Below are 56,038 nucleotides of genomic sequence, written 5' to 3' on the forward strand. Positions count from 1 at the left end.
TGCAAAGATCATCCAGATCACCACCATCAACATCTTCGTGACCAAAAAAGGCATTCATGAAAATTTTCAAAGTATCTTTTTTAAAAAATAGGTAAAAATGATACTCGCTCTTTCCCTTATAGACTGGTATGCTAGCTCCGTAAAATCCTTTGCCTAGACTCTTGCCAAACTCTAAATCTAGCCCTAAAGTATCCTTGCAAAGATAGCTTGTAGCTTCATCTATAACTTTTCTCATATCTCTTCCTTAAGACTTGAAATGCATTTTCAATTATACTTTGGCTTTACTAAATTAGCTATAAATTTATTAAGCATTTTAAAAGAGTTTATCTATCTCTTTTACTAGCTTTTCACCGCTAAATTCGGCACAAAGCTTAACTATTTGCGTGCCTATTATCGCTCCGTCAGCATATTTTTTTACTTCATTAACGTCGTCTTTGTTTTTTATACCAAAGCCCACAGCTACTGGCAGATCGCTCTTTTTCTTAAGCTCTAGGACCAAATTTTTTATCCTATCTTCATCAGCCCTTTTTGAACCGCTAACGCCGATCGCACCAAGAGCGTAGATAAACCCTGAGCCAAATTTTAAAATTCCATCCGCCCTGCTCCCAGACGTGACACTTATAAGTGGCACAAGGCATAAATTTAGCTTTTTACATTTTAGAGCAAATTCCTCACACTCCTCACAAGGCAGATCTGGCACGATAAAGCCGCTAACTCCAGCTTCACGTGATCTTTTTAGAAATTTATCAACGCCATAAGCAAAGATGATGTTGTAATAAACCAAAAAAACAAGTGGCTTTGTCACTTTTGCCTTGCAGCCTTCAAGCATGTCAAAGACAACGTCGGTATTTACGCCACTTTGAGCTGTCTCAAAGCTAGCTTGCGCGATGAGCTTGCCATCAGCCAGCGGGTCAGAGTATGGGATGCCGATCTCAAGCAGATCAAGCGTGCTCTCATCTAAATTTTCTAAAAATTCCTTAGTTTTTTCTAAGCTTGGATAACCAGCCACGATGTAGCCTATGTTTGCCTTTTTGCCGTTAAATGCGCTTCTAACCTTATCCATAAATTTTTCCTTTTTCGTAGCCGATGACTGTGTTTATATCCTTATCGCCCCTGCCTGAGATATTTACGACGATGACGCTTTTTTTATCAAGTTTTGGGCAAAGTTTCTCCAGATACGCCACCGCATGCGCGCTCTCGATGGCTGGGATGATGCCCTCCATCTTACTTAGAAAATACAAGGCATTTATGCACTCATCGTCGGTCACAGCTTCGTATCTTACCCTTTTGATGTCGTTTAGGTGGGCGTGCTCTGGGCCGATACCTGGGTAGTCAAGACCCGCTGAGATGCTATGCACTGGCGAGATCATGCCGTACTCATCTTGCAAGACGGTTGTTTTCATGCCGTGGATGATGCCGGTTTTGCCTTTGCTAAGCGTAGCAGCGTGATAAGGGGTATCTATGCCAAGTCCGCCAGCTTCTATACCTACTAAATTTACACTCTTATCGTCCAAAAACGCACTAAAAATGCCAATAGCATTACTGCCGCCGCCAACGCAAGCGATGACATAGTCGGCCTTTTTGCCGTAGTCTGCAAGCTGAGCTTTGGCCTCTGTGCCGATCACGCTTTGAAAGTCACGCACGATCTTTGGATATGGGTGTGGGCCAACAGCTGAGCCAATGACGTAAAATGCGCTCTCTATCTCATTTACCCACGCTTGTATGGCCGCTGTGGTAGCCTCTTTTAGCGTTTTTAAGCCATCTTCTACGCTCACCACTTTTGCGCCAAGAAGCTGCATACGAAAGGCATTTAGCTGTTGTCTAGCCACGTCTGTAGCTCCCATATACACATCACACTCTAGGCCTAAAAGTGCCGCTGCAGTAGCTGTTGCCACGCCGTGCTGACCAGCTCCAGTCTCAGCTAAAATTTTCTTCTTACCCATTTTTTTAGCAAGCAGCGCTTGAGCTAGGGCATTATTTATCTTGTGCGCACCTGTGTGGTTTAGATCCTCTCTTTTTAGGTAAATTTCATGTCTGTAGTGCTCGCTCAGGCGCTTTGCAAAAAAGAGCGGACTAGGCCTGCCAACGTAGTTTTTCAAAAGATCATCAAGCTCGTCTTTAAACTCTTTTGTCTTTGCGATGCTCTCATAAGCATTTTCTAGCTCATCAAGGGCAAACATCACCGTCTCAGGCACGAACTGCCCGCCAAATTTTCCAAAATACGCCTTACTATTCATCTTCTACCTCACCTATGATCTTTAAAATTCTCTCTATCTTTTGCGCATCTTTTATGCCGTTTTCGTCCTCGACTTTTGAGTTGATATCAACTAGATATGGCTTAAATTTGAGCGCCTCTTTTATATTGTACTCGCCTATGCCCCCAGCCATGCCAAATTTAAACTTGACCTCTTTTAAAATTTCCCATTCAAAGCTAGTGCCGTTTCCGCCAGCATTTTCGCCCTTGCAGTCAAAAAGCGCCATGTCAAAATGCTTAAAATCAACCTCTGGCAAGCTATCTTTCACGCTAAAAACCTGCCAAATCTCAAGCCCCATATCTTTTAAATTTGCCTCTAAATTTTCACTCACCACTCCATGCACCTGAGCCACGTCAAGACCAGCAAACTGGCAAATTTCAATTATCTCACAATCACTTTGCTCCGCAAAAACGCCAACTACTTTTTTGCCCTTGCTGTGAGCAAATTTCGCTATCTGCCTAGCTAAATTTAGCTCAACCCTTCTTTTACTTTTAGCAAATATTAACCCGATAAAATCAACATCCAAAGCACAAACCGCACTCGCCTCATCTAGCGTTTTGATGCCACAAATTTTAACTAGCGCCATTAGCCTCAGCCTTTATAAACTCTTCATAAAATTTATACGCCTTGCCAGAATTTATCGCTTCAAGCACCATGTTTTTGGCCTCATCTAGGCTCTTAGCGCCGTCTGCTGCATAAAGCGCAAACATCGCATTAAAGACCACGATGTCAAATTTCACCCCCTGCTCCTCGCCCTTTAGCGTGCGGATCAATGTTTTGGCGTTTTCCTCTGACGTGCCGCCCTCGATGTCGCTGTGAAGCGCTCTTTTAAAGCCAAACTGCTCTGGCGTGATACTGTACTCAAAAATTTCACCATTTTTTAGCTCTACAACGCTCGTTTCACTACAAAGCGTGATCTCGTCTAGTCCGTCATCGCCGCGGACGACCAAAGCGTGCTTTCTGCCAAGGATCTTAAGCGTCTGGGCGTAGAGTTTTAGCACTGGTTTGTGATATACGCCAACTAGCTGGTTTGTAAGGTTTAAATTTGGATTTAAAAGCGGCCCAAGCACGTTAAATACGGTTCTTATGCCAAGTCTTTGGCGCACTTCTCTCACCTCGCCCACTAGTGGGTGGAAAAATGGTGCGTGGAAAAAGGCTAAATTTTTACTAGCTAAATTTTCACGCTGTTTTGCCAGTGATTTTTCACTTTTTACGCCCAAAATTTCAAGCACATCAGAGCTACCTGACTTACTTGAAACTGCCTTGTTACCGTGTTTTGCGACCTTTATGCCAAGGCTTGCAAGGATAAATGCAACTGTAGTTGAGATATTTATCGTCTTAAAGCCATCGCCTCCAGTGCCGCAAAGATCGATCATAGGCGTGTCATCGCGGTAAGTTTGCGAGTACTTTAGGATATTTTTTGCAAGCGCAGCAAGGCTTTTTGGATAGAGGCTCTTTTCGCTAATGAGTACCAAAAGGGCTGAAAGCTGCACGATCTCGTACTCTTTACTGGCTATTATCTCGCAAATTTGCTCAAAGTCGCTATCATCAAGCGGTATACTATCTTGAAGCTTGATAAGATATGGCTTAAGCGAGCGAATCTTTGGCTCTTTTACCTCATCTTTTGCTTTATAATTTACAAAATTTTCAACGATCTTTTTGCCGTATTGCGTAAAGTAGCTCTCAGGGTGAAACTGGATACCAAAGATCGGCTTATCTTTAACGCTAAGTGCCATAACTACGCCATCATCGCTCACCGCATCAGCTCTTAGTCCAGCTGGGAGCTCATCGACATAAAGCGAGTGGTAGCGCATAACCTCGAAGCGCTCAGGTAGCCCAGCAAAAAGTGGCTCTTTGTTTTTCACATCAATAAACGAGGTTTTACCGTGTAATGGGTTATCTAGTCTTTTTATCTTCGCACCAAAACTAAGCCCTATGGCTTGGTGTCCAAGGCAAATTCCAAGCACTGGCATGCCAAGGTCGGCTTTTAGAATTTCTAAACAAACTCCGCTATCTTTTGGGTGCTTCGGCCCTGGGCTTAAAATGATCTTGCTTGGGTTTAGTTTTTTGATCTCGTCAAGCGTGATCTTGTCATTTCTAACGCATCTAACCTCTTCATCTGTAAGCTCTTTTACATATTGCTCAACATTAAAAACAAAACTATCGTAATTATCTATGAGTAAAATCAACCTATATCCTTTAAATTTAGCGGCATTTGAGCCTTGGCTAAATTTCTATAAATTTAGACAAAATTATAACTAAAAGAAAGTTTAATTAGGCTTTTGTGCGGCTCTCGTAGGCTTTTAAAAGTGAAAGCATATCGACGTTTTCTAAATTTACACCAGTTGGCACGCCCTGGGCGATCTTGCTAAATGAAATTTCACTCATGCCAAGCTTATCCTCGACATAAAGCATGAGTGCGTCTGAATTTAGCCCTGGTGTAAAGGCAAAAACGACCTCTTTTGAACCATTTTGCGTGATCGCACTTCGCAGCCTCTCTATGGCATCCTCGTCGATCTCGTCAAGTACGAAGTAAAGGCCGTTGTAGATGCCATTTTGCTCAAAGACTAGGATGTCTTTTGGGCTCTCAACCAGCAAAATGACCTCACTGTCCCTGCTCTCGTCGCTACAAATATCACAAATTTCATTTTCGCTTAGCCCACCACAACGCTCACAGCGCTTGATAAATCTCACCGCATCTTCGATATTTTGAGCGAGCCTTAGCCCTGCAAAGCTATCTTGCATGCAGACAAAATAGGCAAACCTTGCGGCTGATTTTTTACCGACACCTGGCAGCTTAGCAAAAGACTCGGTTAGCTCGTTAAATTTTTCTAAGCCTCTTTTCATGCTCGCTTCGCCTTTGATCTAAGTAAAATTTTAAATACATGATAGCCATCCTCGTAGTCGTAGGCAAGCTCAAATTTTTGCATCTGACAAATTTGCTCGATGATATAAAGTCCAAGCCCCATACCGCTTCCTGCACTTACCTTGTCGCCACGCACAAAGGCTTGTTTGTAGTAATCAATCGGATGATTTAGCTTTTTGCCTAAATTTTTAACCGCAATAAATTCACTATCGCAGATCAAAATAGCCTTTTTATCCTCTGCGTATTTTAGGGCGTTATCTATCAAATTTTTAATCGCCAAACTAAAAAGCTGAAAATCCACTCTCAATATCACGTCGTCTCTGATATCGCAGCTCACTCGCTCTTCAAATTTATCAAGCATTAGCATATCTTGCACTTGCTCCAATATAAGTGAAAAATGGCACTCTTGGTAGTTTAGTGCGTAGCTTTTTGAAAGGAGCTGTTCAACTTTGCTAAATTCATTTATCAGCATCTCAAGGCGCTCGAAAACGTTTATGAGCCTCATCTTTTGGGTCTCATTTGCGACCATTTCAGAGACGATCCTACCCTTTCCAATCGGAGTCTTTAACTCATGCATGATCGCACGCAAAAATAGCTGCCTTGAGCGGATGAGCTCTCTGATCTTGCAAACGGCATTATCAAACTCAACCGCAACTTGCCCGATCTCGTCTTGCTCGTTTTCATTTGGCCTAGCTGTCATCGCCATTTCCATATTTCCGCTGGCAAATTTTCTGATGTCTTTACTAAGCCTTCTAAGTGGCGAAAGACTTCTAAGAACAGAAACATAAAGTGAGATGAGAAGGGCTGAAACTATCAAAAATGCGACCCAAAGCGGATCATTTACGTGTCTTGCATCATTACTTTCAAGAAGCAGCTGAAAAGACGGATTTTTAATAAGCAAATACAAATCACCTTTATAATTAACCGATTGTACCACTCCAAGAGGCGTATGCTGTGTAAAAACAACAGTCCCGTTTGTAGCTATCGAAGTGGCTAAATTTTTATTTCCAACATACTCTAAGTAAAAATTTTTAAAATAATGTTCTAAATCTCTTGGGGGATTTCCACGTTCATAGAGTGCGACAAGATAGTTCATCGCACTTATTTGTCTATCCTTTAGTTTTTCTAAAGCGCTCTCTTGCTGAATGTTTGCAAAGGTTACAAAGAGCAAGCACATCAGCGAGAAAGCTATGGCAAAGATAATAGTTATCTTCGTAGTTATGGAATATTTCATCCGATAAGCTTATATCCTATGCCTCTTACTGAAAATATATGTTTTGGGGCTTTTGAGCTATCACCGATTTTTGATCTAAGGCGTCCGATAATAACATCTAAGCTCTTTGAATCTTTATCTTTTAGGCTTTTGCAGTTATAAACTAGCTGTTCGCGTGATACTGAAAAGCTGTGTTGCTTAATGAGATAAGTTAAAATTTCATACTCAGCTGGAGTAAGAGCTAACGGCTCATTATTAAAGTAAATCTCGTGACGTTTATCATCGATCCTAAATGCGCTATCAACGACCTCTTCTTGTACTTCATTTGTCTTTTTGTATCTTCTTATAAGACTTGTGATACGAGCATACATCTCTTTTGGATCGTATGGTTTTGGCAAATAATCATCAGCACCAAGCTGAAGTCCAACAACCTTGTCACTAATATCGCTTCTAGCTGAACTTATAATAATAGGAATGTCGTATTTTTGGCGAATTTCTTTACAAACCTCAAGCCCATCAATACCCGGTAAAGTAAGATCAAGTATTAGCAAATCATAGTTTTTTATCCCAGCACTAAGCCCTAAATAAGGGTCTTCAAAATTCGTAACTTTTATATTAAAACTATCAAGATATTCAGATAAAATTTGTGCAAATTCTGGATCGTCTTCTATCATTAAAACATTAACCATGAATTATCCTTTTTATTAAAAATAGTAGAGATTATACGGCAAAAATGTAAATTCTTTTTTAAATTTAAACTTTTTTGGGTAAAATCCCATATTTAAAATAAGCTTAATTAACAAGGAAAAATGTGGAATTTGACTATTACGAAATCCTTGAAATTTCAAGAAATGCAAGCGGAGATGAGATCAAAAAAGCCTTTAGAAGGCTTGCTTTAAAATATCACCCAGATAGAAATTCTGGCGACAAAGAGGCTGAACTAAAATTTAAACAAATAAATGAAGCTTATCAAGTTTTAAGTGACGAGCAAAAACGCTCTATCTACGACAGATACGGCAAAGAAGGCCTTGAGGGTCGATTTGGTAGCGGTGGCGGATTTAGTACCGATTTTGATCTTTCGGATATTTTTGACTCATTTTTTGGTGGCGGTTTTGCAAGTAGTTCTAGGCAGAGAAAAAGATACTCTGAAAAATACTCAGCCGATCTTGAAATTCCTATAAATTTGGAGTTTAACGAAGCTATTTTTGGTTGCGAAAAAGAGATAAAATTTGATCAAAAAGTACCTTGCCCAACATGCAATGCAACTGGCAGTAAAGATGGCAAGAGCAAGACTTGCCAGCACTGTGGCGGAAGTGGCAGGATAACACGTGGAAATGGCTTTATGAATATCGTCCAAGAGTGTCCATATTGCCACGGAAGCGGTGAAGTAATAAGCGAACCATGCCCCGATTGTAACGCAAAAGCTTATAAAATCCAGCAACAAACTGCAAAGATTACCATCCCTGAAGGTGTTGATAGCGGCATGAGAATGAGAGTAGCTGGCAAAGGCAATATCGGTACAAACGGCGTTCAAGGCGATCTTTATGTAAGCATAAACGTAAAAGAAGACAAGCATTTTATTCGCCACAACGACGATGTTTATTTAGAAATTCCTGTCTTTTTCACGCAAGCTATACTTGGCGAAAGTATAAAAATTCCAACGCTTCGAGGAGAAACTGAGCTAAAACTACCTGTTGGAGCAAAGGATAAGCAGCAATTTATCTTTGAAAATGAAGGTATCAAAAGCGTAAATTCGCGCAAAAAAGGTAGGCTCGTAGCGCAAATTTCTATTCAAACGCCTGAAAAACTAAGCGATGAGCAAAAAGAGCTTTTAAATAAGCTTCAAGCTAGCTTTGGCATAGAATCAGGCAAATCAAATACCGATGAAAGCGTCTTTGATAAGATAAAAAGCTGGTTTAAAGGCGATGAGCCAAAGAAGAAAAAGAAAAAATAAAATTGATTTGTGACGTTAAATTTTACGTCACAAATTCTTTCAAAATAAATTTTATATATCCTAATTTTTACAAGTAAATTTCACACAAATTTTAAAATTTTATGAACGGAGAATTTTGGCTCCAAATTTAGTAGTCTGCTAAGGCGAGTGAGATAAGATTTTAAAATTTACAAAAATAAAACAACATATATTTTTTGTTCTTTTATTAAGAGAGAAGGGAGCTTAAATTACGGTCTGCTTGCAGTTGCGAGCCAGCAAAGAAAAAGAATTCCATTCTCCCTTAATAATCCCTCTACTCTGACACGTTCAAGGTGCATGCGTTTTGCTATCGAGCAAGTGTCAGGCAAATCTTAGCAGTCAATTCTTACGAGCAAGCAAAATTTTAAAATTTGCAAGAGAGTATAAATTTACTCAGTTGCAAGCTCCAAATAATAATCAAGCTGATCGCGTCTGATGATACGTATAAGGTTTGTGCTACCCTCAACGCCCGTAGGGTGACCGGCAGTGACAAGATAGGTCTTGTCGTGTTCAACATATCCCTCTTCATACGCCTTTTTCATGACATTTGCCAAAAGTGAGCTAAGCTTTGTTTTTTCTAGTACAAGCGCTGGCGTAACACCCCAAGCAAGAGTAAGCATGTGCGCTGTTTGCTCATCGTGAGCGACTGCTATGATGTCGATATTTGTGCGGTTTCTAGCTAATTTTATAGCCGATTTTCCTGAGCCAGTGATTGAGATTAATGCATCTGCTTTTATTCGAACAGCAAGAGATGCGGCACTACTTGCTACCATATCAGTCTCGTCAAAAAAGTCAAACTCATCAAATTTATTATATGGATAGATGCTTTGAGTTTGGATGATCGTTTTACTCATAGCCTCTACGACCGCGACTGGGTTTTTACCGATCGCACTTTCCTCGCTTAGCATAACAGCATCAGTACCGTCTAACACGGCATTTGCCACGTCACTGATCTCAGCCCTTGTGGCAGTCTCATGCTCTGCCATACTTAGCATCATCTGAGTTGCTGTGATGACTGGCTTACTAGCTGCATTTGCTTTTTTAATGATGAGCTTTTGGATAGTTGGGACCTTATAAAATGGCACCTCGATACCAAGATCGCCACGAGCTACCATGATACCATCACTCTTTGCAATGATGTCGTCTATATTTTCAACCGCATCAAATTTCTCGATCTTAGATAAAACAGCAGCTCTTGAGCCAAATTCTTTTAAGATATTTTTTGCCTTTATTACGTCATTTGCATCTTGCACGAAGCTAATGGCGACAAAATTTACGCCATGCTTTGCGCCAAATTTCATATCTTCTTTATCTTTTGGCGTGATGATCTCGATGCCAAGAGCTGTATTTGGGAAATTTACGCCTTTGTTTGAGTTTAAAATTCCATCATTCTCAATGATAGTTTTTACTATTTCTTTACCTTCGCTGACAACCTTTGCTCTTATAGAGCCATCATAGAGATAGACATACTCGCCAACCTTTAGCATAGGCAAAATTTGAGGCTGGTTTAGGCTTACTTTATAAATTCCTTTTCCCACTTTTTCACCGATGATCTCATCAGCATGGATACTAAGTTCATCGCCGGCCTTTAGATAAAATGGCTCACTAAGCTTGCCAACTCTGATCTTTGGGCCGCAGATATCTTGTAAAATTCCTATTCTTTTATTTAGCCTTTTTTCGATATTTCTTATCTTGTCAATGTTTGATTTATGGTATTCGTGTGTCCCATGGCTAAAATTTAAACGAAAGACATTAACACCTGCTTTTACCATCGCTTCCATTGTCTCTTCATTATCACTTGCTGGCCCCAAAGTAGCTACGATTTTTGTCTTTTTTATCATTTTATGCCCCATAAATTTGATTTTTGCGATTATAACACATTTTAATAATGTAATTTTTTGTATAATAGGCAAAATTTCAAAGGAGAAGATATGAATAAATTTTTATTAGCGTCTCTTGGTTTAGCAGCTGTTGCTTGCGTTGCTATGGGAGATGATAAAGTTTATAAGCTAAAGCTTGCTAGCTCATGGGAGAGCACTATGCCAGTGCTTGGTGATGTGCCAAAAGAGCTAAAGGATAAAGTTGAAAAGATGAGTAATGGCAGACTTGAGCTAAGGATTGATTATCCATCAAAGCATAAATCACCTTTTGCAATGCTTGATTTTGCTAAAAGCGGTCAATACGACATTACCTACACAAGTAGCTATTATTATAAAGGCAAAGATGCTAAAACTATATTTTTTACAGCAACTCCATTTATGATGAATACTGACGAGCAAACAGCTTGGTATGAATTTGGCGGTGGTAAGGAGCTTGAGGCAAAAGTTTACGATCCATACAATATCAAAATTTTTAGAGCTGGAAATACCGGTATGCAAATGGGTGGCTGGTTTAAAAAAGAGATAAAATCACTAGATGATATCAAAGGTTTAAAGATAAGAATTCCGGGCTTTGGTGGTGAAATTTACGCTAAACTTGGCGCTAACATCAATACTATCCCAACTGGTGAGCTTTATATGGCTCTTGAGATGGGAACGATCGACTCAGTCGAATGGGTTAGCCCAGCTTATGATATGGCACTTGGCTTTCACAAAGTGGCAAAATACTACTACACAGGCTGGCAAGAGCCAAACGGTGAGACTCAGTTTTTCTTTAATAAAAAATCATACGAAAAACTTCCAGATGACCTAAAAGCGATCTTTGAAGCAGCTGCAGCAGAAGTAGCAAGAGATGCAAATACAAAAGTATTTTATTCAAATGTCGAGTACTGGGATAAAATGAAGAGCGAGTATCCAGACATCCAAGTAAAATCTTTCCCACCAGAAGTAATTGCAGCTCTTAAAAAAGCCACAAATGAGCTTCTTGATGAAGAGAGTGCTAAAGATCCATTATTTAAAGAGATCGTTGAGTCTCAAAGAGCTTTCCTTAAAAAAGCAAGAGAATGGACTAAAATTTCAGACTACGCTTATATCAAAACAAATGAATAGTAAAATTTAGCAGGGATCTTCCCTGCTTTTTATATTTACTCCAGTTACTTTCAATAAAAATTTTAATCAAAACGTTTTTATACAAGCTATAAATTTTTACAAAAATAAATATTGGTGGCTATTATAGATAGAAAATTTCTCTCATTGAGCGCTCTATCTTTGACTCATCGAGTGTATTGTTAAAAAATAAATTTAGTGCTAAGACCGCTTGATATAAAAGCATATCGGTGCCATCTTTTACGCTAAGATTATCTTGCTTGGCCATTTCTAAAAATGGTGTTTGCTTGCCATAAATCACATCAAATGCGAATTTAGCATCTTTAAAAATGCTTTTTAAAATTTCTTTAGGTGCCGGTAAAAAATCATCCTTTAAACCAGCAGAGGTCGAGTTAACAACTAAATCAAATTTTTGCTCTTCGTAGTTATCCCAGCTAAAACATTTGTACTCATCTTTAAATTTCTTAAGCCTATCTTTGCTTCTATTTAGTATGCAAACATCAACGCCTTGTTCTTTTAATGCATAAGTTATGGCATTTGCAGTCCCACCTGCTCCAAGAACAATTGCGTTTTTTACATCTTTAAAATTTTTTATTGCCTTTAAAAACCCGGGCGCATCTGTGTTGTATGCATAAATTTTGTCATTTTTAAGCACAAGCGTATTCGCAGAGCCTATTTTACGAGCTATATCTGAAGCTTCATCGGCTAAATTTAAAGCCCACTCTTTATGTGGAAGAGTTACGTTTGCACCGTTTAATTTTAAGGATTTAAATTTATTGATTAATTCGCTGCCATCTTTTAGCAAAACTCTTGTGTAAAGTGCTTTTAAGCCCAGGTCTACAATGGCTTTATTGTGCAGCCTCGGAGATACCGAGTGAGCTATTGGATCTCCAAAGACTGCGAATGTTTTCATTTTGCTCTAAAGATAAAAGCGTCTTTATTGATATCTTTTCTAATATCGCCTACTACTTTTTGAAGCGTTTTTTCATCAAATGGACCAACTAAAATTTTAGTCAACTCGCCAGCTTTTATAGTCTTGTAGCTATATCCCTTAGCAGCGATCTTTTTCATATATTCAGCATTTGGATTAAATTTACTAGTCACAAATACTTGAACATAAGAGCCTTTTGTAGCAGGTTCAGTTTTAGCTACCTCAGCTTTTTTATCCGTTTTTTCTACTTTGGTTTCAACCTTTTTTTCAATCTTTTTATCTATTTTATTTTCAGTTTTGGCTGGTTTTGCCTCACTCTTTTTATCAGTAGCTGCTACTTTTTCGACTTTTTTAACTGGAGCATCTACCTTTGCCTCAGCTTTTTTAGCTGGTATTTCAGCAGGCTTTTCAATAGGCTTAACTATCTCTTTTGGCTCTTCAGTTTTAGAAACAGGCTTATTGTTTTCTTTATCTTTTAGCTTTTTGATCATATCTTCAAATTCATCTTGTTGCTTATTTTCAGGCACGATCGGTACTTGCTCAAAAAGCTGTGTATCGCCTTTTTTATTGTCTGAATTTGTATCAGCTATCGGAGCTTGTCTATCTACTGGCTGCTCAGCTGGTACTGGAGGAAGCACTAGTCTTGAATCAGCTTCATTTTGCGCTTGTGAAGGATCGCTTGAATTTACTAGCTTCATAGCCACTACAATGATCAAAAAAAGTATAATAAGAGCTGCAATAAATATCAGAAGCTTTTTTAGCTTCAATCCTCTTGCGTCATCGTCTCTTTCTAAAAGAATATCTTTTAACTCATCATTTTCCACTTTTTATCCTTAATTACATATATTTTGACCAACTTGCCCCGCGCTCTTTTTGATAGAGTTTATAAGGTAAAGTTAGTATGTTAAATTCTTTTGGCATATCGATATTTGGAAACATCCTCCACTCTTTAGGTAGCTTCTGTGAAAGCTTTGCGTTGAGCACGTTTGCCAGCTGACAAGCCTCATTTAGCGTAGTGTGACCTTTATGCACATAAAGATGCAGATGTCCTGGCGTCTTACTCTCGTAGGCTGTAAAATTTATAAATCCTTCTTCTCTTAAAAGAAGCTGTGCTTTATGCCAAAATCTATCTGGGGTTCTGCCGTTATAGTCAAAGACTATATTTTCAACTTTATCATTCGCATTTATTAAAGAGTGTGCAATAACAGCCTTGCCCTCTTCATGCTCTTTCATGACACTATAAGTTAGTGGCTCGTTGATTTTTTCAAATTTATCAAAGAAAATTTTACCTCTGTATTCTATTTTATTAACGATCGTATCACGCTTGATATAGTAGTGAGTTGTAATAATCTTTATAAGTGCCGTATCAATACTTTGCATCAAAATGTCGCTTTATCATAGATTATAAATTTATGAGCAAGTTCAACTAGCTCAGCTTTTGTCTTCTCTTGCAAAGATGTGTTGCTTATGTCGCTTAGCACGTCAGCTATTTTGTTTGCTATTAGCTCAAACTCAGCCTCTTTCATGCCACGAGCCGTAAGCGCAGGACTACCAACACGTATACCACTTGTGATAAATGGGCTTCTTGTCTCACCTGGAACCGTATTTTTATTTACCGTTATTCCAGCATTTCCAAGAGCGATATCAGCGTCTTTACCGCTAAATTCGCGGTTTAAAAAGCTCATTAAAATTAGGTGGTTATCGGTACCACCACTCACTAGGTCAAAACCTCTTTTTATTAGTACTTCGCCTAATTTTTTAGCATTTGCTTTTACTTGTTTAGCATAAATTTTCCACTCAGGGCTAAGGTTGTGCTTAAAACCAACTGCCTTTGCTGCGATAACATGAACTAGTGGTCCGCCCTGAATGCCTGGAAAAATAGAGGCATTTATCTTCTTAGCATACTCTTCGTTGTTTGTCATAATGATACCGCCTCTTGGGCCTCTTAGGGTTTTATGCGTAGTTGAGCTTACGACATCGCAGTATGGGAAAGGACTTTGATGCTCACCAGCAACAACAAGACCAGCAATGTGAGCAACATCTGCAAAGAGTATCGCCCCAACAGCATCAGCTATCTCACGAAATTTTTTAAACTCGATCTCTCTTGTGTATGCGCTTGCGCCGCAAACGATCATTTTTGGTTTTACTATCTTTGCGATATCCATGACTCTATCGTAGTTTATGCGGCCATCAAGCTCAACGCCATAGAAAAAGCTCTCATACATCTTGCCAGAGCTACTGACCTTTGCGCCGTGCGTTAAGTGTCCACCATGGCTTAGATCCATGCCTAAAATTTTATCGCCTGGATTAAGTAAAGCGCCATAAACACCTTGATTTGCCTGAGAGCCTGAGTTTGGTTGAACGTTTGCAAATTCACATCTAAAAAGCTCTTTACATCTATCGATCGCTATTTGCTCGATCTCATCGACAAATTCGCAGCCACCATAATATCTCTTGCCAGGATAGCCTTCAGCGTATTTGTTTGTTAGGATTGAGCCCATTACTTCCATAACTTCTGGATATGTAAAATTTTCACTAGCGATCATCTCAAGGTGATCACATTGGCGTTTTAACTCTAAATTTACTAGATCGTAAATGTCCTTATCATAGCTTTGCAAACTCATTTTTCATTCTCCTTTATCTCATTTTTAAGTGGCCTCATCGCTGGGAAGAGCACAACATCGCGAATTGATTTTTTATCTGTTAAAAGCATAACAAGCCTATCTATGCCTATACCCTCACCTGCAACTGGTGGCATGCCGTATCCTAGGGCTTTTACATAGTCCTCATCCATCTCGTGAGCTTCGTCATCACCTGCATTTTTAGCATCGATTTGAGCTTTAAAGCGGTTGTATTGATCGATTGGGTCATTTAGCTCATTAAAGCCATTTGCTAGCTCGCGACCAGCGATAAATAACTCAAATCTCTCAGCCACATCAGGGTTTGCGTCACTTCTTCTTGAAAGTGGACTGATCGAAATCGGATAATCAATAACAAATGTTGGGTGTATAAGCTTGCTCTCTACATAGTTATCAAATAGCTCAGCCTGCAAGTGGCCAAGATCAAGCTTCTCATTTGCTTCAAGGCCATCAGCTCTTAGTTTTGCTAAAATTTTATCTTTGTCATTTATGACATTCTCATCTAGTCCACCGATCTCAACGAGAGCTTTTTTGTAGCTTATTCGCTTAAATGGCTTACTAAAATCAATTTCCATGCCATCAAAATTTACAACTTTTTCCATATCTAGCTTGTCTAAAATGACATTAAAAAGTTCCTCTGTAATGCCCATTAAATCGTGATAGTTATGGTATGCCCAGTAAAACTCTATACTTGTAAACTCAGGATTATGAGTAAGGTCCATTCCTTCGTTTCTAAAATTTCTATTCATCTCATAAACGGCTTCAAAGCCACCTACTATAAGGCGTTTGAGGTATAATTCCGGCGCGATCCTTAGGTATCTCTCGACTCCAAGGGCATTGTGAAAAGTGATAAATGGCTTGGCGTTTGCGCCACCTGCTATTGGGTGCAGCATCGGTGTTTCAACTTCTAAAAAGCCCTTTTCTTCAAAAAATCTTCTAATCGTACTTATAATCACTGAGCGTCTTTTAAAATCAGCTCTAACTTCAGGGTTCATTATCATATCAAGGTATCTTTGGCGATATCTTGTCTCAACATCAACTAGACCATGATACTTCTCAGGAAGTGGGCTTATCGACTTTGAAGCAAGGCTAAGCTCGCTTACATGCATAGAAAATTCACCAGTTCTTGTTATAAAAGCATAACCTCTAACATAGACGATATCGCCTATCTCTACGTATTTTTTAACGATTTTAAACCACTCTGGATCAAGCGTTTTATTACTAAAGTAAATTTGTAAATTTCCATCTTCATCTTCAATATTTGCAAAAACCGCTTTTCCAGCATCACGAATGAGTTTTATTCTACCCGCAAGACCTACTAGCTGACCTTCGGCCTTTTTCTCTTCTGTATCATTAATGTAGTTAAATTTTAGTCTAAATTTAGAGATATTCATATCTCTTCTAAGAAAATGCGGATATGGATTAATACCTAAATTTCTTAGTTCGTCTATGCTTTGTAGTCGTTGAATCTCATGTTGATTGTCAAATATCACCTTACTTTCCCTTTATATTATTTTTTGAGCATTTTTCACAAATTCCATAAAGCTGCATCATATGACCAGTTAGTTTAAAACCATGATCTTTTGCGATACTGATTTGTCTTTTTTCTATCATTGGATCTTCAAATTCTATGATAAGACCGCACTTTCTGCATATCATATGGTCATGATGTGGCTTTGTGGCAAGCTCAAATTTTTTACCTTGTGAACCAAAGCTGATTGATGTCACCATCTCTGATTCTTCAAGTAGATTTAGTGTTCTATAAACAGTTGCGATACCAATATTTAGCTCAGGGTGCGTTTCTTTTATAAAAAGATAAAGTCTTTCTGGAGTAAAGTGCTCGCCATTGTTGTATAGCGTTTTTAGTAAAATTTCACGCTGTTTCGTATATTTCAAACCATTGTCGCGAAGCACTCTTTTGAATTTCTCAAGCAACGCATCATATTCTAAATTTTCTATCATTTTATTCCCCTTTTGTGATATTAGAGTCGGTATTTACACTAGCATTTGTATCCATTGAGATAAATGCATCAGTTTTATTTGTATCCATTGGTCTTGCCACTATCTCATCTAACTCACTTTTGATATTTTTTACATCAAGATTTGTTATCCATTTGCCAGTTTCTATCAAAACCGGATAAACTTTACTGTTCGCAAAATAAGGAGCAATTATATTATTTAGCGAAGTGCCAGATATTACAGCAACTACTGCCGAAAATGTTAAGAAAATTTTTCCACTTCCCATAACAAATCCACCAAGTCTATCCAAAAAACCAAGTCCGCTTACTGAAACTATTTTTGATAAAAATTTACCAACTAGCAAGCAAACTATCCAAAAAACTAGCCAAAGAGAGATAAATGCGACAAACTGTAAAAATGAAGGATTTTCAAATTTATATATATTTTTAGTTATAAACTCACCAGATAGATCCGAAAACCTGCTGGCTATAATTAAGCCTCCGATAAGTCCGATAAGTCCGAAAGCTTCTTTGATAAGTCCATTTAATATGCCTTTTATGCCAAGCATCAAGACAAGAGCAATAATAATAATATCAAACCATGTTACTAAATCCATTATATAGTTCCTATTAAATTTTGAAGTTCTTGCTGACTAGTTGAATAAGCTAGCGCATTTTCTTTTGTAATCTTACCCTCTTTTAGTACTTTCATCAAAGCCTGAGTTTGCGTACTCATGCCAGTTTGTTGTTGATTTAGCTGCATCTGAGAGTAAATTTGATGTATTTTATTTTCACGTATCAAGTTTGAGATAGCCATATTGTTTATTAAAATTTCATGCACCGCGCACCTTCCACCGCCTATCTTTGGGATCAGGCTTTGTGAAACGACAGCAGTCAGCGAAACGCTAAGCATATTTCTTACTTGTAATTGCTCACTTCCATCGAAACTATCAACTATCCTATTTATAGTTTGAATGGCTGAATTTGTGTGAAGCGTACCAAAGACTAAGTGTCCAGTCTCAGCCGCCGTAATAGCCGTTGAAATCGTTTCTCTATCTCTCATCTCACCCACAAGTATGATATCTGGATCTTCACGAACCGCAGATTTTAGAGCCCTTGAGTAAGAAGTTGCGTCGGTGCCGATATTTCTATGAGAAAATAGAGCTTTTTTATTGTTATGCACAAACTCGACTGGATCCTCAATTGTAATAATATGCTTTCTATAATTTAAATTTATCTCATTAAGCATGGCTGCAAGAGTTGTTGATTTACCACTTCCTGTCGGTCCAGTAACCAAAATAAGACCTTTTTCACGCTTAATAATATGCTTAAAAATTTGTGGAGTATTTAGCTCATCAAGAGATGGGATATTGATTGGGATTATACGAAAAGCAGCAGCTAAATCGCCATTCATGGTATAGTAATAGTTGCCACGAAAGCGGCCAATATCTGGAAGCTCGATCGCAAAGTCAAGCTCTTTATTATTCTCAAGTTCACTTTTTTGTTCATCAGTAATCAAAGAAAAACATAAATTCTCTATATCCTTGCCACTTAATACGCCAAAATCAATAGGTTTTAAAGCACCATCTACTCTTATTTGCGGCTCGGATCTTGAAACAAGGTGAAGATCGCTTGCCTTATCACTCACAACAGTTTTTAAAAGTGTTTTTATATCGCCAGCAAGATTATTAAGGCTATTATCTTCTGGTATTTTTACACTTAAATTCTTTGCCTGAAGCTGTTCGATTAGATCCATATTTTTACCATTATTCTATTATTTTTGGTACAGCAAAAAAATGCCCTTCACGTGAAGGAGCGTATTTCAAGATCGTATCAATCACATCACTTGGCCTTGGCTCATCTTCTCTTAAAGGTGTGCCACCTTTTATAGAGCTAACTACAGCTTCATCGCTGCTTAGATCAAGTTCGTTTAAAATATCAACAAAAGATACAATCTCGCTTAGTTGTTTTTTTACTTCTTCTCTTTTTTCATCACTGATTTGTAAGGCAGAAAGTTTTTCTAATTTATTTAAAAGAGTATCATCTATTTGCATTATATAAGTAACCTTATTAATTAATTTTGAGCCATTATATCACATTCAAGCTTTAATTTTGGGATAGTTTTAATTTAATTATGTTAAAATCTGCGAATTAAAATTTTTTAAAAATAAAGGAAAAGCGTTGGCTATAAAAGAAGATCTAACACAGATAAAACAAGAGATTGGTGCTCAAGAACAGTTTTTAGAAAGCATGATCAAAGGTGAGCGTTTCTTTAGAAAGTATAAAAAATTTATGATAATTGCCATTATCGTTGCCGTCATTGCAATTATTGGATTTTATTCGAACAAAATAATAAATGATAATAGAATTGAAGATGCCAATTTGGCTTACTCAAAGCTCATTTTAAATCCAAACGATGCAAATGCCTTAAGCATTTTAAAAGAAAAAGAACCAAATTTATATGCACTTTTTTCACTTCAGCAAAAGCTTGATAAAAATGAGACAAATGGCATTAGTGAACTTGCAAATTTAAAAGTAAATCCTATAGTAAAAGATATCATTCTTTCACAAAATGGTAATGCAAACACTCAAATTTTAAGCGAATATAGCACACTTTTAAAAGGTTTTGAGCTTTTAAAACAAAACAAAATCAAAGAAGCAAATGATGAGTTTAATAAAATTTCACTCGACTCTCAACTTCAAACTTTAGTTAAAAATTTAAAACACTATCAGGGAATAAAATAATGAAAAAAATTACTCTTTTCTTGGCTTTTGCCTTGGCTTTAGTTTTAAGCGGATGTGGCACAAAAAGACAATATTTCGAGCCAGCTCAAACCTCTGGCAAAATTTCTTTGTCAAAAGATATGCCATCTTATATCAAATCAGCAAATGCAAATGGTGCCACTCTTGATAACGGCAATATTATCACCAAAAATGGCCTAAATACAAACATTAAGTTGCCTGAAAATTTTAATTTCTTAAATGAAAACAACGGCTTTATCATCTCAGCTAGTATAAATGGCGATCTAAATGTGACAGATCCTAGCGGACACAGCGTTTATAGCAATAAATTTCCAACAGCAATCGTTGCTGCTTCTCTTGACCAAAACCTATTAGCAGCTATCAGCGCGGCAAACCACATCTATCTAATAGACATAAATACCGCAACAACAATAATGGAATATAGCTCGTCTAATATAGCAGCAGTTGATTCAAGGGTCGTAGCACCATTTTTTATGAGCTCACTGATTGTATATCCGGCGTTAGATGGCAAAATTTATATAGTACAAAAAGAGACTGGTAGAATTTTACGTGACGTGGTCGTAAGCTCTGAAAATTTCTTTAATAACATCATATTCTTAGGCGTTGAGGGTAATAATCTAATTGCAGCAACAGCGAAAAAACTTATCGTCATCAACCCAAACCAAACAGTTTATTATGACGGAGAGATCAAAGATGTACTGGTTGATAACGATGAAATTTATATCTTTAAAAAAGATGGTACGATCGTAAGAACAAATCTTATGCTAAAAGAGCAAAATAAAGTAAATTTCAAATTTGCCATCTTCTCAGCAGCTACTATTATCAATAATAAGCTTTACATAATCGAAAAAACAGGCTACGTTATAAAGACAAATTTAGACCTCAGTGGAGCTGAAATTTATGAGTTTAGTGATGAGATAAAAGATAAAAGTTTTATGGGCAATGGTGCCTTTTATTATGATAATGAGCTTGTTAATTTAGGGCAATGAACCAAAAAATTTGGGAGCTTTTTGAAGCCAAAAAAATCCTTTTAAAAGATATCAAAGAACTTAACACAAGTGAATTTAGCACAAAAAAGACGCTTGATATCTTTTGGGGAGTGGACAATAAGAGCTTTTACAATCTTGTCTTTTTAAGAACAGCAAAAAGTAGATTGCTACGCAAAGAGGCTTTGGAGCTTGAAGAAATTTCTAAAAAAATAGAGATGAAATTCCAAACAAATCTAAGAAAAAAAACTATATTTTACAGCTCTGGCATTTGTTCTAAAGCCTTAAAAGAACTACAAAACAATAATTGGCGATGTTATGATTTTGTGTAATATAGGCAATACTAACGCTACATTTTTAGAAGATGGCAAAATCTCACGTATGAAAATTTCTGAGTTTAAAAGCTATAAACCAGAGAAAAAAGTATATTTTATATCCGTAAATGATGAAATTTTAAATATTTTAAAAGACAATAAGATGTTTGTGGATCTAGAACCATTTTTTACTATTGATACGATATATCAAGGTCTAGGCGTAGATAGAATCGCTGCATGCTACTCTATAAATAATGGCGTAATTGTCGATGCTGGAAGTGCCATAACAGTTGACATTATGGCAAATTCTATTCACCTTGGAGGATATATCTTGCCAGGCATTTCAAGTATGCTAAATGCCTACAAAAGCATCTCGCCGCGACTTGATATAACTATAAATTCACAAATTGACATAGATGCCCTACCACAAAAAACAGCCGATGCTGTGAGTTATGGCATTATTAAACCGATAATAACTCTACTAGATAAACTAGCCGGTGACAAAAAAGTATATTTTACTGGTGGAGATGGCGACTTTTTGTCAAAATTTTTTAAAAATGCTATTTGCGACAAGATGCTAGTTTTTCGTGCCATGCAAAAGCTAATAACTGAAAAGAAAGATATGATAATATGATAACAGTAGCGCTACCAAAGGGAAGAATAGCCGAAGCAACGCTGGAAATTTTTAGAAAAATTTTTGGTTCAAGTTTTTTATTTGAAGATAGAAAATTAATCCTTGAAGAAGGAAATTTTAGATTTTTAATGGTTCGCAACCAAGATATCCCAACTTACGTCACTGAAGGTGCGGCTGATATTGGTGTAGTGGGGCTCGACGTACTTGAAGAGCACAAGCCAAATGTTGTAAGGTTGCTAGATTTGAAAATCGGACAGTGCAAAGTTTGCATCGGTATAAAAAATGACTCTGAATTAGATCTAAACCAGCCTGAGCTAAAAATAGCTACAAAAATGCCAAATATAACAAGGAATTATTTTACAAATCAAGCCGTAGCTGTAAAGATTATCAAGCTTTATGGCTCAATAGAACTTGCACCATTAGTTGGGCTAAGCGATGCAATAGTTGATGTAGTCGAGACTGGCTCAACTATGAAACAAAATGGACTAAAGATCGCTGGTGATATCATGCAAAGCTCAGCTTATCTAATAGCAAATAAAAATAGTTTTATCATTAAAAAAGATGAGATTTTAGAGCTTTATAAAAAAATAAAAGAAGAAATTTAAAGTCCTTCTTTCTTATCATAAAGTACAAAATTTCTCTAATTATAAAGTCCGACTATTCGCTTATAAATTCTTTTGGAATAACGTAGTAGTAGCTATTGGCGCATCTTAGTACTTAGCAACACAAATTTAATCACGAGAGATTATTATTTAATCGAATTTTAGTCTATTGTTAATTTATCTTAATAGAATTAGTACTGACATACCAAAGAGCGATCTAAATATTACAAAGATAGTAGTTTCTGACGAGCTAAGAGCTAAGCATAAGCTAAAGCCTCATTACGAATATCTAAGCTTTGATTGCATTGATTGCCATCAAAATCAAGGCGATAATCCTAGCAAATTGACGATGGCTGCACTAGCTGCCATACAAATATGATAGGTAGCAATAAAATATCAGCACAAGCTCAAAAGATGCACGCCCACTATAAAAACTTCTTGGCAGTGGTAAAGAGCTAAAATGTGTAAGCTACCACTATGATGCAGGATATAGCGCTGGCTTTAGAATTTACCTTGAATATTGGAAGCCAACATATAAAAATTATGAGAAGAAGATGCTAGAGTAAAAAATCAATGTTAAGAAAAAATTCTTCAAAGATGAATATAAACCTACAAAAGAGGAAGAGGAATTTTTAAAACAAAAAATCGATAAAGACGCTCAAAAACCAGCTGGCGGTATGGCTGGATAAGTATAAACTTTCTATTATTAGGCAAGCAATTTAAGCTTGCCTGATTCTGCTTCTTGTGTAAAGCTTTTTAATATAAATTTATATTAAAAAAATATAGACAAATCTAACTGACTAAATTTATAAACATGCTAAAAGATAAAATAGTAAATTTTGATCTTTAAAATTTAAAAAATCTGTATAAGTTCTTTGTTTTCAAGCTTGTATGAGTTGTCGCATTTAGCTGCTAGATCGTTGTCATGAGTAACTAGCACAAGGGCAGCGTTATTTTCATTTATATAGTCAAATAAAACCTGCATAACTTCATTTGCTGTTTGCTTGTCAAGGTTACCCGTTGGCTCATCTGCAAAGATGATCTTTGGCTTCTTGGTAAGTACTCTAGCAATGCTCACACGCTGCTGCTGACCGCCACTTAGCTCGCCAACTTTTTGATTTATCACATTTGAAATTTTAAGCGCTTCAAGCTCATTTTTTTCTATCTTTTCACCAGATAAAATACTAGCAAGCTCGATATTTTCATAAGCACTAAATCCTTTAAAAAGATAATGCGACTGAAAAATGATGCCAAAATGAAGCCTTCTAATGGCCAAAAGCTCGTTTTGAGAAAGCTCATAGATCGATCTATCTTGATAGATGGCCTCGCCAAAATTTGGTTTCAAAAGCGTTGAAAGTATATGTAAAAGCGTTGATTTTCCACAACCGCTAACGCCGGTTATCGCGATGCTTTGTTTTTGATTGAGAGTTAAATTTATATTATTAAAGAGCGTATAATCATACGCAAAGCCTAGATTAGACGCTCTTAAAATTTCCATTAGCCTATTTGAGCAGCAACTTCTGCAGCAAAGTCATCTACTTTCTTTTCTAAGCCTTCGCCAAGCTCGAAACGAACGTATTTTACGATCTCGATCTTGCCACCAAGCTCTTTACTCTTCTCTTCGATAACTTGTTCGATAGTCTTTTTATCGTCCATTACATAAAACTGACCTAAAAGTGTAAGGCGTTGGTCAAGCACTGTGTTGTCAGCGTAAAATCTCTCGATCTTACCAGGGATGATCTTGTCCCAAATTTTCTCAGGTTTGCCCTCAGCTTTTAGCTCTTCCTCGATCGCTTTTGTAGCTTTTGCAAGCTCTGCCTCGCCTATTTGGCAGCGACTAGCATACTCAGGAATGTGATGAAGTGGCTTGCCTAGGCGTTTTAGCTCTTCATTGTCTTTTTCAAGTTCAGCGCGAAGTGCTATAAATTCTTTCTCAACAAACTCTTTATCAAGGTCTTTGTAGCTTATAACGCTTGGCTTCATAGCGGCTGCATGCATACATAAATTTCTTATAAAATCAGCTGCTTTGTTTGCAACTTCAGCGCTTTCGCAAGCTGCACCGATAAGTACACCAACACGACCATTTGAGTGAACATAGCCATTTACCACGCCCTTATCATCAGCGCTAATAGTCTCAAAGCGGCGCACTACAAGATTTTCTCCGATGGTTGCAATCTGAGTTTTGAAGTAATCTTCAAATTTAACACCATTTAAAGTGCTCGCATTTAGCTCTTCAACTGTTTTTATGCCGCTTGATTGGATGTGAGCTGTTGCATCTTTTGCAAGCGCTTGAAACTGTGGGTTTCTAGCAACGAAGTCAGTCTCAGAGTTGATCTCACTGATAGTTGCTTTTTTGCATTTTGAGCAAACTTCAACGCTTACTAAGCCCTCGCTTGCAAGGCGATCAGCCTTTTTAGCAGCTTGGCCTAGGCCCTTTTCACGAAGGATATCAACGGCTTTTTCCATGTCGCCATTTGCTTCGCTAAGTGCCTTTTTGCAGTCCATCATACCAGCTCCGGTTGATTCGCGGAGCTCTTTTACCATTTGTGCAGTTATTTCCATTATTCTTCGTCCTCGCCAAAGTCTTCTTCGCTCATAGCCTCAGCTACAACCGCGTCTTTCTCGTCTTGGCTTACTTCTTCACCAGCAGCTTGCTCGCCACCATCTTGTTCAAGAAGTGATTTACCTTCATTGATCGCTTCAGCCATCTCTTGGCAGAAAAGCTGAACAGAGCGGATCGCGTCGTCGTTTCCTGGAATTGGATAATCAACAACGTCAGGATCGCAGTTTGTATCAATCGGTGCTACAACTGGAATTTTTAAACGATTTGCTTCTTGAACAGCGATCTTTTCTTTAACTGTATCAACGACAAATATCATATCAGGTAGGCTTTTCATATTGCGGATACCGCCAAGAGTTGCGATAAGTTTCTCTTTTTTGCGGCGAAGCATCAAAGCCTCTTTTTTAGTTAGTAAATTTATCGAACCATCTTCTTCCATAGTCTCGATAACTTCTAGTTTGCGGATAGACTGGCGGATAGTACCGAAGTTTGTCATCATACCACCTAACCAGCGGTGATTTACATAAGGCATTCCACATTTTTCAGCGTACTCTTTGATAGCATCGATAGCTTGTTTTTTAGTGCCTACAAATAGCACTGACTTACCTTCAGCAGCTGCATCACGAACGATGTTGTAAGTGTAGCGGAAGTAGCGGATAGTCTTTTGAAGATCTATGATATAGATACCTTTTCTCTCGCCAAAGATAAATTTTTTCATCTTTGGGTTCCAGCGGCGTGTTTGGTGACCAAAATGTACGCCACACTCTAATAAATCTCTCATAGTTACCATGAGTTTCTCCTTGTTTTAGGCATTTTGCCTTGAATTTAGTTTTATCCTCCACGACCATTAATGCTTTCGCACAACCAAATTTAGGATTGTCGTGTGTGAAATAAAGGGGGATTATACTTAAAATAACATGAATTTAAACTAAAGTTTATTTACTTAATTGTGAGTCTTCTTCGATTTTTATTAATTTAGCAAAAATTTCTGCCATTGCTTTCCTTTGTTCGGATGAAATTTCAAGCTTCTTAACATTTAAAAGAATGCTTATAAACTCCTCGTTTTGTAGCGTTTCTACGCCAAATTTTCTTGCGTTTGTAGTGATTTTTAGCACAAGAGGATTTTTTGATTTAAAGTTTTCGTAAGGCATTCTTTCTCTACTTTCAAAATTACAAAGCGATTATAAAAAATTTATAATAAATTCGGACTCAAATTTATATCAAACTTTTATTCTTTTATCTCAAAACTAAGTGTCGTTTTTAACGTCTCTTTATCACACTTCGCAGCATCTGGATAAGGTCTTTCATAAATCACCTCAAATACCCAAAATCCTGGTCTTAGAGCTAACACTTCAGTGATGCCTTGCTCATCAGTCATACCGTAAAATGCGCGCTTATGGTCTAAAAATCCAGCAAAAGTACCAGTTAGTTTGGCTCGCTCTAGCGGCTTTCCATCAGCAAAAACCTGCAATTTAAAAGGCTTATCTACTCTAAATTCCGCAGGATTTTGTAGTGGCACGATCTCGATTTTAACTCCAACAGGTTTAGTTACGAAGCCATCTATTTCACCTAAATTTAAGACTCTTTTAGATGTTATCGTCATCAGCCGGCAAATCTGTATATCACTTAGATCCTTTAGATCAAGCTTTGTTTTGTCTATTAGCCACTTGCCATCACTACGTTTTTTGAGCGAATACATAGGATTTTGCTGTGCTAGTAAGATATATGTGCCTTTGTCTAATCTTTCGCCCTCGTAGCGGTAGTTCTCACCACTTTGTATAAGCTTCTTTTTGCTACCATCTTTACTTATTACAGTAATTGGCGCAAAAAGATGGATGCGTTCGGCCATAATAGGCTCTAGCTTTGGAAAATCATCGCTATAACCCATATTTGCGATAAATTTTCCTAGCTTTTCATCATTAGCTCCATCTACCCAAAACATGTGTGCTTGCACCATATAAAAGGCTCCTGTTAACATAATGGCAGTCAAAATTTTACCTATTTTCATGATTTTCCTTGTTGTTATTTTTGAGATTTGATGTCAAATTGTAGCTAAAAATTATTATATTTAGCCATTTTTTAGATCAAATTAAATATCAAAACGTTCAATACAATTTAGCTGGCAAATTTTAACAGGCAAGCAATGAAGCTAAAGATTTACTTTTATCTTTTACTATTTACCGATGTGGCTCTATTCATCACAAATCCGCAAAAACGCCCGGTCCTACTCTGTTTGCGGTATGAGAATAATTCATCCATCTCAAAAGTGCAACGAGGATCTAGCGATATTTGCTCTACCCCGAGCTTAGCAAATTCGTCTAATAAAGCTGCGTTTATATCAAATTTTCCATCATTTTTATATCGGTTAAATTCACCAAGATCTAGCTTGCCTACTTCGTAGTTTTGCACTTTGATATTTGCGCCTATAAATACGCGTAAATTACTAGCGCGACAACCAAACTCACTCGTCATTAGCCCTACTGCATTTGTGCAAATTTTACTAGTAACACCTGCGCGTCCCGCATGCACAGCTGCAACTACGCCAAGATGTTCATCTATTATCAAAACAGGTGCACAGTCTGCGACTAAGACGCAAAGTGCTACGCCTTTTAATGATGTTATCACACCATCGCATGGAGGTAGATCATCGTTAAAATCTTGCAAAATTTCCACTCTATTTGAGTGGATTTGGCTCATAAATTTTAAATTAATAGGCATAATGCCAAGCGCTGTTGCTAAAATTTTACGATTTTGTGCGATCTTTAGTGGATCATCGCCAACATGATCTGCTAAATTTAAGCTCTCAAAAGTGCCCTCACTCACACCGCCAAATCTATTTGTAAAGCCAGCTAATACGCCATTTTTATCAAAAACGATCTCTAAATTTTCACGCATTTTATCCACCTAGTAAAGGCTAGAAATTCGCTCAACATCATCCCAGCTAAGGCCACTATCCTGCTTACAAAAAAGCTGCCTAGCTACGTAGCGAGCCAAAAGATCGCTTTCGATATTTACGCGCCTACCGACCTTGAAAGTGCTAAAAAGACTATCTCTAAAAGTGATTGGTATGATTGTGAGTCTTATACCCTTTGGCAAAATTTCATTTATGGTTAGGCTCACGCCCTCAACGCCCACTGAGCCCTTGTTTGCCATAAGAGCCATCGCCTCTTGCGGCAGGTCGATATAAAAATCAACCCCATTCTCATTCTTTTTGATATTTGAAATTTTAGCGATAAAATCGATATGTCCTTGCATCAAATGTCCATCTACTCGGTCTCCTAGCTTCATCGCTGGCTCGATATGCACTCTTTCTTTTAAATTTTCAACCGCGATATTTGCCCTACTCTCTGCGCTTAGCTCCACACTAAAGCCATCTTCATGTAGTTTTATTACGCTCAGGCAAGCGCCATTTACTGCGATGCTATCGCCTAAATTTGGACGAAAATTTGCCTTTAGCCTTAAAATATTTTGTGAATAACTAACAACCTGTGCTATCTCACGGATCAAGCCATTAAACATATTTTGCCTTTAAATTTTTTAAGGATTTTACTAAATTTTGCCTAAATTTGGGCATTTATGAACTTAATTATTTTAAAAAAGAAAAGATAAATTTAAAGCTCTGATGGATAAAAGTGCTAGCAAAATTTAGCCTCAAGCCACTCATTTAACGTGGCTCGTTTTATAAATTTAAATCAAATTTGCAATCTCAATGAGCCAATTTGCTAGCTCTTTTGGCTTTGCAATCATCGAAAGATGTCCGCTATCAAGCTCTTTTATCTTTGCATTTATCTGCTTTGCAAAACGCTGCTGCACCTCATACGCCAAGGCGTGGTCGTTTTTAGTTAAAAGATAAAAAGATGGCTTTTCATGCCAAGCAGCCGTGCCTATCTTATCGCTAAATGCAGCTGCATTCATAGGCGTTTGAAGCGCTGCTAAAACGCGGCTTTGCTTTGCCGGCAGGTCATTTGCCATCACATCCGCAAGCGCCTCAGCTGGCAAAAATATCTGGCCATTTACATCTGGACTAAGACCTTTCATCGGCGCATTTTGCCGCTCAAGCGCCTCAGCAGCGCACTCGATATTATCGGGCAGGGTGGCTAAGAGATAGACAAGTGTAGCGACCTTCTCGTGAGTGCCCAACTAGCAGACTCTTACCCTGAGCCCTCTAAAGTATGCGCTTAAGCCTCTAAGCGTCTGCTACAAGTGAAGTTGGCGGGTTTTGCACGACAACGGCGTTAATACCAGCTTTTTGCAAGTGGCTGATCACCTCAGCGTAGCAAGAACCATCGGCAAATGCGCCATGAACTAAAATGATATTTTTAATCATCTTTTTTTAAATTTTTGATTTTGACTTTTTGAGACAATGTGTGAGCAAAAGTAGGCAAAATGGCACTTGCTGCAAGCAAAGCAGTCGTAGCAAGAAAGTGCCTGCGCGATGAAATTTTAGGCATAAATCCCTTTAAAGTGATTGCCAATGATACAAAAAATACAAGCGATCTTAATAAATTTTTGTAATTAACTTGTTTGCAAAACTAGCCACGTCTTGCTAAAATCGCGTGCCAAAAGATCATCCCTTTTTATCCACAGATAAATTCTGCCCTCTCCGTCCCAGTCCATGTCGCCCTCATCATCACTATCTATCTGTAAAAGCAGTTGCCACTGGGCAACATTTTTCTCAAATTCCGCTATTCTTGGGTGGTGATAAGCGCTACCATCACCACAGCTAAGCCCATTTGTAACTAGCTCACACTCTAGCTCCATACCATCTTGGACATTATCAGAGTGTCCAAGAAGCTTATTTGCTTTAGCCTGCCAGCTTGGCTCAATAACCTCATGATAAGCCTCCCACTCAGCTTCACTAATTTTACTAAATGGCACAATTGAGCTTTGTAAATTTGGCAAATTTATCTCATTTTCAAAGCTAAGCAAGCGCACGTTAAATGTAGAATTTTCTCCCTCTAAACTCTCCACTCTCCTGCGAGAAAGTGACCCATGACTTACATCAGAAAAGATCACTGCAAAGCCGTTTTTATCGGCAGGATCATAGCCCCAAACACGCAAATTTCTATCATAAAAGAGATAGAGCATTCCGCTTTTTGGCAGTAGTGAGTCAATGTCAAATTTGCTAGCTTCAGCAAAATTTATCTGTGCCACAAAACTCAAAGCGCCGTTTTCATTTGACGGCCATGCTAAACTATCTGGCAGATCTGGCGAGCCACCAAATTTAGACGCTCCAACGGCGATATCATCGTCATTTTTAGCTTGCGTATCTATCCTTATGGCATTTCTTGCTAGTGGCGATAAAAGCTTAAAAAGTTCATCCAACCTACGTTCTTTACAACCTTTAGAAATTTTTGCAATATCCATATTTTCCTCTTTAACAAGCATCAACGTATATATGATACTTCTTACAATGCAAACAACGAAACAAATATCCGGCAATATCGCCAGCTTTAACAAGATGTTCGCGTAGCATTTTATCGTCATATTCAGCTCTTTTTGCATAGTTCTCAAAGACCTCGTCTACTATGCCCATTTCTTCGAGCTCTTTTGTTCCAACATCACCTAAAAATTCGCAATAATCATCACAACAAGCTATCCAATGCTCACCCTGCCAGCTCTCGTAGCCCGGGGTTCTTCTAAAGAGTTCGTCATCCTTTTTAGCATCACTTGTATTTAGTTTGTCAGCATCTTGCACAAATGTAGCGTCAAATTTCTTAGCAGCCTTACCACTAGAAATACAAGTAGGACAAAGATGTAAAATATCTTGCTCGCAATAAATGCTACCGCTATAATAAACTTCAGTATCTTTGCCACAACACTCACACAAGATACTAATATCATCTTTAAATGCGCCAGTTTTTAAAGGGTTAGGATGGTAGATAAATTTTGGTAGTGTGGAGGCTTTATCTTCTTGAGCCAAAATTTGACCTCTACTTTTTGGGCGAGGCAGCGCCCATTTATCATTTTCGTCAATGAATTGCACTAGATAGCCAAGTGCCTTTAGCTGCCTTTTATCACTTTTGTCATGTATTTTTAAAAGTAAGTCGTAAGCACTCTTTCTCATAGATAAAAGCTGATAAACATCGACTAAAACATACTTTGCGCAAATGTCATTACAATTTTTCAACTCTTCTTTAAACTGATAGAGTGCCTCAATACTAGAAGCATTGCCATTATTTTTATAATATTCTTTTGAAAGAGTGATATATTTTTCTTGAAATTTATTCATTAATACTCTTTATGTAGATTTGACATTAACAATTTTAGTGTTTAAATCTTAAAGATATAAAAGCTAGTGTAAAAATTATGGCTGTTAAAGCGATTAAATTTATATTGATTTTTAAATTGTTTTAGTATTTTGGTAGATGATGCCACAAACAAATTTGATAAGTATTCTTATAAAATTGTTGTGACTATAAATTTATTCTTCAAATGCTCCGATAGAGAGGATTTTTTCTATTCTTTTTGCTACAAGGTCGTTTATATCAAGCTTTTCAAGCTTAGCTAGCTCTGAGACAAAATAATTTGCAAGTGCTTTTGCAGCACCATCTTTATCTCTATGAGCTCCATTTATCGGCTCGTCTATAACAGCATCAATCAATGATAGGCTTTTTAAATCATCAGCTGTTATTTTCATAGATTTTGTAGCTTGTTCTTGTTTAGCTGGATCATTCCAAAGTATTGCTGCACAGCCTTCTGGTGATATAACTGAAAATACAGAATTTTTCATCATAGCAAGTCTATCAGCCACACCAATAGCTAAAGCGCCACCACTTCCACCTTCGCCGATAACAACAGCAATTATTGGAGTTTTTAAATTTGCAAACTCAAATAAATTTCTAGCTATAGCTTCGCTTTGTCCTCGCTCTTCAGCTCCAACGCCTGGATATGCGCCTGGAGTGTCTATGAGAAATAAAATAGGTAGATTAAATTTCTCAGCCATTTTTGCAACTCTAAGAGCCTTGCGATAACCCTCAGGATGAGGCATACCAAAATTTCTTCTTAACTTATTTTTAGTGCCACGGCCCTTTTGCTCACCTATAACAATAGTCTTTTTGCCTCCGATATAGCCGATGTAGCAAACTATTGCTGGATCATCTCTAAATGCCCTATCTCCATGAATCTCATATCCATCAATCAAAAATGCATTGATATAATCAATAGAATATGGTCTATCTGGATGACGAGCAAGTTGCAAACGTTGATATTCGTTTAAATTTTTATATACTTTTGATATCTCTTTGGATAAATTCTTGTTTAAAATTTCAACAGCATGTTCATCGCCTCTGATCTTAGCATTTGCTATATCTTCATCAATTTGCTTTATGCTTTTTTCAAAATCTAAATAATTTGACATCTTAATCCAACTTTTTAAATATTACGACGCCGTTTGTTCCACCAAAGCCAAATGAGTTGCTCATAACAGCTTTTATATCAGCTTTTCTAGCTTTATTTGGAACGTAGTCTAGATCGCACTCTGGATCAGGAGTTTCGTAGTTTATTGTTGGAGGGATAATACCGTCTCTCATTGCCATTATAGATATAACAGCCTCAATTGCACCAGCACCACCTAGACAGTGTCCAGTTTGACCTTTTGTTGAGCTAACTGGTGGACATTTATCACCAAAAACTGCTTTTAGTGCCGCAGTCTCATTCTTATCATTTACAGGCGTTGAAGTACCATGTGCATTGACATAATCTATCTTTACACCTTTTGCCATATCAAGCGCTTGTTTCATCGCACTTAATGGGCCTTCAAGTGTTGGTGATGTAATATGGTGTGCATCTCCGCTCTCACCAAATCCAACCACTTCAGCATAAATTTTGGCACCTCTTGCAATAGCTGACTCATACTCTTCGAGTACAAGTGCACCAGCTCCTTCACCCATTACAAAACCATCACGATTTGCGTCAAATGGCCTTGAAGCTTTGCTTGGCTCATCATTTCTTGTTGATAGCGCTTTCATCGCTGCAAAACCACCTATGCCAACGCCACAGATAGTCGACTCAGCACCGATAACTAGCATATTTGTAGCTTGACCAATCATAATGCATTTTGCAGCTTGCGATATCGCATGAGTGCTTGCTGCACATGCTGTTACACTAGACAAATTTGGACCCTTAAGTCCGTGATTTATAGAAACTATGCCACCCAGCATATTTACAAGTGCCGATGGAATAAAAAATGGCGAAATTCTCTTTACACCTTTTTCAAAGTATGTAATTGAGTTTTTCTCAATATTTGGCAAGCCGCCTATACCAGCTGCTGAACTAACGCCGAATTTATGAGCATCAAACTCTTTAAAATTTGCATCAGCCATAGCTTCATTAGATGCTTTTATGCCAAGCTGTATGAAACGATCTACTTTTTTCACCTCTTTGCCGTCTAAAATGCTATTTGGATCAAAATCAGTTATCTCGGCAGCAATTTTAACAGGAAAGTCACTTACATCAAAGCTCGTGATCTCTTTCACACCTGTTTTACCCTCGCAAATAGCCTTAAAAGAACTCTCTTTGTCAAGGCCAAGTGCGTTTATCATGCCTATACCAGTTACAACGACTCGTTTCAATACATCTCCTTAAATCAAACTGTGTAAATTTTAATTATTTACCTAGTTTTTCTATATAATTAACAACGTCTTGAATGCTTATTAATTTCTCTGCTTCGCTATCAGGAATTTCTACTTCAAATTTCTCTTCTAAAGCCATAACTAGCTCTACAACGTCAAGTGAATCAGCGCCTAAATCCTCAATGATTTTAGACTCTAATTTTACTGCTTGTGGATCTACACTTAGTTGCTCTACAACTACGTCTCTTACGTCTTCAAATACTGCCATTTTAAGGTCTCCTTATAAAAAATGTCTGTTATCTTATAATATTTACGCTTTTATTTATTTTAAATTTCAAAACTTGTTGAAATTTCATTACATATAAAGTCCGCCATTTATTTTTAGCGTCTCGCCAGTTACGTAGCTTGCGTGATCACTTAGTAAAAACGCTACTGCCTCAGCCACCTCGCTAGCACTGCCAAAGCGTTTTAACGGGATATTATCGCTATAAGTTTTTTTCACCTCATCGCTTAGTCCATGCGTCATATCAGTTTCGATAAAGCCTGGGGTTACGCTATTAAAGCGAATATTTCTACTTGCGCCCTCTTTTGCAAAGCTTTTGCTCATGGCGATTAGTCCGCCCTTGCTGGCTGAATAGTTTACCTGTCCTGCATTTCCCATCTCACCAACGATAGATGCGACATTTACGACCGCTCCAAAGCGCTTTTTACTCATCGTTTTTAAAGCCTCTCTGCATCCTATGAAAGCTGAAGTTAAATTTGCATTTATTATATCTGTAAATTCGCTAGTTTTCATGCGAAGTGCTAGCTTGTCGTTTGTGATGCCAGCATTATTTACAAGGTAGCTTAGCTCGCCGTCGCTATCAACTATCAAATTTATACCTTTTATAAACTCATCTTCGTCTGTTGCGTCAAATTTTATCACTGCAGCCTTGCCGCCATTTTGCTCTATCTCAGCCTGCAAAGCGTCTGCTATCTCAGGCTTTGAGCGGTAATTTATCCACACTTTTAAGCCCATATTTGCAAGCGTTTTTGCGATCTGTGCACCGATGCCTCTACTTGCACCTGTTATTAGCACGTTTTTCCCGCTAAATTTCATACTTTCTCCTTATTTTTTCTAATTTTTCAATGATTGTATCTTATATAAGCTTAACGTCTAAATTTTATCGTTTCTTTCCCACCTTATCTTTTTGCCAAAACCAAGAACATTACTTGTAAATTTTAGTTTTTCAAGATTTATGCACCAAATTTTTGGATCCATTGCTTTTGCATAAAAAAATCTTTTGAAATAAATTTCTTTTTCATTTTCTTTAGCTTCTTTCATCTGCCCCTGAAACTGCACGCCCTCTATCTTGCCAACGATCTTTGTATCAAGAGCGACCGTACCAGCAACAAGCTTTGAGTTTTTTAAAAATTTGATATGCGAGCTCTCGTGCGAGCTAGCCAGCAAAAGGCTAAAATTTAGCTCATCAAATGCGTAAAATGCGCTAAAAGCATAAGGCTGCCCCTCATCATCAATGACGCAAACGCTAGCAAGGTGCATCTTTTTTAAAAATTTAACTATTCTCTCATCCATCTAAATTCCTCTAAAAATATCAAGAATAGCTTGAAATTTAAAGACAACAAGTAGCAATATAACAATCCAGACCAAAAAGATGATGAGCTCAACTAAGTTAAACTTATCCTTTGTCACTTTTTTAAAAACAAGCATCGTTAAAAATGCTCCTAAAAAGCCACCAATGAGCGAGAAATAGTGGATCGCATTTACTTTTACAAAGCCTGGCAAAAGCCCTTTAAAAAATAGTGAAAACATCAAAACAGCAAGCAAATTTGCGAGTACAAAGTAGTAGCAAACGACTGGCAAAATAGGCCAAAGCCTAGCAAAAACGAAGCTTAAAACAGTGATAAGCATAAGCAAAAAGATCCTAGTCCCAAAACAACACATCGCCCGTCCTTTTTTGACGCATTTTACAAAATTTTGCTTTATGAAATTAAAAATTTGCCGATGTAGCCTCAAAAGGATTTAAAAATGCAAACAAATTTTTACTCTCAAGGAAGCTACAACAACATGAGCTTTTCGATGAAAACTAGCTCAGGCGATGAGATAAGCTTTTCGATGTATGACAACAAAAGTTTGGAGTTTTCAAGCCAGAAAAATGGCACTTCAAGCCAAAGAAGTCTTACTCTCACTCACGAATACGGCTATGAGTTTTTATATAAAGGCAACGGCATAGACGAGCAAGATATGAAAGAGATCGAAGAGGCGATGAAGCAAATTCGCCCACAAGTTGATGAGTTTATGAAAAATGTCAAAGAGGGCGACAAGATCGCTGGTAGTAGCCAAAGCATAAGTGATCTTTCAAACAAGATCAAGCAGATGTTGCCTGACGCAAAAGATCTAAATCACAAAAATTTCATAAATGACAATATGCTAAAGATGTTTGACGAGCTTCTAGCTAAAAATGATGCAAATAAAAATCTACTAAGTGCCACAAAAAGGCTATTTGACACATTGCTTGATGAGAGCAACAAAGTATCTTACTATGCGTAAATTTAGGGCCTTTTGGCTCTAAATTTTTATAAGTGCTTCTTTCTCGAAAAAGAGGTGTGACAAGACTATCACGAAATAAAGCTGAAAAAATAGTCCCACAAGCGGCACAAGCGAGATGAGATAAAATAAAAGTGTAAAAACTATAAATTTAACCCCGCCACCTTCAAGCAGTGCTAGCTCAAATTTATCGCTATCAAGAGTGTTTGAGCCAACGTCTATCAGTAAAAGTTTGTAATAGATATAAAAAAACGGCACATTTATGATGAAAAAATTTAATACTGGTACAAATAAAAGTGGCAGGCAAACGAGCAAGATCCCAAGAAATTTTATGATCTCAACCATCATCACCTTTAGCACTCTAGCCGTGCTAACCTCACTTTTGATCACGTAGTTGTAGTGTCTTTTGTTTATCTCTTTAGTAACAACTGGAGTTAAAAAGCTAGCTACAATTAGGGCAATCACGATGCTAACAATGATCGTTAAAAAGGTGCTCAAAATATAAAAAAGTATGCTAACTATCCATTTTGTGGCGCTAAAGCTTAAAATTTTAATAGCGATACAAGAGAGCGCCGAGTTTGGCTCTAAAAAGGTAAAATTTTCGTTTTTAGCACTATCACTTAAAAGGTCAAATATCTCACCGCCGCTCCAGATCATAAGCCACGTGAGACTAAAAATGCTAAGGCAAAGTGGCAATATGGATAGCGCTATAAATTTGGCTGTAAAAAAATCTTTAAAGCCAAGGCGAAGAAGGTTTATCATTTCACCTTTTTATATTCATGCTCAAGTGCTGCGTAAATTTCATCGATCTTGCTAACGCCATTTGACAAAATTTCACTCATCACTTCATTATCTTCGCGTCCGTTCCAATTTTTCTTATAGCTACCTTCTTTGTAGCCATTATTTTGACGGAAGCGATTTAGCACGTTTTTAGCGATATAGCACTCATAAAGTGAGTATAAATTTACGCCGCATTTTAAAGACATAGAGAAGTAAATTTTTAAAATATCAAATATATCGTAGTCAAACCCGCTGCACTCATGTATGAGCATTTCAACGTCATTCATTATCTCATAAATGCTCTCGTCTTCGATCTTTAGTGGCTCTTTGCAAAACTCACTAAAACCGCTTGATTGGCAAATATCATCGGCCAAAGTTTCTATATCTCCAAGCTGTTTTGATTTATAAATTTGTAAAGCTAGGCTCATAATAAAGTGCCAAATATCAACAACTTCTATGCGCAAATTTTGCTCATCAGTCTTAGCATCAATGCTCTTCCAGTGCTTCCATGCAAAGCTATCGATTAGCTCAGCGCACTCCATATATATGCAGCGCCTCCAGCTGATTAATTTATTTTTATTAGTATAACCATTTTCCCAGCCAAGCCCATTTGTCTCATCATTTAGGCTTTGCTGCATCTTTAACATCTCTAAAATAATCGTTCTTTCATTCATTTTAGGCCTTTAAAAATTTTAAAGGATTATAACAAAAAATTATTAAATGCCACGAGACAAGCTTGACTTAAATCATTTTATGTATAAAATTTAGGAGCTAAAATAGGCAAAAATTTCAAAGGAGAAAAAATGAGAGAAAAAGATCTAGTGGTTTGCAATGTTTGCGGACTAAAAAGCAGTGATGATACAAATGCAGTTTTTATCCACGCTCATAAAAATGGTGAAGAAGTTGATATCTGCACCAGTTGTGTTCCAAGCGTAATCCATGGCTCAGGCATGGTCGTAAAATCAAACGAAGAGATAAAGGCTGAAATTTAAACTTTAGCTATCATTTGAGGATCTTGTCTTACAAGGTCTTCAAATTCTTCTGCACTCATAGGACGAGATAAGAAAAGTCCTTGCACTTCATTACAATTAAGCTCTTTTAAGAAATGAATATCTTCTTCTTTTTCTATGCCTTTTGCGCCAACTTTTATCTTCATTGCCTTTGCTAAATCAATAATTGCAGATACGATTTGTGCATCTATTTTGCTATTTGATGCTTGAGCAACAAATTCACTTGCTATTTTTATACGCTTAACACCGTATTTTCTAATATAAATAAATGAAGTATATCCAGAGCCAAAATTATCTATACAAACATCTATATTATTTTCTTTAAGAATAGAAAAAATTTTATCAAGCGTTTTAGAATTATTTGTCCATATTTCTTCGCCAAATTCTATTTCAAAAAGCTCTGGATTTATATGGTGAGAGCGTAAGCTAGAAACAAAATCTAAAACAAATTTTTCTGATTTACTTTGAATCTGCGCAACATTTATGCTTATTTTTGGTATCAAGAGTTTTTCTTTTTGCCATATATCTATATACTCTATAGTCTTTGAAACTAAAAGCGAGCAAATATCGTTTAAGATATCACTATTTACATTGACCTCTTTCATAAATTTACTTGCTTCCATTAAGCCAAATTTTTCTGATTTCCAATATAAAAAAACCTCTGCGTAGATCATTTTTTCGATTTTTAGATCAAATATTGGTTGAAAATATACATGAAGGTCTTCTTGTAAATTAGCTTTTTTAAGTGCGATCTCGATGCTTGAGCTTAGGTGCATTTCATTGCTAATTTTATCGCTATAAACCATAGGATTTAAAGCTGGATTTTTTTTGGCATAATACATTGCCATATCTGCGTTTTTTATAATATTTCTTGGATTTGTCGTGCTATTTTTTGTTGCTACATCTATGCCTATTATGCACTTAAGCCCAAAGTGATATCTATCTATTTGAATTGGCTTTTCAATAGCATCTTTTAAGGCAATACCAAGATTTAAGCGTTTTGTATGACTATTTATCTCCATTTTTGCTAATACAATAAATTCGTCCGCACTAATCCTTGCTATGGCTTCTTGCCTATTGCAAACTTCAAGTATCCTCTTTGCAACTAGTTTTAAAATTCTATCGCCTATTTCATGCCCATAAGATGTATTTATGCTTTTAAAACAGCTTAAATTTATATAATAAACTGCGATTTCCTCATCTTCAGAGATGCTTTTGCACATTCTTTCAAGCTCATTTACTATAAAATTTCTATTGCCAAGGTCTGTTAGATAGTCTTTCTCGGACATATCTTGAAGTCTTAAATTTGCGAGCATAAGTTCATTGGTTCGCTCATGCATCGACTTTTCCATCTCTCTATGAAGATTTCTCTCATAATCTAATATTTTTCTACTTGCGATAGAGCTTTTAACGTAGTAATTAACAATAGCATTTACAACTAAAACAAAAAGTGAGATGAGTGCACTAAAAGATGTTAGATCTTCTTGTAACAGCAAAGGTAAAACTATTATTATTGGTAGCCATTTTGATCCTATTGAGATATCTTTATCGGTATTTGTAACATATTCGTTTTGGGCTTTTAAATGAAAAGCTCCTATCATCAAGAAGAAGAAAGGAACGATATATAAAAAATCTATTTTATGGCCAAAATTTACATTTGAAATCTGGCTATAAAAAATAAATAAATTTAGCATCGTAAATAAAATACTAGCTGATATAAGGTAAAAGCCGCTAATTTTTATATGAAGCAAACTGCTTGTAAAAATCTCACTTAAAGTAATAAAAAGTATAAGAAAATTTATGGCTACAATAGAGAGAAAAACGATATTTGATCTATTATTTATCATCGATAAGATATCTACTTCATCAAAAATACCATATATTAAAATTACTATTAAAAAAAAGACACTTATGCTATCCATAATGATGGCTAGCTTTTCTTGGCTGGCTGAAAATTTTGAATACAAAAATATACTAACGCCAGCTAAAATAGATATCATCGGCAACATAAAAAACACATCAAGATATACATAAGAACTATGAGCCCGCAATAGTATATCTTGATTTAGCACCATTAATGCATCGCAAATAGACCATAAAAAAACACCAAAACATATTGCAAGCCAATGCGTTATTTTGGTTTTTACTTTATCCATTGAAGTATAAATGCCAAAAGTTATCATAAAGAAGCTAAGCAAAATAGATATTTTTCCAATTAGATTATAGTCTAGTAAAGATGCTAATAGTGCAAATACGAATAGCACTACAACTGCAATTAAAATCCATTTTCGCATACCAGTTATAGATGATTTTGATATTAAAAAAATAGTGTCCCTCTCCTAAGAAATAGTCCAAATTATACAAAAATTGACTTTGCTTTTGGTTATAATTTCCCAAAAATTTTAAAATTCACAAAGGTATCTTATGAAGTGCAATATCGTCATAAATGGACAAAATTTAATAGATTATAAATCTTTTATCTTATTTTTCTCAAAGGCGGCAAGAAAGCAGTATTTTATAAACACTTTTATGATATTTACTGAAGCCATCATAGCTGGTTTTGTTGCTGATATGCTATTAAAAAGTAAAATTTTTACTATTATTGGGGCTGTTTTTGCTATATTTTGGATCATTTTTTATCCTATTTTTTTAAAAAGAAGTCGTATAGCTGCATTAAAGAGAATTGAAATTTCAGATGTTCAAAAGCAAATGAATTTTGAAGTAAATGAGGAATTTCTGGCTTACTATGAAGGCGAACCCAAAGAAAATGAAAAATTTGACCTAAATGAAGTTAGTGAAATTTATGAGCTAAAAAATATCTTTATCGTTTTTTTAGAAGAAAAAATTCATCTAATAATCCCAAAAGATGAAGCTAGCTCAAAAATTATAAATGAGCTGGCTAGACTTTGCGATAAAGATATTTTAAAATTTGAAAATTTTAGCGCAAAGAGTGTGCTTAAATAGTGCTTATTATAAGCTTTTCAAAATCCTCTGCACTCATTGGCTTGCCCCAAAGATACCCTTGTACCTCATCACATCCAAGCTCTCTTAAAATTTCAAGCTGGGTTTCATCTTCGACGCCTTCAGCAATAGTCTTTAGCTCCACATTTTTAGCCAAAGCTATAACGCTTTTTACTACGTCTTTATCTATATCATTTATAGCAATATTATCTATCAGCTCTTTAGCGATCTTTAGGCGACTCATAGGATATTTTTTGATGTAATTCATTGATGAAAAACCGGTACCAAAATCATCTATGGAGATGCAAATTCCTCTATTTGAAAGCTCAGATAACGCGCTTTGCATCATCTCTTCGGCATTAACGAGGCTAGCCTCAGTGATCTCAACATCTACACAAGATGGATCGATGCCGTATCTATCTATATAGCTTAAAAATTTAGATGCAAAATTTATATTATCAATCTGTTTTGGTGAGATGTTTATGCCTATTTTTAGGTTTGTATTATATTTTTCATTCCAAAAGGCCATTTGTTTTATAGCATTTTTTGCCACCCATTTTCCTATCGCATTGATAATAAAGCTTTGTTCAGCTATTGGGATAAATTTTGATTGATCTACCGGACCTTTTATAGGAGAGTTCCACCTAACAAGAGCCTCTGCTCCTACTATTTTTTTACCTTCTATTAGATACTGGGGCTGAAATTTTAGCTCAAATTCTTCATCAAAGCTTATACTATTTAGCAATATTTCTATGTAGTTTCTATCCTGAATCATGCTTTTTATATCACTATAAAAAACGTACTTTTCAGATGTATCTTTTTTTGCTGCTTCTAGTGCTGCTTCTGATTGCATGATAAAATCATCAGCCAAAATTTCACTAGTTTGTGTCGAACTAATCCCTATTTTCGCATCAAGTACAATTTTATAATCATCTATAACGATTGGCTCTGAAATAGCTTTTAGTAGATAATGTAAAAATTCCCTGCAATGAATGTCTTCATTTTGCTTGACAACAACGATAAAGTCATCTCCGCCAGATCTTGCAAATAAGGAATCGTTTGGTGGCAATATTGACTCAATATTTGAAGCAAACTTTGCTATTACATCATCGCCGATATAGTGCCCGTACGAGTCATTTATCGCTTTAAAATGGTTTATGTCAATACTATAAATATCTATCTTTTCGCCAAGTGCCTTTGACTTTATCATCTCTTCAAGCCTTGCGATAAAATACTGGCGATTTAGAGCGTTTGTTAAATAATCATATTTACTGATCCTTTGTAGGTGCCTATTTGTCTCTTCAAGCTCTTTTACTTTACTTTCTATCTGATTATTTAATACTTTTTTGATATGTATTTCACGTTTAATTAAAATATCCATCTTTCTAACATTAGAAAATGTATAAGATAATGCTCCGTATGCAAGCAAAGTAACTAAAATAGAAAATAACCATGTCAAATTTATCTTCCAAGAGTACAAGATCATAATCGTCAAAAATACGGCGAAAACAAATAGCTTTTGTATTAAAATTTTATCAAAATCGTTTCTGAGTGCCCTAAATTTTAGATTTGCCTCACCCTCTCTTAAATGAAGCGCAGCAACAAACAACATAAAAAATGTGACCTTAAATACAATGTCGTATCCAGAAAAGGATATTTCATCTATCCAAAAATCCATTGTAGTGGTAAAAATATCATAAACGCTTATTGCAATAAGTGCTATCAAGCATAAAAATATAGATAGTCTTCTTTTTGAAAATTTAAGTGAAAAAAACGCAACAAATGAAGTACAAAACATAAATAAATCTATGGCGATATAGCTTAGATTAAAAAAATCTTTTTGACTTAATACTTGAGTTAAATTTCTATCAAAAATCATAAACCACATAAAGCTAAAATATATTGCGGAAATAGAGACCGAGTCCACAAATACTTGCATTAAAAATAAATTTTTCAAATTTTTAATCAAAATGTAAAAAGCAGAAAATGCAAACATAAAATATGAAACTACGTATGAGATTTGTATAAAATTGACTTTAGAAAGAAATTGTTTAAGAAAATCAACCTTATCATATAGCATCCACATAGTGTCTGATGCTACCCAGCAAGTAAGGCCTAGTAATATATATATCCAATATGTTTTTAAATTTCTTGTCTCTTTTAGCTTTAAAAAGATAAATAATGTGATCATAAAATCAAATAGAGCAGTAATTATGTCTTCATAAAAACCACTAGCAATAAAATAACTAACAACATATACACAAAAAAGTATCAACATAAATAAAAAAGATACTTGATTTTCGTTGCTTATTTTACTTATCATGTTCCGTCTTTATATATCTTTCTCTGCCTTTTTGGCTAAGCTTTGCCATCTTTGCCACTCGCCACTATCATCGACGTCGTTGCCGATAGCTTCGTATCTAGCGTAAAAATGCTCAACAAATTTCTTACACTCTTCATCTTTTGGCAAATAGCTTAGTTCATCTTTTTGGCAAAATTTCCCCAAAAATGTGCTCGCATCAACTTTTTTAGCGTATGTTTGCGCTAGATCGTAGTAGTTCTCTAAGCAAATTTCTTTAAATTTAGCGTAGGCTTGCTCGCTCATATACACGCTTAGCTTGCCGTCAAATTTAAGCACTCCAGCCCTAAAAAGCAGGCTAAGGTGTATAAGCCCCTCGCAGTAATACGCCCTCACCTCATCGACCTTTCGCCACGCGATAAGCCCAACTGCACGGGCGATTAGCTCGTGAAAGACGGCCATTTTATACTCCACCTCTTCGTGTAAAAAGAAATTTACTAGCCCACCAGTTGTCGCCTTATACTCTTCTATAAATTTAAAGACGCCACTTTTATTCATCATCATCTCGGTATCAAGCCCGATAAAGAGGATGTGTCCGAACTCATGACCGATCGTTGAAATTTCATAGACTTTTTTCCAAATTTTTGGCTTTAGAAATAAAATTTCTCTACCAAAGTCCAAAAACTCTTTGCTAAAAATTTCAGCCCCAAGCTTCATAAAAGGTTTTGCCTTTGCGCCTTCATAGACGTGATTTACAAAGGCAAAAATTTTCTTGCCGCATTTTGCGCTCACACTCTCATCATTTGGCACGACTTGAGCACTAAAAAGCCCATTTAGCTCGGCACCATAATAGATCATCGGCACGCTTATATAAAGCTGCGTTCTAGCGATATTTTCGCTAACCGCCTTGTTTGTTTCAGCATTATCAAATTTGATCTTTTCGCAAACGCTTTCGTAAGTTTTTGTCACTTTTTCTTTAAATTTAAACTCGTCAATGCCCTCGCTATCCACCAGCCTGATGTCCCACTCAAGTGCGACTGCGTGCGTGTAGGCATCCTCGTAGTATTCTAGCGGATGGCCTGGCTGAAGCGCGCCTTTTACCTCCATCCACGCTATCTCAGCCTCTTGCCAAGCGTTTATCACTTTAGCATTGTCCTCTTCGCAAAAGGCATTTTGCAGCTTTTCAAGGTATTTTACGTAGGATTTTTGCTCGTTATTTTGAGCTAAATTTCTTAAAATTTCAAGGTTTTTTATAAATACTTTTTTAAGCTCTCTAACCTCATCTTTAAAGGCAAGCGCATAAGGCAAAAAGCTAAATTTCTCGCCCTCTTTGCAAACTGCGCCATACGTTCTATCAGCTCTTACGCCGTTGCTATCACACTGAAATAAAGCATTTTTAGTAATAAACTCATTTGCCTGGCTTAAATCTTTAAATTTAGCCTCAAACTCTTTGTTTGTAGTGTCTATTATCTTTTCTTGCCATGAAATTTGCCACGCATTTAGACTAAGCCCAAGTTCATGCATCACCTGCACAAAAACTTGGTTAAATGGATCTAAAATTTTCTCTTCTTTGGCCTTTTCTAAAAGCTTGGCGTGCAGGTTTTCATATAAATTTCTAACGTAGCCATACATTAAATTTAGCACTCGTTTTTGCTCATCTTCGCCTAAATTTAGCTTTTTTAGCTCATTTTGAAGCGGATCTACTTTAAGATCTACTATCCTTCTTGCAAGAGCCAGTTTTTGGCTTGGTGTACCAGCAAGACCACAAATTTTAACAGCTTCGTTTATAATGTCATCGTCTAAATTTTTATAAATAGCATTTAACTTATTTTTTTGCTCTTTTGTAAGCTCATTTAATCTTTTAAAATCGTTCATATTTTCATCCCCTGAAGTTGCAAGATTTTAGCATAAAGCCATTAAAATTTGCTACAATCAACCAAAAATTTTAACATCTAAAAGGCAAAAAATGGATATTTTAAAAGATTTTGGTGAGCCGCGCATAAAACAAGTCATGCTGCCAAAAGATACAAACTCGGCTGGAAATATATTTGGCGGTTGGATAATGAGTCAGATCGACCTTGCAGGTGCACAAGCCGCAAGAGAAATTTCTCCCGAACGCGTTGTGACAATTTCTATGAAAGAGATCATATTTAAGCAACCAGTTTTTGTTGGTGACGTGCTAAGCTGCTACGCAAGGATCATCGTAGTTGGCAAAACATCGATAACAACACAGATAGAAGTGACTGCACTTAGACTAAATGACGGTGGTTTTAGAGAGACTATACATGTCACAAGCGCCATCGCAACCTACGTCAGTGTGACAAAAGATGGACATAAAAAACCTATAGATGAAAATCTAAAAAAACTTCATGGTTTTTAAAAATTTGGTTGCATTTTATGCAACCTTCTTTAAAAATTAATACTACTTTTAAAAATTATTGAAATTCTTAAACTAAAAGCAATATTTTTCAACTTCTTTAAATGCTTTGTGAAGTAAAATCAGGCTCTATACATTTTTTGGGAGAAAAATGAAAAAATCACGTCTAGGCCTTTTGCAAACACAAATTTTAGATATCCTAACTCAATCCGAGCTTGATAAATTTGAGTACAAAAACCTTCCAAAAACAAGCATCATTTACGCAGAAGAGATCAAAATCATCATTTTAAAAAGCGGCTGTGCAAAGCTTTCGTTTTTTGAAGACGGGGAAGAATTTATCCTTTACCGTTTGGAGGCAAATAACATTGCTGTTCTTGATGATAATTGTGCTTTTGAAATTTTAGAAGACGCAAAAATTTACTCCATAAACTTAAGCGAAATAAGTGGAATTTTATCAAATGTAAATGTTGTAGATGAAATTTTAAAAGCTGTGTTAAATGCAGTGATCGTGCAACGCCAGATCATAAAATCAATACTTTTTGAAGATGCAAAAGGTAGGATTGCAAATTTTTTGATCGAGCTTGCAAAGGAGCAGGATCTAAAACAAAATGGCTATCACTACATATTTTTGCCATTTTCTCTAAAAGTGCTCTCAAGCTTTGTGGGGCTCAAACGTCAAAGCGCTTCAACTGCTTTTAATGAGCTTATAAAAGATGACATCATAAGAAAGATCACACCACACGAGTTTTTAATAATTGATTATGAAAAACTTGAAAGTTACACAAACTAAAAACCAAAATTTTTATAATGGCTAGCAAAGAGTAGTCTTAGAGGATTAGTCTTTGCCAAGAAGCAAAGACTAAAATTTTTAAGCTTTTTTCTTCATATCAAATTTATTAGCCATAAAGCCAACTAAACCAACAAAGAAAAGTCCGCCACAGATATTACCAAGTGTAACTGGAACTAAGTTTTTACCGATAAAATTTCCCCAGTTTAAAACTTCTAGTTTTTCAGCCGTGATGCCATGTCCTAGAGCTGCAGCCGCAACAGCGATATCTCCGCCGTTTACTGCTATATAGTGAGCTTTTGAGATGATGGCTTCAGTGATGATAAACATATTTGCCACGCAGTGTTCCATTGAGCAAGCCACAAATGCGCCGATCATCCACATAATGGCAAAGAATTTACCAGATAGATTGCTCTCACTTGTCGCAGTCCAAATAGACATACAAACAAAGACGTTACAAAAAATTCCGCGGATAAATAGCTCATGAAATGGTGCTGTGATCTTGCCAATACCAGCTGGTATAAAGTGCTGCAAGATGTAGCCATCATACTTTAGTGGCAAGCCTGAGTAGTAGTACATATAAGCGATCAATGCGCCGCCAACGAAGTTAAATATCCAAACAATAGCCCAGTATCCGATAGTCTTACCTAGTTTTAGCTTTCCTTCATATGCACTAACACCACTTAAAACTGAGCTTGTAAAAAGATGTCCGCCATAAAAGACAACCATCATAAGACCACAGCTAAATGTGATACCGCCGATAAAATTTGAAAGGCCAATAGACTGATTTTCAGCCATACCAACTGTCGAGTGAGCCCAGAAAATATCACCCATAGCAATAGCAGCTCCAGCCATGATAGCAAGGAAGATAATACTAGTAAGTGGCATATGAGCCTTATGCTCCATAGAGCTTGAGACCGCTTGAGCGGTTTCTGCCGGATTTAACATTACATTCTCCTTTTTATTTTCAATCTCGCACATGAGCCAGGCTCATCTTTGCGACCAAAGTTTAACACTTTGCAAAATCACTAAAGTCAAATCGCTGCTTGCGATTAAAAGCAAAATTTTGCCTTTAGTAACCAAAAAGATTAAAATTAGCCATTTGCCAAATTTAACCAACTAAATTTTTATCAATCTCTACAATTCTTAAAAATGCTTTTCTGGCACTTTTTTTAGCTTGCTCACTTAGTCCCTCTTCAAAATTTAAGACATTTTCGAGCAAGACGCTAATGCCAAGAAAAAGCGTCTTAGGACAAATTTTTCGCAAATAGCTTAAGAGTACTGGCGTTGGGAGATTGTGAGTTGAGTAGATGTAATCTCTATCGTCACTTAGGTCGAAAAACTCTATCTTATCCTCATCAAAGCCGCTCATTGCATCGACTACTATCAAGATATCAGGCGCAAATTCTCTAATAGCTGAAAATTCATTCTCAGGCACATCTTGCCCAAAAAAGACTTTCCACTCTTTTAGCTCGTGCTCCACGATGCGGCCTACTTCATTACCCACATCATCATCGCCACGCATAGGATTACCGATGCAAAGGATGGCCTTTTTCATCAAAAGTCCTTCCTAAGCACGATATATCCCTCTTTTAAATTTGCCAAAATTTCTTTAAGCTTACACTCACAAAGCTGTGGCAAGAGTTTAGCGATATGCTCGGCAAAAATTTCAACTTCAAAATATTTGCTTAAATTTCCGATCTTAAATTTCACGTATTCGCCTGAGTTTTTGATCATCTCGTCAAATTCCTCATCGCTTAGCTCTAAAATTTTCTCGCTAAAGTCTATCGTACCAACGCCGTGTCCCACGCAAGTGGAGAAAATTTTTATCTCCTTTAGCTCGAGTGGAAGCTTATCGTTGTCGTCCATATGCCTTTTTGTAAGCTTATAAACTTGTATCATCTTTTACTCCAAACCTCGCTATCAACGTCTATAGCAAAGCTTTTATCAGCTTTTGCATATTTTAGATAGACATCATTATGCAAAAGCCCCATACACTCAGCATATCTAGGATCTTCCTCTTTTTTGATAGCTGTAAGCACAGCCTCTCTTGAGATGCTTGGGTCATGGACATCTTTTGAACATTTGATAGCATTCATATATTTTTCAAAAAGGATTCTACCAAAGATATAGCTCATTAGCCTTCTACTTTCGGCTTGCAAGTCACGCTCGAATAAAATATCACCTATGACTGACTTCTCAACTGAAGGCGGCAATGTATTATCTTCCTCATAGCTTTTTTTATGAAGCTTTTGATCGATGATACCAAGAGCCATGCCAAGACCGTAAATAATGCTTGCTGGATGTGGAGGACAGCCTGGGATATAGACATCGACTGGGATTATCTTATCGATGCCGCCCCAAACGCTATAAGCGTCATGGAAAATTCCACCGCTACTTCCGCACGCGCCAAGAGCAACCACGATCTTAGGATCTGGGGTCGCCTCATAAGCACGAAGAAGCGGATAATACATCTGTCTTGTTACAGGACCAGTGCAAAGCAAAATATCAGCGTGTCTTGGGTTTGCTACAAGCTTAAAACCAAAACGCTCAGGGTCCCACATCGGTGTAATAGCTGCAAAAATTTCTATCTCACAGCCGTTACAGCTTCCGCAGTCGATCCTATAAACGCTAAAGCTTCTTTTGATATTTTTTAGATGCTCTAGCTTTGCAGTTAGATCATTTGCTGTTTTTATGTCCTCTGGGACTTGATATAGACTCATTTTATAGCCTCCTCAATGCCTTTTGTTAGCCTCTCAGCAGATTGATTTTTCTTGCACTCTGGGCAGATAAAAAGGTAGTCTTTTGCCTCTTCAAGTCTGCCTGGGAGTAAATTTGCAGTGCCAAGCTTTTCAAGTGTGAAATTTATAAGCCTTTTTGGTGTAAATGGCTTGCCACAGCATTTGCAAGTTTGCATCTCAAGCTCGCCCCTTTGTATAAGAGCGCTCTTGTCAAATTTAACCGCAAGCTCAAAGCTATCGCTAAGTCTTACGGCTCCAGTTGGGCAAACCTCATCGCAGCGTCCGCAAAATATGCAGCGCCCGCAGTCAAATTCCCAAACAAGCTTTGTTTGCTCCTCGTTCATCTTAAGTTCTATCGCGTTGCTAGGGCAAGCGATACCGCAAGCTGCACAACCTATGCAAAGATCGTATGTATAGTTTGGCTGACCACGGAAATTTTCAGGAACAATATATGGCTCAAATGGATAGGCGTATGTCGCCTTTCCATATTTTTCTGTGATGTCAAATAACTTCATCATCTTAAATCCTTCTTACTAACCCCGCCATCTTGACAGAATTTTTTAAGGTCTTTCTCTGTTAAAATTTTGCTCTTTTTAGTCCTTACATCGACTAATGTAACACGCTCGGTGCATGAGTAGCAAGGGTCAAGTGAGCAAACGATAAGTGCAGCATCACTTATGTTGTTGCCTCTGAATTGATACCTTAGGCTTGGCCAGTTGTTATATGTTGCTGCCCTGCATCTCCAGCGATATACTTTTTGAGCGCTGCCTTGCATGATCCAGTGAACATTTTCGCCACGTGGTGCTTCATCATGACCAAGTGCAAAATTTTCAGGTTTGATCATAGTCACAGGATCGATCATGATAGGTGTTTGAGGCATCATCTCAAAGCATTGGCGGATGATGTGGATAGAGCTTTTTAGCTCTTTATATCTAACCATCTCGCGAGCAAAAACGTCGCAACCATGCTCAACTGCTACTTCAAATTCTATCTGTTTAAAGAAGTCATATGGGTGATCGTAGCGGTTATCGCGTTTAAAGCCAGAGCCTCTCATATTTGGACCAACTGGGCTAAAGTCACGTGCGATTTGGCGATCTAGGATGCCCACACCTTTCCAGCGTCCGATTTGGCGTTTATCCTCCATAACTGCATCCCAAATTTCTGAAATTTGAACGTCAAGTTTATTTATGATCTCGATGCCTTTTTTAATCTCTTGATTTGTCATATCACGTCTTAAACCACCCATAACGACGTTACCGTATGTTTTACGTCCGCCAGTTACTAGCTGAGCTAGCTCCATAGAGTACTCACGAACCCTAAAGATGTGCATGAAAGCGTTGTAGTTACCAGTAACCTCACAAGCTAGACCGATATTTAAAAGGTGGCTGTGAAGACGCTCGATCTCAAGACAGATGACACGTATAGCTTGAGCTCTTAGTGGAATTTCAAGCTTGATAGCTTTTTCTGCTGCTTCGATACACGCAATAGCGTGAGCATAACCACAAATTCCACAAACTCTCTCTGCAAGATAGCCCATTTGATCATAGTTCATTCTATTTTCAGCTAGCTTTTCCATACCGCGGTGTTGATAAAAGAGGCGGTAGTCAGCGTCGATGATCTCGTCGCCGTCGCAGAAAAGTCTAAAGTGACCTGGCTCATCTGAAGTGATATGTAATGGTCCAAGTGGCACATCAACTACTGCATCACCTGTTGGGAACAAAAACTCAGAATCAGGCTCATCTCTGTGATCTACTGGATCAGGGCGGTAGCGATAATCCATCGCATCTTTTCTAAGTGGGTGAAGTCCATCTGGCCAGTCATCACTTAAAACTAGACGCCTTTTATCAGGCAAACCTTCGGCTACCAAACCAAACATATCATAAGCTTCTCTTTCGTACCAAACACAAGCTGGCACTAGCGGAGTAACAGATGGAAATGTCGGATCGCTTCCTGGAATAAGTGTTTTAACAGTGATGAAGCACTTATCCTCAGCAGCAAAGTCATCCGCCTCAGTCATCTTGCTACCTTCCATTGAAAGAGCATAATAAAGAGCAAAGCTGCCATTTATCTGGCGCTCATCATTTGGTATCATCGTGCTTATGAAGCCACCGATATCATAATAAAGCGTTTTAACAGCTAGTGGAAGATCGTTTCTATCAACCAAAACTGTGATCTGATCGTCTGCTTGACGAGTTACCTCTAAAATTTTTACCTTGGTTTTTAGGATTTCAACAAATTTATCGCCTCTCATTTTAAAGCTCCCATCATTATATTAACACCGTTATCTACTAGCGTATAAAAGCTATCTACGTGCCATACGCCAAAGATTATGATAAGGGCACAAAGTGCTATAAGAGGTAAATTCTCTAACAAACTCATCTCTTTATTATGAACAACCACACCTTTTGGCTCGCCAAAGCTTGCCATGTTAAAGTGCGCAAAGTCAGCTATGAAAATAACTGCAAGTGCAATAGCAAATAGCGCAACTGCGATGTATTGACCACTTGTGATGGCTCCTACAAAGACGTTATACTCGCTAACAAATATAGCAAATGCTGGAACACCAACTAGTGAGCAAACAGCCGCGCCAAACATTATAGTGGTGATCGGTGCGATCTTAACCATGCCGCCCATCTTACTCATATCTTTGTGGCCATAAATTCTTGCAATGTTGCCTGTTGAGCAAAATGCCAAAGCTTTTGTAAAACTGTGAGCCAAGCAGTGGAATATCGCTGCAAATAGACCAAATTTACCGCCAACACCAAGTGCAAATGCGATAACACCCATATGAACGATTGAGTGGTATGCAAACATTCTTTTTACGTTGTGTTGTCTGATTAGGAAAAATCCTGCTACAAAAAGAGTGATAGTTCCTGAAACGATCATTATGCCCTCAACAAAGCTAAATCCAACTGCTTGAGCTGTGATAGCGTAGTATCTTAAAAGTGCTAGCATCGCACATTTTAAAAGTACACCTGAAAGCAAAGCTGAAATAGGTGCTGGACCTTCAGCGTGAACGTCTGGTAGCCAAGTGTGAGTTGGAGCAAGACCAGCTTTTGTACCAAAACCAATTAGAGCAAATACAAAAATAAGTTTTGCTGCATCTGGGTTTAAATTTTTAGCATTTGCCATTATGCTTGAAAATAGCATAGAAGCTTCGCCATCTCCTAGAGTGCTAAATGTGGCTGAATATAAAAGAACAGTCGCATAAAGTGCAAATGCTAGACCGATTGAGCAAAGAACAATGTATTTGTAACCACTCTCTGTTGATTTTTGATCTTTGTGGATAGCGACCAAAAATACTGAAGCAAGAGTTGTTGCCTCGATAGCTGCCCACATAAACGCAACGTTGTTGCAAATAACGCTTAAAGTCATTGTAAAGATAAATACATGGCTTAGTGCGTAGTATTTTTTAAGATCACTTAAGTGGATGTGTCCATCTTCAAGCTCCCACCTCATGTAGTGGATAGAGTAGAAATTTACTATAAATCCAGTTACAGCGATAAGCACCAAGAAAACACAGCCTAAGCTATCTAAAAACAAAAATTTATCAAAACTATAAAAAGTTCCGCTACTTAAGACTTTAAGAACATTGTTAAGTAAAGCCACCGATGTCGCAGCAGAAAACAAAACATGAAGTCCGCTTAATACCGCATAATTTTTAGGACTCAAAAACAAGACCAAAGCACCAAGGAGCGGTAAGATAAGTATTAAAGCTAAACTATCCATCTCTAACCCCTTAAATTTGAAGCTTTAGAAGTATCTAAGCTATCATAAGCTTTATAAAATCTAATCGCTAAGACGCTCATGATGATAACGGCAAATATCGCATCTGTTAAAATTCCAAGCTCGACTAACTCATGTGAGTTATAAGCCATTAGAGCAAGGCTTAGGTGGATACCGTTTTCAAACAAGCAGTAAGCTAGAATTTGTTTTATAAATGAGTTTCTTAGCATGAAGCCAAAAATTCCCATCATAAAGACCGTTCCAGCTGCGATTAGCATGATCTCTTCTTTGATAAGAGAGAATTTTAAAAATATAGGGTGGATACTCATTGAAAGAGCTAGAGAAAATCCCATAGCAATAACAGGACTTACAAAAAATCCACCAACTGGCTCATCTTCGCTAACTACGCCAAGTTTTTTGATAAGCCAGAATAAAATTCCTGGCACAAGCAAAACTTTGGTAAAAAAGGCAACAATCGCCCAAGTTTTGAGCTGCTCGGCGTTAAATTTCTCAGATAACAAGAAAAATATGCTAACTAAAAGTAGTGTCTCAATCGCATAAGCGATGATTGAGAGTTTTAAGCTTCTAAGACCAAAAACCGCAAGCGAAGTTACGATCATGCAAATGGCTAAAATATCAAGTGTTTGCATCTCACACTCCTACTACATAAAGTGTTAGTGCAACAAACGAGATAGCAAGTGCACCAAGCGCATTTTTGCGTAAAGATGAAGTCATTTTAAAGCGTGGACCAAAGTTGTCTATAAAGACAGCCGCTACGTAAAATACTCCAGTTTTTATCACAAAAACGATAATAGCTAAGAAAGGATTACTAAAATTCCATGGCTCAAATATAGTTAGGAAAAGTCCGATCATAGCAAACTGTTTTAATATAAGTGATGCTTGAACTAAGCCAAGGTCGCTACCTGCGTACTCGCCAAGCAAGCCCTCTTGAAGCTCTTGTTCAGCTTCAGCTACGTCAAATGGTTTTCTACCAGTCTCAACATACATGCACCATAAAAATGCGATAGAAGCTACGGCAAAACTTGGGATTTGATATCCGATAACGCCAGTTTTTACCATCTCTTGGATCTCAATTAAATTTGATGTTTTAGCTGCAAGCATTACTACGATTAGGCACATGATCATAACTGGCTCAACATATACGCCTAGCATTTGCTCCCTGCCGCCGCCTGTTGCTGCAAATGGGTTGCCACTATCCATTGAAGCTGCACCAAATACAAATCTAAGCAGTGCGCCAAGATAAAGGATCACAAATATATCTGAATATGCTCCAAAAACAGTGTCTTTGCTATATGTTATAGGTATAGCAGCTAGCACTGCAGCTGAAGTTGCAAAAAGGAAAAATGGAGCCCATCTAAATACCCAGTGAGAGCACTCAGGCACGGTTCTTCCTCTTCTAAAGAGTTTTATAATATCACGATATGTTTGAAAGAAATCGCTACCTTGTTTTGATTGAAGTCTAGCTCTTAGTTTTCTTGCCATACCATCAAACAAAGGAGCTACCAAAACGATAACGACTACTTGAAATATCATTAAAAGTATAGTTTGCATTTTCGTCTCCTAAACTAAAAAGTAGCCCACAGCAAGTATGGCACAAAGATAAATTAGGATATAAAGCGTATAGACGTTTGTGTATCCGCTTTGAACAATGCCTAGTTTATCAGCAAATTTCATACACCATTTGATGACTGGCTCATAAAACATTCCCCACCAGATATCTTTTGGATGGTTGTGATATTCAACCGCGTCAAAATAATTTCTAGTAACGATCTTTTTATCAGCTCTAAATAGCCATTGCATAATCTTTCTAAGATCGCCTGTAAATGGACCACCTGTCATTTGCATACGTGAGCTATATTTAAAGCCACATGCCCAAGGATCAGTCTCGCGTGGTTTATCTCTGTTTGCTTTCATAACAGCAAGGATGATAAATGGCAAAATCATTGTTGAGCAAAGAACCAAGGCTATCAATGGAGTTGAGATCATACTGCCTATTGGTGAAGTTACATTTATAGCACCAAGGCTAGCTTTATAGTCGCTTATAGCGATAGAATTTACAGCTTGCATGATGTAATCAACTATGTAGTTTGCGCCAAGACCAAAGCCAACGCAGCCTATCATTAAGATGATCATACCAAGAACCATGCCTATTGGACTCTCTTTAGCATTTTCCCAAATTTTTTGATCTCTTGGAGTGCCTGCAAAGATAACAGCGTAAAGTTTGAGGTGCATGCCGACCAAAACGCCTGTTAGCGCAAGGGCTACGACGCCAAGCGTAAATGCATATCTAACTAATGTTCCCTCGCCCATCGCACCTTGAAGCATACCTTGATATGTAAACCACTCTGAAACAAAGCCATTTACTGGAGGTAAAGCTGCGATACCCATGATACCTATAAACATACCAAGGCTTGTCCATGGCATCTTTTTAGCAAGACCACCAAGGATGTCCATATTTTGTGTGTGAGTAGCGTGGATAACTGAACCAGCGCAAAGGAAAAGTAGACCTTTAAATATAGCGTGGTTAACTACGTGGTAGCAGCCTGCTAGAAAACCTACTGCTGCTAGTGTTAAATTTCCAGCTGCGACACCATAAATTCCTGTACCAAGACCTAGTAAGATGATGCCTATGTTCTCAACTGAGTGATAAGCAAGTAAAGCCTTGAAGTCGTGTTGGCAAAGAGCGTATAAAACACCAAATAATGAGCTAGCTGCACCAAGAGCGAGTATTGTAAGACCAAAATATGTGCTAAGTGGCAAGTAAAGTGTAAATTTAACTAGTGTAAATAGAGCGACTTTAATCATAACGCCTGACATAAGGGCCGAAACATTTGATGGTGCTGCTGGGTGAGCTTGTGGGAGCCAAACGTGGAATGGCCACATACCAGCTTTGCTACCAAATCCAACCAAAAACAGTATAAATGTAGCAACAGAAGCGCCAAATGGCATCTTAACGCCCATGAACGCACTAAATTCTGTACTTCCTGCATAGTAAGCAGTGATAAGCAAACCACAGGTGATACAAAATGCACCGATTTGTGCGATGCCAAGATATACCATAACCGCTTTAAGTGTATTTTTACCGTCATTGACGATGATAAGAAATGATGAGATAAGAGTCATAAGCTCCCATAAAACAACAAAGCAAAATACATTATCAGCGCTAATTACTAGAAGCATTGAAAGGATGAATATATTAAACAAACATGCAAATACGCCAACGTTTGCTTTTTTGATATACTCGTCTGCATAGCTCATACCATAAACACTACTTGCAAATCCGATGAAAACGACGACAAAGCTAAAAAAATTTCCAAGTGGATTTAGCACAAATTTTGGCGAATACAAAAAGCCATCCATAAGAGCAAAGCTATCGCTTACTCCCATATTTGCAACAAAGTGACACATCGCATAAAAACAGCTTAAAGCACTTAGTCCAAAACCAACCTTTACAGCGGCCTTTGGAGCACAATAAAGCAAGATGCTAACGACGGCACTTACAAGAAATAGCATATAAACCGTAGTCATCTTATGCTCC

Annotated in this window: 65 protein-coding genes (2 of these 65 cut by a window edge); 14 read left to right on the plus strand and 51 right to left on the minus strand. The window is 37.2% G+C overall.

What is annotated here, in order from left to right:
- The 8 genes from CYP28_RS06895 to CYP28_RS06930 form a co-directional block, all read right to left on the minus strand.
- A protein-coding gene (locus CYP28_RS06895) for a chemotaxis protein CheX (RefSeq protein WP_084041241.1) crosses the window boundary here: on the minus strand, positions 1-235 show its 5' portion. Its footprint begins 185 nt before the window's first position; only the first 235 of its 420 coding nucleotides appear in the window; the start codon lies at positions 233-235; the stop codon falls past the left edge of the window.
- A 78-nt stretch (positions 236-313) separates the two neighbouring features.
- Positions 314-1,063, minus strand: a complete 750-nt coding sequence (gene trpA, locus CYP28_RS06900; RefSeq protein ID WP_103593629.1) for a tryptophan synthase subunit alpha — start codon at positions 1,061-1,063, stop codon at positions 314-316.
- Positions 1,056-2,237 carry a tryptophan synthase subunit beta gene (trpB, locus tag CYP28_RS06905; RefSeq protein WP_103593630.1) on the minus strand — a complete coding sequence of 394 codons (1,182 nt, stop codon included), beginning with the start codon at positions 2,235-2,237 and terminating at the stop codon, positions 1,056-1,058. Before trpB ends, trpA begins: the two co-directional genes overlap by 8 nt.
- A complete protein-coding gene (locus tag CYP28_RS06910) occupies positions 2,230-2,841 on the minus strand; it encodes a phosphoribosylanthranilate isomerase (RefSeq protein WP_103593631.1) in 612 nt (203 codons plus the stop codon). The genes trpB and CYP28_RS06910 overlap by 8 nt, the downstream gene beginning before the upstream one ends.
- Positions 2,828-4,444, minus strand: a complete 1,617-nt coding sequence (trpD, locus tag CYP28_RS06915; protein ID WP_103593632.1) for an anthranilate phosphoribosyltransferase — start codon at positions 4,442-4,444, stop codon at positions 2,828-2,830. The genes CYP28_RS06910 and trpD overlap by 14 nt, the downstream gene beginning before the upstream one ends.
- Positions 4,445-4,529: 85 nt before the next feature.
- Positions 4,530-5,102: a recombination mediator RecR gene (recR, locus tag CYP28_RS06920; protein ID WP_021084943.1), complete on the minus strand. Its 573-nt coding sequence runs from the start codon at positions 5,100-5,102 to the stop codon at positions 4,530-4,532.
- The gene (locus CYP28_RS06925; RefSeq protein WP_103593633.1) at positions 5,099-6,355 is read right to left on the minus strand and encodes an ArsS family sensor histidine kinase; all 1,257 of its coding nucleotides are present in this window, start codon (positions 6,353-6,355) and stop codon (positions 5,099-5,101) included. The genes recR and CYP28_RS06925 overlap by 4 nt, the downstream gene beginning before the upstream one ends.
- Positions 6,352-7,023 (minus strand): response regulator transcription factor, encoded by a 672-nt coding sequence (locus tag CYP28_RS06930; RefSeq protein ID WP_021091583.1) that lies wholly within the window; start codon positions 7,021-7,023, stop codon positions 6,352-6,354. The genes CYP28_RS06925 and CYP28_RS06930 overlap by 4 nt, the downstream gene beginning before the upstream one ends.
- Positions 7,024-7,145: 122 nt before the next feature.
- On the opposite strand from CYP28_RS06930, the gene dnaJ reads away from it, so the two are divergent.
- Positions 7,146-8,288, plus strand: coding sequence for a molecular chaperone DnaJ (gene dnaJ / locus CYP28_RS06935; protein WP_103593634.1), 1,143 nt, complete (start codon positions 7,146-7,148; stop codon positions 8,286-8,288).
- Between the two features lie 407 nt (positions 8,289-8,695).
- On the opposite strand, the gene pyk is transcribed toward dnaJ, so the two are convergent.
- A complete protein-coding gene (gene pyk, locus CYP28_RS06940; protein ID WP_103593635.1) occupies positions 8,696-10,147 on the minus strand; it encodes a pyruvate kinase in 1,452 nt (483 codons plus the stop codon).
- A 90-nt stretch (positions 10,148-10,237) separates the two neighbouring features.
- Between pyk and CYP28_RS06945 the strand changes: the two genes are divergently transcribed.
- Positions 10,238-11,293 (plus strand): TRAP transporter substrate-binding protein, encoded by a 1,056-nt coding sequence (locus CYP28_RS06945; RefSeq protein ID WP_021091622.1) that lies wholly within the window; start codon positions 10,238-10,240, stop codon positions 11,291-11,293.
- Positions 11,294-11,414: 121 nt separating this feature from the next.
- Here the strand turns inward: CYP28_RS06945 and CYP28_RS06950 are convergent, their stop codons facing one another.
- Genes CYP28_RS06950 through gatC form a run of 9 tightly spaced genes read right to left on the minus strand, consistent with a single transcriptional unit; the run spans position 11,415 to position 18,872 of the window.
- The gene (locus tag CYP28_RS06950) at positions 11,415-12,203 is read right to left on the minus strand and encodes a shikimate dehydrogenase (RefSeq protein WP_103593636.1); all 789 of its coding nucleotides are present in this window, start codon (positions 12,201-12,203) and stop codon (positions 11,415-11,417) included.
- The gene (locus tag CYP28_RS06955) at positions 12,200-13,045 is read right to left on the minus strand and encodes an SPOR domain-containing protein (protein ID WP_103593637.1); all 846 of its coding nucleotides are present in this window, start codon (positions 13,043-13,045) and stop codon (positions 12,200-12,202) included. Before CYP28_RS06955 ends, CYP28_RS06950 begins: the two co-directional genes overlap by 4 nt.
- A 13-nt stretch (positions 13,046-13,058) precedes the next feature.
- Positions 13,059-13,601, minus strand: coding sequence for a DUF1882 domain-containing protein (locus tag CYP28_RS06960; protein WP_103588541.1), 543 nt, complete (start codon positions 13,599-13,601; stop codon positions 13,059-13,061).
- Positions 13,601-14,845: a serine hydroxymethyltransferase gene (locus tag CYP28_RS06965; protein WP_103593638.1), complete on the minus strand. Its 1,245-nt coding sequence runs from the start codon at positions 14,843-14,845 to the stop codon at positions 13,601-13,603. The genes CYP28_RS06960 and CYP28_RS06965 overlap by 1 nt, the downstream gene beginning before the upstream one ends.
- The gene (gene lysS, locus CYP28_RS06970; RefSeq protein WP_258032499.1) at positions 14,842-16,350 is read right to left on the minus strand and encodes a lysine--tRNA ligase; all 1,509 of its coding nucleotides are present in this window, start codon (positions 16,348-16,350) and stop codon (positions 14,842-14,844) included. The genes CYP28_RS06965 and lysS overlap by 4 nt, the downstream gene beginning before the upstream one ends.
- A 4-nt stretch (positions 16,351-16,354) precedes the next feature.
- A complete protein-coding gene (locus tag CYP28_RS06975; protein WP_021091630.1) occupies positions 16,355-16,822 on the minus strand; it encodes a Fur family transcriptional regulator in 468 nt (155 codons plus the stop codon).
- A 1-nt stretch (position 16,823) separates the two neighbouring features.
- Positions 16,824-17,435, minus strand: a complete 612-nt coding sequence (locus CYP28_RS06980; protein ID WP_087586131.1) for a CvpA family protein — start codon at positions 17,433-17,435, stop codon at positions 16,824-16,826.
- Positions 17,435-18,574: a type IV pilus twitching motility protein PilT gene (locus CYP28_RS06985; RefSeq protein ID WP_103593640.1), complete on the minus strand. Its 1,140-nt coding sequence runs from the start codon at positions 18,572-18,574 to the stop codon at positions 17,435-17,437. The genes CYP28_RS06980 and CYP28_RS06985 overlap by 1 nt, the downstream gene beginning before the upstream one ends.
- A gap of 10 nt (positions 18,575-18,584) precedes the next feature.
- Positions 18,585-18,872, minus strand: a complete 288-nt coding sequence (gene gatC, locus CYP28_RS06990; RefSeq protein ID WP_072594515.1) for an Asp-tRNA(Asn)/Glu-tRNA(Gln) amidotransferase subunit GatC — start codon at positions 18,870-18,872, stop codon at positions 18,585-18,587.
- A 127-nt stretch (positions 18,873-18,999) separates the two neighbouring features.
- On the opposite strand from gatC, the gene CYP28_RS06995 reads away from it, so the two are divergent.
- From CYP28_RS06995 to CYP28_RS10375, 6 genes are all read left to right on the plus strand, one after another.
- A complete protein-coding gene (locus CYP28_RS06995; RefSeq protein ID WP_087580345.1) occupies positions 19,000-19,563 on the plus strand; it encodes a hypothetical protein in 564 nt (187 codons plus the stop codon).
- Positions 19,563-20,570, plus strand: coding sequence for an L-seryl-tRNA selenium transferase (locus tag CYP28_RS07000; protein ID WP_103593641.1), 1,008 nt, complete (start codon positions 19,563-19,565; stop codon positions 20,568-20,570). Before CYP28_RS06995 ends, CYP28_RS07000 begins: the two co-directional genes overlap by 1 nt.
- The gene (locus CYP28_RS07005) at positions 20,567-20,899 is read left to right on the plus strand and encodes a hypothetical protein (protein WP_103593642.1); all 333 of its coding nucleotides are present in this window, start codon (positions 20,567-20,569) and stop codon (positions 20,897-20,899) included. The genes CYP28_RS07000 and CYP28_RS07005 overlap by 4 nt, the downstream gene beginning before the upstream one ends.
- Positions 20,886-21,515, plus strand: a complete 630-nt coding sequence (locus CYP28_RS07010; protein WP_084041953.1) for a type III pantothenate kinase — start codon at positions 20,886-20,888, stop codon at positions 21,513-21,515. The genes CYP28_RS07005 and CYP28_RS07010 overlap by 14 nt, the downstream gene beginning before the upstream one ends.
- Positions 21,512-22,120: an ATP phosphoribosyltransferase gene (gene hisG, locus CYP28_RS07015; protein WP_087579198.1), complete on the plus strand. Its 609-nt coding sequence runs from the start codon at positions 21,512-21,514 to the stop codon at positions 22,118-22,120. Before CYP28_RS07010 ends, hisG begins: the two co-directional genes overlap by 4 nt.
- Positions 22,121-22,286: 166 nt before the next feature.
- Entirely contained in the window at positions 22,287-22,496 is a 210-nt protein-coding gene (locus CYP28_RS10375; RefSeq protein ID WP_234400090.1) for a hypothetical protein, read from the plus strand.
- A gap of 474 nt (positions 22,497-22,970) precedes the next feature.
- Here the strand turns inward: CYP28_RS10375 and CYP28_RS07025 are convergent, their stop codons facing one another.
- The 9 genes from CYP28_RS07025 to CYP28_RS10495 form a co-directional block, all read right to left on the minus strand.
- On the minus strand, positions 22,971-23,615 hold the full coding sequence (locus CYP28_RS07025) for an ABC transporter ATP-binding protein (RefSeq protein ID WP_103593643.1): 645 nt from the start codon (positions 23,613-23,615) through the stop codon (positions 22,971-22,973).
- Complete coding sequence (tsf, locus tag CYP28_RS07030) at positions 23,615-24,679, minus strand: translation elongation factor Ts (RefSeq protein ID WP_103593644.1); 1,065 nt, start codon at positions 24,677-24,679, stop codon at positions 23,615-23,617. The genes CYP28_RS07025 and tsf overlap by 1 nt, the downstream gene beginning before the upstream one ends.
- Positions 24,679-25,467, minus strand: coding sequence for a 30S ribosomal protein S2 (rpsB, locus tag CYP28_RS07035; protein WP_002941277.1), 789 nt, complete (start codon positions 25,465-25,467; stop codon positions 24,679-24,681). Before rpsB ends, tsf begins: the two co-directional genes overlap by 1 nt.
- 145 nt (positions 25,468-25,612) lie before the next feature.
- The gene (locus CYP28_RS07040) at positions 25,613-25,828 is read right to left on the minus strand and encodes an acetyltransferase (RefSeq protein ID WP_103593645.1); all 216 of its coding nucleotides are present in this window, start codon (positions 25,826-25,828) and stop codon (positions 25,613-25,615) included.
- A gap of 77 nt (positions 25,829-25,905) precedes the next feature.
- Positions 25,906-26,685, minus strand: coding sequence for a DUF4198 domain-containing protein (locus tag CYP28_RS07045; RefSeq protein ID WP_103593646.1), 780 nt, complete (start codon positions 26,683-26,685; stop codon positions 25,906-25,908).
- 155 nt (positions 26,686-26,840) lie between these two features.
- The gene (gene pgeF, locus CYP28_RS07050; RefSeq protein WP_103593647.1) at positions 26,841-27,572 is read right to left on the minus strand and encodes a peptidoglycan editing factor PgeF; all 732 of its coding nucleotides are present in this window, start codon (positions 27,570-27,572) and stop codon (positions 26,841-26,843) included.
- A gap of 9 nt (positions 27,573-27,581) precedes the next feature.
- The gene (gene ribE, locus CYP28_RS07055; RefSeq protein ID WP_103593648.1) at positions 27,582-28,196 is read right to left on the minus strand and encodes a riboflavin synthase; all 615 of its coding nucleotides are present in this window, start codon (positions 28,194-28,196) and stop codon (positions 27,582-27,584) included.
- Positions 28,197-28,364: 168 nt separating this feature from the next.
- A complete protein-coding gene (locus tag CYP28_RS07060; RefSeq protein WP_196781177.1) occupies positions 28,365-28,817 on the minus strand; it encodes an alpha/beta fold hydrolase in 453 nt (150 codons plus the stop codon).
- Between the two features lie 46 nt (positions 28,818-28,863).
- Complete coding sequence (locus CYP28_RS10495) at positions 28,864-29,004, minus strand: hypothetical protein (RefSeq protein WP_196781176.1); 141 nt, start codon at positions 29,002-29,004, stop codon at positions 28,864-28,866.
- 59 nt (positions 29,005-29,063) lie between these two features.
- On the opposite strand from CYP28_RS10495, the gene CYP28_RS10665 reads away from it, so the two are divergent.
- Positions 29,064-29,192 (plus strand): hypothetical protein, encoded by a 129-nt coding sequence (locus tag CYP28_RS10665; protein WP_258032493.1) that lies wholly within the window; start codon positions 29,064-29,066, stop codon positions 29,190-29,192.
- Here the strand turns inward: CYP28_RS10665 and CYP28_RS07065 are convergent, their stop codons facing one another.
- From CYP28_RS07065 to CYP28_RS07100, 8 genes are all read right to left on the minus strand, one after another.
- Positions 29,193-30,044 carry a YwqG family protein gene (locus CYP28_RS07065; protein WP_103593649.1) on the minus strand — a complete coding sequence of 284 codons (852 nt, stop codon included), beginning with the start codon at positions 30,042-30,044 and terminating at the stop codon, positions 29,193-29,195.
- A 10-nt stretch (positions 30,045-30,054) separates the two neighbouring features.
- A complete protein-coding gene (locus CYP28_RS07070; RefSeq protein WP_103593650.1) occupies positions 30,055-30,909 on the minus strand; it encodes a CbrC family protein in 855 nt (284 codons plus the stop codon).
- A gap of 192 nt (positions 30,910-31,101) precedes the next feature.
- Positions 31,102-32,037, minus strand: a complete 936-nt coding sequence (accA, locus tag CYP28_RS07075) for an acetyl-CoA carboxylase carboxyl transferase subunit alpha (protein ID WP_103593651.1) — start codon at positions 32,035-32,037, stop codon at positions 31,102-31,104.
- 1 nt (position 32,038) lies between these two features.
- Entirely contained in the window at positions 32,039-33,250 is a 1,212-nt protein-coding gene (locus CYP28_RS07080; RefSeq protein WP_084041941.1) for a beta-ketoacyl-ACP synthase II, read from the minus strand.
- Positions 33,251-33,284: 34 nt separating this feature from the next.
- Positions 33,285-33,518 carry an acyl carrier protein gene (gene acpP / locus CYP28_RS07085; protein ID WP_021091725.1) on the minus strand — a complete coding sequence of 78 codons (234 nt, stop codon included), beginning with the start codon at positions 33,516-33,518 and terminating at the stop codon, positions 33,285-33,287.
- An 87-nt stretch (positions 33,519-33,605) separates the two neighbouring features.
- Positions 33,606-34,349: a 3-oxoacyl-ACP reductase FabG gene (fabG, locus tag CYP28_RS07090; protein ID WP_103593652.1), complete on the minus strand. Its 744-nt coding sequence runs from the start codon at positions 34,347-34,349 to the stop codon at positions 33,606-33,608.
- Between the two features lie 57 nt (positions 34,350-34,406).
- Positions 34,407-34,826, minus strand: a complete 420-nt coding sequence (locus CYP28_RS07095) for a hypothetical protein (RefSeq protein ID WP_103593653.1) — start codon at positions 34,824-34,826, stop codon at positions 34,407-34,409.
- Positions 34,827-35,195 carry an L-arabinose ABC transporter gene (locus tag CYP28_RS07100; protein ID WP_180997950.1) on the minus strand — a complete coding sequence of 123 codons (369 nt, stop codon included), beginning with the start codon at positions 35,193-35,195 and terminating at the stop codon, positions 34,827-34,829.
- A gap of 84 nt (positions 35,196-35,279) precedes the next feature.
- Between CYP28_RS07100 and CYP28_RS07105 the strand changes: the two genes are divergently transcribed.
- A complete protein-coding gene (locus CYP28_RS07105) occupies positions 35,280-35,801 on the plus strand; it encodes an ATP/GTP-binding protein (protein WP_103593654.1) in 522 nt (173 codons plus the stop codon).
- Positions 35,802-35,819: 18 nt separating this feature from the next.
- Here the strand turns inward: CYP28_RS07105 and CYP28_RS07110 are convergent, their stop codons facing one another.
- Both CYP28_RS07110 and dut read right to left on the minus strand, forming a co-directional pair.
- Positions 35,820-36,560, minus strand: a complete 741-nt coding sequence (locus CYP28_RS07110; RefSeq protein ID WP_103593655.1) for an EI24 domain-containing protein — start codon at positions 36,558-36,560, stop codon at positions 35,820-35,822.
- The gene (gene dut / locus CYP28_RS07115) at positions 36,557-37,252 is read right to left on the minus strand and encodes a dUTPase (protein WP_103593656.1); all 696 of its coding nucleotides are present in this window, start codon (positions 37,250-37,252) and stop codon (positions 36,557-36,559) included. Before dut ends, CYP28_RS07110 begins: the two co-directional genes overlap by 4 nt.
- A gap of 129 nt (positions 37,253-37,381) precedes the next feature.
- On the opposite strand from dut, the gene CYP28_RS07120 reads away from it, so the two are divergent.
- Positions 37,382-37,570, plus strand: a complete 189-nt coding sequence (locus CYP28_RS07120) for a hypothetical protein (protein ID WP_021091806.1) — start codon at positions 37,382-37,384, stop codon at positions 37,568-37,570.
- On the opposite strand, the gene CYP28_RS07125 is transcribed toward CYP28_RS07120, so the two are convergent.
- A complete protein-coding gene (locus tag CYP28_RS07125; RefSeq protein ID WP_242047017.1) occupies positions 37,567-39,771 on the minus strand; it encodes a bifunctional diguanylate cyclase/phosphodiesterase in 2,205 nt (734 codons plus the stop codon). The two genes, CYP28_RS07120 and CYP28_RS07125, sit on opposite strands and share 4 nt — an antisense overlap.
- Positions 39,772-40,012: 241 nt before the next feature.
- On the opposite strand from CYP28_RS07125, the gene CYP28_RS07130 reads away from it, so the two are divergent.
- Complete coding sequence (locus CYP28_RS07130) at positions 40,013-40,552, plus strand: hypothetical protein (RefSeq protein WP_103593658.1); 540 nt, start codon at positions 40,013-40,015, stop codon at positions 40,550-40,552.
- Here CYP28_RS07130 and CYP28_RS07135 read toward each other — a convergent pair.
- On the minus strand, positions 40,545-42,347 hold the full coding sequence (locus CYP28_RS07135; RefSeq protein ID WP_258034137.1) for a putative bifunctional diguanylate cyclase/phosphodiesterase: 1,803 nt from the start codon (positions 42,345-42,347) through the stop codon (positions 40,545-40,547). The two genes, CYP28_RS07130 and CYP28_RS07135, sit on opposite strands and share 8 nt — an antisense overlap.
- Positions 42,348-42,881: 534 nt before the next feature.
- Positions 42,882-44,723 carry an invasion protein CiaB gene (gene ciaB, locus CYP28_RS07140; protein ID WP_103593660.1) on the minus strand — a complete coding sequence of 614 codons (1,842 nt, stop codon included), beginning with the start codon at positions 44,721-44,723 and terminating at the stop codon, positions 42,882-42,884.
- 91 nt (positions 44,724-44,814) lie between these two features.
- On the opposite strand from ciaB, the gene CYP28_RS07145 reads away from it, so the two are divergent.
- Together CYP28_RS07145 and CYP28_RS07150 are read left to right on the plus strand one after the other, a co-directional pair.
- Positions 44,815-45,228, plus strand: coding sequence for an acyl-CoA thioesterase (locus tag CYP28_RS07145; protein WP_103593661.1), 414 nt, complete (start codon positions 44,815-44,817; stop codon positions 45,226-45,228).
- A gap of 148 nt (positions 45,229-45,376) precedes the next feature.
- Positions 45,377-46,015, plus strand: coding sequence for a Crp/Fnr family transcriptional regulator (locus CYP28_RS07150; protein ID WP_103593662.1), 639 nt, complete (start codon positions 45,377-45,379; stop codon positions 46,013-46,015).
- 78 nt (positions 46,016-46,093) lie between these two features.
- On the opposite strand, the gene CYP28_RS07155 is transcribed toward CYP28_RS07150, so the two are convergent.
- From CYP28_RS07155 to CYP28_RS07205, 11 genes are all read right to left on the minus strand, one after another.
- Entirely contained in the window at positions 46,094-46,960 is an 867-nt protein-coding gene (locus tag CYP28_RS07155) for a formate/nitrite transporter family protein (RefSeq protein WP_103593663.1), read from the minus strand.
- Between the two features lie 163 nt (positions 46,961-47,123).
- The gene (locus CYP28_RS07160) at positions 47,124-47,570 is read right to left on the minus strand and encodes a hydrogenase 3 maturation endopeptidase HyCI (protein WP_072594541.1); all 447 of its coding nucleotides are present in this window, start codon (positions 47,568-47,570) and stop codon (positions 47,124-47,126) included.
- Complete coding sequence (locus CYP28_RS07165) at positions 47,570-47,914, minus strand: formate hydrogenlyase maturation HycH family protein (protein ID WP_103593664.1); 345 nt, start codon at positions 47,912-47,914, stop codon at positions 47,570-47,572. Before CYP28_RS07165 ends, CYP28_RS07160 begins: the two co-directional genes overlap by 1 nt.
- Positions 47,911-48,735 (minus strand): NADH-quinone oxidoreductase subunit B family protein, encoded by an 825-nt coding sequence (locus tag CYP28_RS07170; RefSeq protein ID WP_021091627.1) that lies wholly within the window; start codon positions 48,733-48,735, stop codon positions 47,911-47,913. The genes CYP28_RS07165 and CYP28_RS07170 overlap by 4 nt, the downstream gene beginning before the upstream one ends.
- A complete protein-coding gene (locus CYP28_RS07175) occupies positions 48,732-49,271 on the minus strand; it encodes a formate hydrogenlyase complex iron-sulfur subunit (protein ID WP_103593665.1) in 540 nt (179 codons plus the stop codon). Before CYP28_RS07175 ends, CYP28_RS07170 begins: the two co-directional genes overlap by 4 nt.
- On the minus strand, positions 49,268-51,004 hold the full coding sequence (locus CYP28_RS07180; RefSeq protein ID WP_103593666.1) for an NADH-quinone oxidoreductase subunit C: 1,737 nt from the start codon (positions 51,002-51,004) through the stop codon (positions 49,268-49,270). The genes CYP28_RS07175 and CYP28_RS07180 overlap by 4 nt, the downstream gene beginning before the upstream one ends.
- Entirely contained in the window at positions 51,001-52,482 is a 1,482-nt protein-coding gene (locus tag CYP28_RS07185) for a hydrogenase 4 subunit F (protein WP_021091695.1), read from the minus strand. Before CYP28_RS07185 ends, CYP28_RS07180 begins: the two co-directional genes overlap by 4 nt.
- Positions 52,483-52,484: 2 nt before the next feature.
- Positions 52,485-53,129 (minus strand): hydrogenase 4 membrane subunit, encoded by a 645-nt coding sequence (gene hyfE / locus CYP28_RS07190; protein ID WP_072594544.1) that lies wholly within the window; start codon positions 53,127-53,129, stop codon positions 52,485-52,487.
- A 1-nt stretch (position 53,130) separates the two neighbouring features.
- Entirely contained in the window at positions 53,131-54,051 is a 921-nt protein-coding gene (locus tag CYP28_RS07195) for a respiratory chain complex I subunit 1 family protein (RefSeq protein ID WP_084041928.1), read from the minus strand.
- Between the two features lie 9 nt (positions 54,052-54,060).
- Complete coding sequence (locus CYP28_RS07200; RefSeq protein WP_103593667.1) at positions 54,061-56,028, minus strand: proton-conducting transporter membrane subunit; 1,968 nt, start codon at positions 56,026-56,028, stop codon at positions 54,061-54,063.
- A gap of 1 nt (position 56,029) precedes the next feature.
- On the minus strand, positions 56,030-56,038 hold the final stretch of the coding sequence (locus CYP28_RS07205) for a 4Fe-4S dicluster domain-containing protein (protein ID WP_021091760.1). The gene runs 561 nt beyond the window's last position; the window shows 9 of its 570 coding nt (coding positions 562-570); the start codon falls outside the window, past its right edge — the gene reads right to left on this strand; its stop codon occupies positions 56,030-56,032.

Source organism: Campylobacter concisus, assembly GCF_002914195.1.
GTDB classification, from domain to species: Bacteria; Campylobacterota; Campylobacteria; order Campylobacterales; family Campylobacteraceae; genus Campylobacter_A; species Campylobacter_A concisus_M.

What these genes read in the sequence shown, in the direction of transcription:
- trpA (WP_103593629.1), bottom strand. Translation starts at nt 1,063, where the DNA reads ATGGATAAGGTTAGAAGCGCATTTAACGGCAAAAAGGCAAACATAGGC.
- trpB (WP_103593630.1), bottom strand. Translation starts at nt 2,237, where the DNA reads ATGAATAGTAAGGCGTATTTTGGAAAATTTGGCGGGCAGTTCGTGCCT.
- CYP28_RS06910 (WP_103593631.1), bottom strand. Translation starts at nt 2,841, where the DNA reads ATGGCGCTAGTTAAAATTTGTGGCATCAAAACGCTAGATGAGGCGAGT.
- recR (WP_021084943.1), bottom strand. Translation starts at nt 5,102, where the DNA reads ATGAAAAGAGGCTTAGAAAAATTTAACGAGCTAACCGAGTCTTTTGCT.
- CYP28_RS06925 (WP_103593633.1), bottom strand. Translation starts at nt 6,355, where the DNA reads ATGAAATATTCCATAACTACGAAGATAACTATTATCTTTGCCATAGCT.
- CYP28_RS06930 (WP_021091583.1), bottom strand. Translation starts at nt 7,023, where the DNA reads ATGGTTAATGTTTTAATGATAGAAGACGATCCAGAATTTGCACAAATT.
- pyk (WP_103593635.1), bottom strand. Translation starts at nt 10,147, where the DNA reads ATGATAAAAAAGACAAAAATCGTAGCTACTTTGGGGCCAGCAAGTGAT.
- CYP28_RS06945 (WP_021091622.1), top strand. Translation starts at nt 10,238, where the DNA reads ATGAATAAATTTTTATTAGCGTCTCTTGGTTTAGCAGCTGTTGCTTGC.
- CYP28_RS06950 (WP_103593636.1), bottom strand. Translation starts at nt 12,203, where the DNA reads ATGAAAACATTCGCAGTCTTTGGAGATCCAATAGCTCACTCGGTATCT.
- CYP28_RS06960 (WP_103588541.1), bottom strand. Translation starts at nt 13,601, where the DNA reads ATGCAAAGTATTGATACGGCACTTATAAAGATTATTACAACTCACTAC.
- CYP28_RS06965 (WP_103593638.1), bottom strand. Translation starts at nt 14,845, where the DNA reads ATGAGTTTGCAAAGCTATGATAAGGACATTTACGATCTAGTAAATTTA.
- CYP28_RS06975 (WP_021091630.1), bottom strand. Translation starts at nt 16,822, where the DNA reads ATGATAGAAAATTTAGAATATGATGCGTTGCTTGAGAAATTCAAAAGA.
- CYP28_RS06980 (WP_087586131.1), bottom strand. Translation starts at nt 17,435, where the DNA reads ATGGATTTAGTAACATGGTTTGATATTATTATTATTGCTCTTGTCTTG.
- CYP28_RS06985 (WP_103593640.1), bottom strand. Translation starts at nt 18,574, where the DNA reads ATGGATCTAATCGAACAGCTTCAGGCAAAGAATTTAAGTGTAAAAATA.
- gatC (WP_072594515.1), bottom strand. Translation starts at nt 18,872, where the DNA reads ATGCAAATAGATGATACTCTTTTAAATAAATTAGAAAAACTTTCTGCC.
- CYP28_RS07000 (WP_103593641.1), top strand. Translation starts at nt 19,563, where the DNA reads ATGAAAAAAATTACTCTTTTCTTGGCTTTTGCCTTGGCTTTAGTTTTA.
- CYP28_RS07005 (WP_103593642.1), top strand. Translation starts at nt 20,567, where the DNA reads ATGAACCAAAAAATTTGGGAGCTTTTTGAAGCCAAAAAAATCCTTTTA.
- CYP28_RS07010 (WP_084041953.1), top strand. Translation starts at nt 20,886, where the DNA reads ATGATTTTGTGTAATATAGGCAATACTAACGCTACATTTTTAGAAGAT.
- hisG (WP_087579198.1), top strand. Translation starts at nt 21,512, where the DNA reads ATGATAACAGTAGCGCTACCAAAGGGAAGAATAGCCGAAGCAACGCTG.
- CYP28_RS07025 (WP_103593643.1), bottom strand. Translation starts at nt 23,615, where the DNA reads ATGGAAATTTTAAGAGCGTCTAATCTAGGCTTTGCGTATGATTATACG.
- tsf (WP_103593644.1), bottom strand. Translation starts at nt 24,679, where the DNA reads ATGGAAATAACTGCACAAATGGTAAAAGAGCTCCGCGAATCAACCGGA.
- rpsB (WP_002941277.1), bottom strand. Translation starts at nt 25,467, where the DNA reads ATGGTAACTATGAGAGATTTATTAGAGTGTGGCGTACATTTTGGTCAC.
- CYP28_RS07040 (WP_103593645.1), bottom strand. Translation starts at nt 25,828, where the DNA reads ATGCCTTACGAAAACTTTAAATCAAAAAATCCTCTTGTGCTAAAAATC.
- CYP28_RS07045 (WP_103593646.1), bottom strand. Translation starts at nt 26,685, where the DNA reads ATGAAAATAGGTAAAATTTTGACTGCCATTATGTTAACAGGAGCCTTT.
- pgeF (WP_103593647.1), bottom strand. Translation starts at nt 27,572, where the DNA reads ATGCGTGAAAATTTAGAGATCGTTTTTGATAAAAATGGCGTATTAGCT.
- ribE (WP_103593648.1), bottom strand. Translation starts at nt 28,196, where the DNA reads ATGTTTAATGGCTTGATCCGTGAGATAGCACAGGTTGTTAGTTATTCA.
- CYP28_RS10495 (WP_196781176.1), bottom strand. Translation starts at nt 29,004, where the DNA reads ATGATTAAAAATATCATTTTAGTTCATGGCGCATTTGCCGATGGTTCT.
- CYP28_RS10665 (WP_258032493.1), top strand. Translation starts at nt 29,064, where the DNA reads ATGGCACTTGCTGCAAGCAAAGCAGTCGTAGCAAGAAAGTGCCTGCGC.
- CYP28_RS07065 (WP_103593649.1), bottom strand. Translation starts at nt 30,044, where the DNA reads ATGGATATTGCAAAAATTTCTAAAGGTTGTAAAGAACGTAGGTTGGAT.
- CYP28_RS07070 (WP_103593650.1), bottom strand. Translation starts at nt 30,909, where the DNA reads ATGAATAAATTTCAAGAAAAATATATCACTCTTTCAAAAGAATATTAT.
- accA (WP_103593651.1), bottom strand. Translation starts at nt 32,037, where the DNA reads ATGTCAAATTATTTAGATTTTGAAAAAAGCATAAAGCAAATTGATGAA.
- acpP (WP_021091725.1), bottom strand. Translation starts at nt 33,518, where the DNA reads ATGGCAGTATTTGAAGACGTAAGAGACGTAGTTGTAGAGCAACTAAGT.
- fabG (WP_103593652.1), bottom strand. Translation starts at nt 34,349, where the DNA reads ATGAAATTTAGCGGGAAAAACGTGCTAATAACAGGTGCAAGTAGAGGC.
- CYP28_RS07095 (WP_103593653.1), bottom strand. Translation starts at nt 34,826, where the DNA reads ATGGATGAGAGAATAGTTAAATTTTTAAAAAAGATGCACCTTGCTAGC.
- CYP28_RS07100 (WP_180997950.1), bottom strand. Translation starts at nt 35,195, where the DNA reads ATGTGTTGTTTTGGGACTAGGATCTTTTTGCTTATGCTTATCACTGTT.
- CYP28_RS07105 (WP_103593654.1), top strand. Translation starts at nt 35,280, where the DNA reads ATGCAAACAAATTTTTACTCTCAAGGAAGCTACAACAACATGAGCTTT.
- CYP28_RS07110 (WP_103593655.1), bottom strand. Translation starts at nt 36,560, where the DNA reads ATGATAAACCTTCTTCGCCTTGGCTTTAAAGATTTTTTTACAGCCAAA.
- dut (WP_103593656.1), bottom strand. Translation starts at nt 37,252, where the DNA reads ATGAATGAAAGAACGATTATTTTAGAGATGTTAAAGATGCAGCAAAGC.
- CYP28_RS07120 (WP_021091806.1), top strand. Translation starts at nt 37,382, where the DNA reads ATGAGAGAAAAAGATCTAGTGGTTTGCAATGTTTGCGGACTAAAAAGC.
- CYP28_RS07125 (WP_242047017.1), bottom strand. Translation starts at nt 39,771, where the DNA reads ATGATAACTTTTGGCATTTATACTTCAATGGATAAAGTAAAAACCAAA.
- CYP28_RS07130 (WP_103593658.1), top strand. Translation starts at nt 40,013, where the DNA reads ATGAAGTGCAATATCGTCATAAATGGACAAAATTTAATAGATTATAAA.
- CYP28_RS07135 (WP_258034137.1), bottom strand. Translation starts at nt 42,347, where the DNA reads ATGTTTTGTACTTCATTTGTTGCGTTTTTTTCACTTAAATTTTCAAAA.
- ciaB (WP_103593660.1), bottom strand. Translation starts at nt 44,723, where the DNA reads ATGAACGATTTTAAAAGATTAAATGAGCTTACAAAAGAGCAAAAAAAT.
- CYP28_RS07145 (WP_103593661.1), top strand. Translation starts at nt 44,815, where the DNA reads ATGGATATTTTAAAAGATTTTGGTGAGCCGCGCATAAAACAAGTCATG.
- CYP28_RS07150 (WP_103593662.1), top strand. Translation starts at nt 45,377, where the DNA reads ATGAAAAAATCACGTCTAGGCCTTTTGCAAACACAAATTTTAGATATC.
- CYP28_RS07155 (WP_103593663.1), bottom strand. Translation starts at nt 46,960, where the DNA reads ATGTTAAATCCGGCAGAAACCGCTCAAGCGGTCTCAAGCTCTATGGAG.
- CYP28_RS07160 (WP_072594541.1), bottom strand. Translation starts at nt 47,570, where the DNA reads ATGAAAAAGGCCATCCTTTGCATCGGTAATCCTATGCGTGGCGATGAT.
- CYP28_RS07165 (WP_103593664.1), bottom strand. Translation starts at nt 47,914, where the DNA reads ATGATACAAGTTTATAAGCTTACAAAAAGGCATATGGACGACAACGAT.
- CYP28_RS07170 (WP_021091627.1), bottom strand. Translation starts at nt 48,735, where the DNA reads ATGAGTCTATATCAAGTCCCAGAGGACATAAAAACAGCAAATGATCTA.
- CYP28_RS07175 (WP_103593665.1), bottom strand. Translation starts at nt 49,271, where the DNA reads ATGATGAAGTTATTTGACATCACAGAAAAATATGGAAAGGCGACATAC.
- CYP28_RS07180 (WP_103593666.1), bottom strand. Translation starts at nt 51,004, where the DNA reads ATGAGAGGCGATAAATTTGTTGAAATCCTAAAAACCAAGGTAAAAATT.
- CYP28_RS07185 (WP_021091695.1), bottom strand. Translation starts at nt 52,482, where the DNA reads ATGGATAGTTTAGCTTTAATACTTATCTTACCGCTCCTTGGTGCTTTG.
- hyfE (WP_072594544.1), bottom strand. Translation starts at nt 53,129, where the DNA reads ATGCAAACACTTGATATTTTAGCCATTTGCATGATCGTAACTTCGCTT.
- CYP28_RS07195 (WP_084041928.1), bottom strand. Translation starts at nt 54,051, where the DNA reads ATGCAAACTATACTTTTAATGATATTTCAAGTAGTCGTTATCGTTTTG.
- CYP28_RS07200 (WP_103593667.1), bottom strand. Translation starts at nt 56,028, where the DNA reads ATGACTACGGTTTATATGCTATTTCTTGTAAGTGCCGTCGTTAGCATC.